The sequence below is a fragment of the Candidatus Bipolaricaulota bacterium genome, assembly GCA_021159055.1.
GTDB lineage: Bacteria > Bipolaricaulota > Bipolaricaulia > UBA7950 > UBA9294 > S016-54.
Genome location: JAGGSO010000008.1, coordinates 1 through 42547 on the forward strand (window position 1 = coordinate 1; position 42547 = coordinate 42547).

Sequence of the window (42547 nt, forward strand, 5' to 3'; positions counted from 1 at the left end):
GAAAGGGAACATACCGCTCAAAGAACTGGCGAGCTTGCCGAGTTTCTACTTTGTCAATCCGGCTTGGGATGAGAAACGATTCGCGTTCTACTGGGATAAGACCGGACGGATGGAGCTGTACACGGCCGAGTTGCCCAACGGCGCGCCCCGCCAGGTGAGCCACGGCGAGGTACCGCGGTCGCTGCGGGCCGGGTTCATCTGGAGCCGCGATGGCTCCACGATCGTGTTTGCCAAGGACCGGGACGGGAACGAGCAGCACGACCTGTATGCAATCGACACAAGTACAGGCGCCGTCGCCCAGCTCACCGACACTCCACAGGCGCAGGAGATCCCGGTCGAGTTCTCCCCGGACGATGCCTGGCTGACAATGCTGTCCAACCGCGACGGCCAGTTGAACCTGTACAAGCTCCGCCCGGACGGATCGGAGGTGACCCCGCTCACCCGGTTCGAGAACCCGGTCCTGGACGGCGGGATCTGGAGTCCGGACGGGACGAAAATCGCGTTTTCGTGCAACGAGACCCCGGAGCTGAAGAACCAGGACATCTACATCGTGAACGCGGACGGAGGCGGGATCAAACGCGTGCTGCAGGTGAGGGTCGGCTCTAAGGACCGTCCGGCGAGATGGCTCCCCGACAGCCGCCGCCTCGCGTTCACGACCGATGCCTTCGGAGTGAACCGGCCCGGGGTCCTCGACGTCGAGACGGGCGAGGTCAGCTTCTACGGGGAGGAGGGGGTGGACGAGACCGCGACATCCGTATCCCGCAACGGCCGCTATCTCCTCGCCCTGCGCAATAAGGACGCGACGATCCGGCCGGTCATATACGAGCTCGCGACCGGGAAGATCCGCGAGTTGAACCTCCCGCCCGGGGTGGCGTACGGGGCGGAGTTCGTCCTTGATGACACCGCACTCCTTGTCACTCACACATCAGCCACGCGCCGAAATGAGCTCCTTCTCTACGACCTCGGGTCCGATTCCTACTCCGTCCTCATCCCGGCCGAATACGGCTCGATCGATCCGTCTGTGTTCGTTCCCGAAAGATACGTCACCTACCGGTCGTTCGACGGGCTCGAGATCCCGGCGCTCCTGTATGTCCCGCGTGACATCCCCGCCGGCGAGCGGCTCCCGGCGATCGTGATCGTGCACGGCGGCCCGACCGGCCAGTTCTTTCGCTCATTCGATCCCTACGCCCAGTTCCTCGTCGACCGCGGGTTTGTGGTCCTCGAGCCGAACATCCGCGGGAGCACCGGCTACGGAGTGGAGTTCCGCGACATGAACCGCTACGACTGGGGCGGGGCCGATCTCGAGGACGTCGCCGCCGGGGCGGAGTACCTGAAGTCGCTCCCGTTCGTCGATCCAAACCGGTTGGGGGTGTTCGGCGGCTCCTACGGTGGCTACATGACGTTGATGCAGGTGGTGAAAAAGCCGGATCTATGGAAGGCGGGGGTTGCCTGGGTCGGGATAAGCGATCTTCTGCGGCTGTACGAGAAGAGCATGGAGCACTTCAAGTACTTCCTGCGCTGGCACCTGGGCGACCCGGAGGAGAACGCTGCGCTGTGGCGGGAGCGGAGCGCGATCAACTACGCCGAGAATCTGAAGGCGAAGCTCCTCCTCGTGCACGGGGTGAACGACCCCCGCTGCCCGGTCGAGCAGTCGCGCCTGTTCCGGGATCGGCTGGTAGAGCTCGGTTACAAGGAAGGAAGGGACTTCGAGTACGTCGAGCTCGGGGAGGAGGGACATGGCTCCTCAGACATCGCCCACAAGGTCCGCACCTACACCCTGCTCGCCGATTTCATGGACCGGAACCTATGACACCAACCGCAGAGGCGCTGAGGACGCAGAGAAGTAAAGAACCCTGCAGTAAGCTACGGGGATTAGAAGACAGCGTTGCACACAAGGTGCGAGGCTACGAAAGCCGCGATTCTTCGTGGAGTCGGGGCTTGTCCCCGACGTCATTCGTCACAGAGTTCATGTAATCCGGACAACCATGTAGAGCATCAGAGGTCCAAACAGTGGGGTGATCCGCATGTTGAAGTTTTATCCATTTCCTCGCTGTCACATGGGTAGCGGAAGACAACTATGAAACCAACCGCAGAGGCGCTGAGGACGCAGAGAAGATGAAAGGAAGGGATAAGTCCGAGAGGGTTGCCCGATAGCTGTTCACCCGTTCCCTAAATTCCCAAAACCCTCGGTGCACTCTGCGTCTCTGCGGTGTATACATCACTGCCGCGGAGCGATGATCCGGTCGATGATCCCGTATTCTTTGGCCTCCTCCGGGGACATGTAGAAGTCGCGGTCGGTGTCCTTGGCGATCTTCTTCACCGTCTGACCGGTGTGAGCGGCGAGGATGCGGTTGATCTGATCGCGCATCCGGAGGAGCTCGTCGGTCTGGATCTTGACGTCGATCGCCTGCCCCTGCGCTCCGCCGAAGATCTGGTGGATGAGGATGCGCGAGTTGGGGAGGGCCGAGCGCTTCCCCTTCGTCCCCGCGGCGAGGAGGACCGCGGCCATGCTCGCCGCCTGCCCGATGCAGATCGTCGACACATTGCAGCTCACGTACTGCATCGTGTCGTAGATCGCGAACCCGGCGGTGACCGACCCGCCGGGCGAGTTGATGTACAGCTTGATGTCCTTGTTCGGGTCCTTGGCAGCGAGGAACAGCATCTGGGCGATTACTACGTTCGCTACCTCATCGTCGATCGGCTGGCGGAGGAACACGATCCGATCCTCGAGCAGGCGGGAGTAGATGTCGTAGGTTCGCTCGACGTGGCCGGTGCGGTCGATGACGAACGGGATCTGGGCGGTCGGCTTCATTCCCCTTCCTCCTTGATCTTCGCTTCATCGTACAAAAGCTCGAGGACACGGGTGTTGATCTTGGCGCTCCGATAGTCGTCCCACCGCTCCTCGGCCTTGAGCCGAGCGATGAACCGGAGCGGGTTCTCCCCCTCGCGTTCGGCCTCTTCGGTCGCGATCTTCTCGAGTTCTTCATCGGAGATCTCGATCCCCTCCGCTTCCGCGATCCGCTGCAGCATCAGCTCGCGGCGGATGCGGCGGGAGACCCGGTCGCGGTAGTCGGCCCGCACCTCGTCCTCGGTCCGTTCTTTTTCCTTTAGGTACTCCTCGAATGAGAACGGGGAACGGGGACGGGCGAGGTTCTTCTTCAGCTCGTCCAGCTCTTCTTCAGCGATCTCCTCGACCAGGGCCTGGGGAAGCGGGATCTCCGTCTGCTCGATCAGCTTATCGAGGAGCTTGAGCTCGAGCTCTTGCTTGCGTTCCTGTTCCCGCGCCTGCTCCAGCCGCTCCCGGATGTAGGCCTTCAGGGCGTCGAGGCTGTCGTAGCCCGCGTCCTTGGCAAGCTCATCGTCGATCTCCGGAAGCTGAATCTCCTTCAGTCCGAGGATCTCAAGGGAGGTGTTCACGGTCTTCCCTTCCTCGACGGTGAGCGAGATCTCCACCGTCTCCCCCACCTTGTGCCCGATCAGCTGCTTCGTCACTGGGTTGTCCTCCTCGGCACGGGCGTCCCACTCCTCCTCGCCTTCCTTGAGGTGGACGATGTCCCCGGCGGAGACGGTATCCCCTTCCTTGGGGACAAGTGCCCCGAACTGGGAGCGGATCTCCTCCAGCGTCTTCTGGATGTCCTCCTCGGTCACCGGGGTCGCGGGCGGGGCAGTGATCTCAATCCCCTTGTACTCGGGGAGTTCGAACTCGGGGAGAACGGAGAATCGGGCGGTGAACACGAACGGCTTTCCCGCCTCGAGCTCGGCCTCCTCGGCCTGCGGTGGAGTGACCGGATGGAGCCCGAGCTCAGCGATCGCCCGGGGAAGGTGCCGCTCCGTCAGGTCCTTCCGCGCCTCCTCGGTGAACAGCTCCTTTCCGAGCCGCGCCTCAAGGAAGCTGCGCGGAACGCGCCCCTTGCGGAACCCGGGGATCTCCACCTCGCGGCTGTAGCGGCGGTATACATCATCTATCGCGTTGCGCACCTCCGTTGGATCGATGGTGATCTCCAGCGTCACCTCGGTCGGGGTGCGCTCCTTGATCTCATATTTCGTCCCTTGATTTGTCACGGAAATCCTCTCCCTATCGTTGGTTGCTTTGGGGATTATACGCACGGGGAAAGGATTGAACAAGGAGCAGTGCTAGAAGGTGAGGGAGGCAAGCCACCTGATTCCGAGGAGTCCCCGCCAGATCCCGCTTGTTGCATCGATCAACCGGCCGATCCCACCGAGGAGGATGATCGCAAGGAGGATCCACATCCCGTACCGCTCGAGCATCAACATCACCCGCTTCCCCTCCGGGGGGAGGAAGTAGGTGAGGACACGGGAGCCGTCGAGGGGCGGTATCGGGATCATGTTAAATACAGCAAGAATCACATTGATTATCACGAACACCCCAAGGAGATAGAAAACGGCTTGCACGAGATTGGCGGTGAATCCGGCTCCGAACAGGACGGAGTTCGGCACTCCGGTCAGGATTCCGCGTCCGATCCCGGCGGTCAAGAGAGCGAGGACGGTGTTCGTCGCCGGACCAGCGATCGCCACGTACAGCATCCCCTTGAACGGGTTGCGGAAATAGTTGGGGTTGATCGGAACCGGCTTTGCCCATCCAAACAAGAATGGGGAATGGAACGCGACCAACAGCAGCGGGACGAGGATTGTCCCGATCGGATCGATGTGAGCGAGCGGGTTCAGGGTCAGCCGGCCGTGCGCCTTGGCGGTCGGATCTCCGAGCCGGTAAGCGACATAGCCGTGCGACACCTCGTGCAGCACGATCGCGGTGAACACCGCGACAAGCGACAAGATGATATCGAGGATATATCCGAAGTCCATACCCGTAAGTTACCCATTCTTTCGCAACGGCGCAACAGTGATCGTCTCCTCGCGGTCGAGGATGACGAGCCCCGGGGGAGCCCCCTTCGGCTTGCGTACGTGCTTGACTGCAGTATAACTCACCTCGACCTTCGGCTCGTCCCGCGCCTTGGACGCCCCGGCGGCGAGGCGAGCCGCTTGTTCGATCACTTCGCGCGGGATCTCCTCCCGCCCCTGCCGGCGGACGACCACGTGCGCGCCCGGGACTCCTTTGGCGTGGAACCACAGGTCGTCCGGGCGTGCTCGTTTGAGCAGGGAATCGTTCTCCAGCGCGCTCCTCCCCACCTCCACGAGGTAGCCGTCGATCCGGTAGGTCCGGGGGGCGAGGGGAACGGCCCGGCTTGTACGCTGCTTGGACTCCGTCGGGAGGAGGGAGAGGGCCTCCGCGGACGGGATATCACCGGCGGCGAGCGCGGCGAGTCCGGTTTCCAGGATTGCGATCTCCTTTTCCAGACGACGCTTGCGTGCCTCAACACGCGGGCGGCCACGGCGCAGCCGCTTGGCCCGCTCGTACAGGGCCTGTGCGTTTTCCACCGGCCCAAGGCGCGGGTTCAGCGGGACCTCCACCGAAGCACCGCTCTCCAGATCGAGAAGCTGAGCACGGTCGATCCCGCGGGTCAGTTCGTTCAGATGGATCATGATGAGGTCGGCGTAACGGCGCAGGGTTCCCTCCTTCTCTGCATCTTCTAACCAGCGGGTGAGCTTCGCAAGGGTCCGTCTGCGCTTCGCCAGCGCCCGCTCGAGTCCGCGGCGGAGGCTTTCCTTCTCCTGATCGTAGTGTTCATCCGCGTGTTCCTCCTCGTACTCCCGGTCGAGCGCTGCGGAGAAGCTCGCAAGGACCACGCCGGATTCCACCGGAAAGAAGAACGCTGTTTCCCTGTTTGGATCGTAGCATCCGATCGGACGGGCAACGTGGGAAACGATCTCGGCGAGGCGGGACGCAACCCCCTCCGATCCGCCCGCCTGCGCGGCGATCACCTGCGCGGTCTCCTTTCCGATCCCGTCGATCCTTCTAACGAGCGCCCGCACCGGATCGTCCGCCGTCAGAAGTTCGGAAATGACCTGCGGATCAACCTTGCGCGGGTCGAGCTTCCCCTGCCGGGGGAGGGGACGGTACTCTTCCCCCGGTTGGGCGCGGGGATCGGCCCGCAGCGCCGCGACCACCCGCCCATCCCGCACCAGGATCAGATTCCCCCTCACTCCGATCAGCTCGGCTATGAGGGTGAGATCGGTCTTTTCTGCTTGACTGCGGCGGGTTATCTCGATGCGCACGACGCGCTCCCATCCTTCCTGCCTCACCGCGGTGATCCTCCCGCCGCGCAGGTGCTTGCGCAGGAGCATGGTGAACGGGGATGGGGTCTGGGGGTGGGGAAGGTCGAGCCCGGTCAGGTGGATCAGCGCCTTCCGGGGAGAGACGAGGAGGCGCAAGGCGCGCCCGGAGAAGATGTGGAGCACGAACGTCCCGGGATCGGGCGCGAATACAGTCCGAATCGAGCCGCCGATCGCGGAGCGCTCGATCTCGGTCACTGCTGCGGCGATCGCCAGGCCGTCCATGGTCCCTCCGGTTGATGCGGTAAAATGGGGTCGCTATAATCAGATTATATCGCCGGCGTAGCTCAGTGGTAGAGCAACGGTTTCGTAAACCGTCGGTCGGAGGTTCGACTCCTCTCGCCGGCTCAGCGGAGGTACACAATGGAAGTATCCAGTGTCGTTACGCATGGGTATGTAACACCGTGGTGGGTTTCGGCACTCTCCATTTTTCAGCTCCTCGTCGGTGTGGTCGTCCTTTTCCTCGTAGTTTACGCTTCGTGGAAGTTCTTCCGGTTTTTGCGCAAGTGGAATCCGTAGGGGATCGCGCCCGCCTCGTCAAATTCTAGGTAAGCTGCTCGTACATCCCGCTGTGTTTTGGTGATGAATGTCACATTCGCACGAGCCATCCGGTAGCGTTCTGGTTCTGCTTACGTGCGAGAATCTGTCCGGACGGCACGGCTGTCCGACAAAAGATGAGGGGTGAGAACTGATGAATGACACCACGACATTGATCGTGTTCGGAGTGGCGGTCGCGGTCCTGCTGATCGGCGGTCTGGCCCTGAACCAGCCTCCTCCTGCTCCGGAACCCGAACCTGCGCCCCAGGTGACGGTACCGCAGAAGACGCTCGAGATGCTCGGCCCGGTCTACTCGGAGAAGGGGGTATTCCAGGACGACGCGCTGTACATCTCGTTCAAGGCGGCGATCGACGGGGATAATAAGGTCGAGAGCAAGATCCCTGTCTGGATCCACAATGTCTCCTCCGACGCGATCGTGATCCTGTGGGACCGCTGCTCGATCACTATGCAGGATGGGAACACCGTCCCGCTCGTCCCTGAGTCGCACCTGACGGCGACCGAGGCACTCCCCGATGTGATCACCATCGCTCCGGGTGGCGATCTGTTCGAAGCGCTGATCCCGGTGACCGAGATCACGCGCACCGACGGGGGCTACACCCTGTCCACCGAGGCGATCGATCAGGGACCGTTCCTCCTCACCCTGGCGGTCGAGGCAACTGGAGATGGCTGCGCCCGCACGATCCGATACTACCCGTTTAGGCTGATCATCCGGTAGTCATCATCACCGACCGAGAGAGGAGCGCCGCACGCGGTTGTGCGGCGCTGTCGGGTACGAGAGGAGGGGCCTATCCCTCCTTTTTTCGCATCGCCTTCAGGACGCGCTCGGGGGTGAACGGCGTGTTGCGGAGCCTGACCCCGACCGCGTCGTAGATCGCGTTGGCGATCGTCGGGATCGGGGCGTTGATCGCGATCTCCCCCACCGATTTCGCCCCCATCGGCCCGGTCGGCTCGTAGGAGTCGACGAGGATCACCTCGAGCTCCGGCATGTCGAGTGCACCGAGGATCTTGTAGTCGAACAGGTTCGGGTTGCGCACCCTCCCACGCGAGCTGAACAGCATCTCCTCGGTGAGAGCGTATCCGATCCCGTTGGCGATCGCCCCCTCGACCTGCCCCTGCGCCATCTTCGGGTTGATCGGGGTCCCGCAGTCGACCGCGGCGACGTACTTCAGGACCTTGACGAGCCCGGTCTCAGTGTCGACCGCCACCTCGGCGAAGCTCGCCATGAACGGGGGAGGGGACTCCTCCGGGACGAACGAGGCAGTGGCGCCGATCTGGAACTGATCGGATTGGTACATCGCGTAGTGGCAGACCTCGGACAGACTCGCGCTCCTCCCGTCCGGGGCGACGACCCGCTCAGCGGAGAGCTCGAGGGAGTCCGGAGCGGCATCGAGGATCCGGGAAGCGACCTCGAGGATCTGCCCCTTCACCGCGTCGGCCGCCCGCTTCACCGCCATCCCGGAGACGTAGGTCGTCGACGATGCGTACGCCCCGACGTCGAACGGGGTCATGTCGGTATCGGAGGAATAGACGATGATCTTCTCCAAGGGCACGCCGAGGACCTCGGCCGCGATCTGGCCGAGGATCGTGTCCGATCCAGTACCGAGGTCGGTCGCGCCGACGAGGAGGTTGAACGATCCGTCCTCGTTCATCTTGATCGTCGCCGCCCCCATGTCGATCTGGGCGATCCCCGAGCCCTGCATGTGAACGGACATCCCGAGCCCGTGCACCCATGAGCCCTCCCTGATCCGCTTTCCGCGCCGCTCCTCCCAGCCGATCCGGGCCATCCCGACCTCGATGCATTTCTCGAGCTCGCAGCTTCTGATGATCTGCTCGACCCCTTCCCGTCCCTCGCCGAGCTTGACGAATATCGGGGAGGTCTCACCGGCCCGGATGTGGTTGCGCCGCCGCAGCTCCACCGGGTCGAGCCCGAGCTTCTCCGCGAGCTCGTCCATCGCCGTCTCGAGCGGGAAGTACCCCTGCGTCGCCCCGTAGCCGCGGTAGGCCCCGGCGACCGGCATGTTGGTGTAGACCGCCTTCCCGAAGAAGTGGACGTTCTCCGCCTTGTTGTAAAGCGGAAGGGTCTTGCTCCCGGTGTTGGAGAGGACGGTCAGCCCGTGTGAGCCGTAGGCGCCGGTGTTGGAGATCGCCTCCATCTCCATCGCGTGGAGGGTCCCGTCCGATTTCGCCCCGAGCTTGACGCGGACGCGCATCGGATGGCGAGTGCGAGCGGAGATGAACTCCTCCGGCCGCGTAAGCTCGATCAGCGCCGGCCGTTTTGTCCGCAGCGTGACAAGGGCGGCGATATCCTCGAGGAGGATCTCCTGCTTCGTCCCGAACCCCCCGCCGATCCTGGGCTTGATCACCCGGATCCGATGGAGCGGATAGTCGAGGGCATAGGCGACGATCCGCCGGACGTGGAACGGGACCTGGGTCGAGGTGCGCAGGACCAACCTCCCGTCGGAATCGAGGTAGGAGAGGACGACGTGCGGCTCGATCGGGGTGTGCTGGGCGTACTGAAGCTCGCAGGTCGTCTCCACGATCACGTCCGATTCGGCGAATCCCCTCTCCACGTCCCCGACGTCGATATCGACATCGGCAACGATATTGCGCTTCGGATCGTATATCCCGGCGGAATCGTCCTCGTCGTGGATCACCGGTGCGCCCGGGGCGAGGGCGTCGTCGATCGAGAGGACGGCGGGGAGCTCCTCGTATTCGACCTCGATCGCCTTTATCGCTTCCTCTGCGATCTCCCTCGTCTCCGCCGCCACGGCAGCGACCCGGTCCCCGACGAACCTCACCTTGGTGTCGAACATCCGCGTGTCGTACGGGGACGGCTCGGGATACCCCTGGCCAGCGGTGGTGAACCGCCGCGCCGGGGTGTTCGCGTGGGTGAGAACGAGCGCCACGCCCGGGATCGCCTCCGCCTTGGAGGTGTCGATTCGCTTTATCCGCGCGTGGGCGTACGGACTCCTCAGGATCTTGACGTACAGGGTGTCGGGAAGGTCGATGTCAGCGACGAACTTCGGCCGGCCGGTGACAAGCGGGATCCCGTCCACCTTCCGCTCGTCGTGACGGACCACACTGAACGCGCGTCTCTTCTCCACTGCTTTCACCGGGCTAGACATCTTTCCCCTCCATCCTGCGTACGGCGAGCTCTATCGCCTCGACCTGTTTGACGTAGCCGGTGCACCGGCACAGGTTCCCGGAGATCGCCTCCCTTATCTCCTCCTCGCTCGGGTGCGGGTTCCGATTGAGCAGGTCGGTCGCCGCAATCAGCATCCCGGGGGTGCAGTAGCCGCACTGGACCGCGCCCGCATCGAGGAACGCCTCCTGCAGGACGGAGAGCCTCCCGTCCGCCTCCAGCCCCTCAACCGTGGTCACCGTGCGGCCGTCGGCCTTAGCGGCGAGGACGAGGCAGGAGTTGACCGCGCGGCCGTCGAGCAGGACGGCGCACGCCCCGCAATCACCGGTCTCGCATCCCTTCTTCACCCCCTTGTACCCCTCCCGCCGGAGGAGCTCGAGCAGGGTATCGCCCGGTTCGATCTCAAACCCACGCCGGACTCCGTTCAAGATCATCTCAACCCTCATCCTGATCCCTCCAATCTCTCCTTTACCTGGGAGAGGAGCCGCCGTATCCCGGTTGCGACCAGCTCACGGCGGTAGTCGGCGCTCGCCCGCATGTCATCGCGCACGTCGACCTCCCCTTGCGCCGCGGCCACCGCGGCATCGATCGTGGCAGGGGAAAGGGGGTTACCCACCAGGGCCTCCCCGGCCGCAGTGGCGATGGCCGCCCGCGCCGGGGTCCCCCCGACCGCGATCCGCGCCTCTGCACACACGCCCTCCTCGATCCTGACGAATGCAGCGCAGTTCAGAATGGCGATATCGAACGCAGTCCGGCTGAACTTCCAGAACGCCGCCGCGCTCTCTCCTGGGAATGCGGGAAGCTCGACCTGGGTGAGGATCATCTTCTGGCGGTGCACGTTTCTCGCGTAGAAGTCGGAAAGCGGTATCTCGTGCTCCTCTCCGTCGAAGTAACGGACCCGCGCCCCGAGGGCGAGGAACAGCGTGATGACATCCGACCACGGATGGGCGATCACCAGGCTTCCCCCTATTGTCCCCAGGTTGCGCTGGAGCGGAGAAGCGACGGTGTGCAGGGCATCCGCCACGACTCCCCCGAGGTAGTCTTTCACAATTGAAGATTCGAGGACCTCGGTCAAGGTGGTCGTCGCTCCGATTGTGATCCCATCGGATCCCTGCTCGATCCCGGACAAGGGAAGGGAGGTGATGTCGATCAGGGCTGTCGCTTCATTGGGAAACAGGATGACATCTATCCCCCCGGCGATGATACGGGCTTGGTTCTCTGTAAGGGCTGAAAACGCCTCGGCAAGAGTGCGAGGTCGAATAAACCGAGTTACCTTCGTCAGTGCCACGGTCCCTCCTTTGAGGAACAGTTTACCAAGGGAACAGGCGGCGGACAAGAAAAAACCGGCGCGGCCGGGCCGCGCCGGGTGTTCGGTTAATCCTTCTTCTCTTCGCGGTCCAGGTACTGGAGGATCGCATCGACGACAAGATAATTGATCGAGCGGTCGCGCTTCTCGCTCAGGCGGATCAGCCGCTCAACCGGCTTCTTTTCCATCTTGGACTGTGGAATGTAGATGGAAAGCTTGTCAAGAATTTGCTTCTTAGGCATTTGATTCACCTCCTCATTAACGGACTTATCATTCTCTCATTTGTTTCTCACTGAATTCATCCACGGTTATAGGATACACATCAAACGGGAAATTTCTATGCCGGAAGCAAGAAAATTATATGGATACAAAATGAAAAAAACAACCCCAATGCCCGTTTTGATGCGGCTCAGCTCGGCGGGTGAGATTACTGTATAATGTGATGGAAGGAGGTAGCTATGGCGAACATAGTGAGGCTGGTGCTGGCGGTGCTGTTGTTGCTCGGGATCGGGGGGGGCATCTTCGGATGCGCTCTGTTCTCGGGTGGGACGCAAGCGGTGATCGAGATCACTCCGGTATCCGGAGTGGTTCCGCTCACCATCCACTACTCCGGGAGCGGCTCGACCGGGCCGAGCGGCATCACGACCTATCACTGGACGTTTGGAACCGGGGACGAGTCGTACACCGAGTCCGGTTACTACACCTACGAGCACGCTGGTGTGTTCACCGTTACCCTCACCGTCCGCGCCGGAGACGGATCGACGGCGACGAAGAGCGTGACGGTGGAAGTGGCCCCGGCGGTCTGGATCACCGATACCAATCTCGACACCGTCTACCGGTTGAGCATGGATGGGGATGTCCTCGATTCGTTCCATCTTCCGGTCGGGCAGCCGCAGGGGGTGACGATCGCAGAGGCAGACGGGGCGACGTGGTTGTTCATCGCCTGCAAGAACAACGGGAACCAGCGGATCGTCCGGGTTGATCCCGTCACCGGGAACGTAACCGGAAACTACCCTGCTCCCGCCCAGTCACCCCGCAACCTGACGTACGCTGCGGACGAGCCGAAGCGGATCTGGCACGTGGACGGACTGAGCCGGAAGCTGTACGGGATGAACCGGACCAACCTTCAAGTCTTAGGCTCCTTCGGCCAGAACTATTTCAAGAGTACCTCCCCCCAGGTAGGGAACGTTCAGTTCCTGTGGACCCCTGCCGGACTCGACTGGACCCCAAAGAACAACGCCTCCGGCTACCTGTGGTATCTGGAGGGGGAGACGCGCCTTTTGTACAAGATCAGGATCATCCCGAGGTACGACATCATGTCCGGGACGCAGCTTGAGATAGTGGGGGATCCGGTCGCGCTCGACCCCTACTTGTTCCCAACGGCAGGGATCGACTTCTACGCCGGATACCTGTGGGTAGTGGACATCGCTCACCACGCGATCGTCCAGGTCGACGCGGATACCGGAGAACCGACCGGGACGAAGATCACCGGTTTCCCCGGCGCTTTACCCGGGGGAATCGAGATCCAGCAATAATCCTCATTGTGATCCCGGCTGGGATGTGCCCCGCAGCTTACTGCGGGGCGCGTCACTCTCTTTTCCCCGCTATCAACGCGCGCACGATCTCCCGCGCGCGTGCCACCGCATCCTCCGGGGACATCCGGCGGGAAAGGGCATTCTCCACCATCAGCTGGAACTGTTCCGAGACCCGGGCGTACTCGGGGATATCGAGCCGGGGCTGAGCGTGAGGGAGGAGCTCGGCCACCCGCCGGGAGAACCAGCCGACCGCAGGATCCAATTTCCGCACCACCGAGAGGAGGGTGGGGCTGCGGCCGGTCTTGGTGCAGAACTCGCGCATCAGAGGGGGGCTGACCACCTGTTTCAAAACCGCGAGCGCGGCGAGCGGGGCCCGCGACTGGCGGAAGATGACGTACACCATCCCTCCGGCGACGGTGGCGGTCCTCCCGCCCGGGCCGGCTGGGACCGGGATGCAGCCGACCCGGGTGCGGAACTCCTCCTCATCCCATCCCGATACCTCCTGGAGCAACGGCTTTTCGTAGCTTCCTCCCACCGCCAGCACCGCCTCTCCCGCGGCGAACATCCGCGCCGCTCGGTCCCACGGGTACTCGACCACATCCGGTGGGACGACGCGATAGCGATGGACCAGGTCGACGAGGAACGACACGGCCCGGACCGCTCCCTCCCCGAGCCCGACGCGCCCGTCCCGGACTAGCCATCCTCCGGCCGACCACAGGAACGGGAGGAGCTGATAGGTGGTGGTCTCCCCGGCTGCTCTTCCCCCAGCGAAGACGAGTGGAAACTTATAGTCGCGCTTGAACCGGGAGCATACCCTGACCAGCTCATCCCACGTCGTCGGCGGAGCGAGCTCAGCAGCGGCGAACAGGTCCTTCCGATACCAGATCACCGACACGTTCGCCTCGGGCTGGGCTCCGTACAGGTAACGGGAGCGTGGGTTGACCAGGGCCGGGAACAAGTCAGCCTTGAACCGCTGCGCCCACTCCGGATCGAGCCGGTCGAGCGGGGTGAGGAACTGCAGGTCGGCGAACTCCGGGACCCACGGCCAGTCGATCAAGGCGAGATCGGGAGCCCGTCCCCGTCCGACGGCGGAGAGGATGTTGGCGTGCAGGTGCGGCCGCCCGAGGACCTCTACGTCCAGCTTGATCCTCGTCCCGCCCGCGGCGGAGGCGAGGTTGGCCGCCCGACGGAGGGAGGGGACCCAGTGCACCTCAGGGAGCAGTACCCGCACCGTGACCGCTGCCTCCTCCTGACTGGAGACAAACGTCCCGCTCCCCTGCTGGCGGTACAGGTACCCCTCCTGGGTCAGTTCGGCGAGGGCCTGGCGTACCGAGGTGCGGGAGATGGAGAACCGCTCGCACAACTCGTACTCCGTCGGGATCCGCTCCCCGGGCTTGAACTCCCCCTGCTCGATCTTCTCTCGGATGATCTCCTTCAGCTGGCGGTAGATCGGGGTCGAGGACCCCTTGATGATCGTGTGCCGCTCGTCCGCACACATTCCGGACATCACTCCCTTCGCCGCATCACTTTACCGAACCTGTACCGAAATTTCATTGCTCACCCGATGCGTCGTGCGTTCAACAGCTTATGGCGGCGCTGGAGGGCGATCAGCCAGGAGATGGTCGACTCCGCCCCCTGGTTCATGTTCACCCCGGCGGAGTGGAGCCCGTCCCGGCACCCTCCGGTGTGGAGGTCGACCAGGGCCTGATGGACGTCGTTCTGCCCGAGGAACCAGTTGAAGCAGAGCTCGATGTCCCGCCGCCAATCGGTGTCCTGCGTGATCCGATAGGCGTCGTAACACGCATCGATCAGGGCCGCCGCCTCGATCGGCTGCTGGTCGAACCTCGCCCGCTCTCCTCCCTTGCGGAACCAGCCGTTGTTCCCGATCACTGACAGGTGCCCCTCCCGCTCGTTCGTCTGCACGCGCATCAGCCACCGCAGGGCACGCAGCCCCATTTCCTCCCACTCCTCTCGCTCCAGTGACCGGCCGGCGACAATGAGAGCATGGGGAAGGCGAGCGTTCCCGTAGGTGACAACCTCCTCGTTCCACGGCCAGTCGTCGGTCGCGTTTGCGACGAACGTCCGCCACAATCGATCCCCAAGCTCCTCCAGGATCCGCTGCGCTTCCCTGTCCCCTCCGAACCGTTTGAGGTACGAGACGAGGCCGAGGATCGAGTACGCCCACGCACGGGGGGAGGTGAATTCCGTGCATGCGGGGAGGGCGAGCTGGAACAGTTGGGTGGTGAACCCGAGGATCTCCTTGCTCGGGGCAACAGCGATCGCTTCTCCCAGCCCCCACAGGGTCCTCCCGTGTGAGTCCTCCGAGCCGACCGCATCGGTGAACCGGCGGTCGAACGACATGAAGTTCCGTACCCGCCCGGTTTTGCGGTCAAGCGCGTAGTGGACGAACGACAGGTAGCGAGCGATGAGGGGGAGCACCGTTTCGTCCTTGAACAGCTCCCAATTGCGGACCGTCACCACCACCGCGCGCGCGTTATCATCGGTAGTGTAGCCATAGACCCGGTTGGGGATGGTGAAGATCGAATGCTGATAGATCCCGGTGTCGTCGGTCAGGGAGCGGAGGTGATCGAGCCTGACCTCGGGGAGGGAATGCCATTCCTTGTGTTGCTTGCGCAGCCGCCACCCGACCGTCGACTTCCGTCGCTCCTGCAGCGCCTGGTCGAACAGAGTGACATAGGCGCTCGCCACCTGCGGCCAGATCATCCGTCGTCCGAACTCGTACGCCCGTTTCCGCATCGCGTCCCGCGCCGCCCGGTCGCGCAACAGCCGGCGCAGGGCATCGGCCATTGCGTTGGGATCCTGGAACGGAACGAGGATCCCGCGCCCGTCGGCCAGGAGCTCCTCCGCGTACCAGTACGGGGTCGAGACGATCGCCTTTCCGCACGCAAGAGCGTAGGTCAGGGTCCCAGAGGTGATCTGCTCTTTGGACTTGTACGGAGTGAGGTAGATATCAGCGGCGACGAGGAACTGAATCAGCTGGCGCAGGTTGACAAACCGATCGTGGAAGATGACATGCCCCCCCAACCCCTTTTGCTCCACCAGCCGCTCGAGTGACAGGCGGTACTCCTCCCCGAATCGCCGCTTCACCTCGGGGTGAGTCGCCCCAAGGACGATGTACAGGAGATTGGGAAACTCGTCCACCAGCTGTCCCACCGCCTCGATCGCCGTCTCGATCCCCTTGTTCGGGCTGAGGAGTCCGAACGTGAGGATCACCTCCCTCCCCGCCGCCTGGAACTGGTCCTTGGTGTAGGCCGGATCGAGGAACGGAACGTCCGGGGCCCCGTGGTGGATGAGGGTGATCTTCTTCCGCGGGACTCCGTAGATGTCGACAAGCATCTCGATCGCCCGCTTCGCCATGACGACGACGAACGTGGATAAGTCGCACACCGCGCTCAGGGTCTCCCGCTGCCCTGGGGTGGGGGACTGGAGGACGGTGTGCAGGGTGGTGACCACCGGCCGGGTCAGGTTGTCGAGGAGGTGAAGGACGTAGTCCCCGTCCTCACCCCCGAAGATCCCGTACTCGTGCTGAAGGCAGACGACCTCGGTGTCGGACAGGTTGATGAAATCGGCTGCCTTCTTGTAGTCATCCCGCCGCTGGGTCTGGATCTCAAACTGGACCTCAGGCCCGTAGTTGTACGCCCCGAGCCGGTGGCTCAACGCGACGATCCTCACCGCCTCGCTCTCCCCGAGCGGTTCCCCGATAAACTGAGAGATCGCCTCGGCAAGGGATTGGGTGAACGTTCCGATCCCGCACTTCCGCGGGGGATAGGTGCTGATAAACGAGGCCTGCACCGGCCGTATCGCGTGGTTTTTCTTGATCATTTTATTCCTCCCAGGATCTTTTCGTACACCTCGAGGTAGCGCTCCACCATCCGCGCTTGGGTGAAGCGAGCCTCCACCCATGCACGGCAGTCCCGCCGCGCGAGTTCTTCCACCTCCGCGACCCGCGCCGCCGCGGCCTCCCAATCGGGGACGAGGAACCCAGTCACCCCATCCGCGATCAACTCGGGCATCGATCCCCGCCGGATCGCGATCACCGGAGTGCCGCATGCCATCGCCTCCACCACCGACAGCCCGAACGGCTCATCAAAGTTGATCAGGTGGAGCAACGCGCGGGCTCGCATCAGGAGATCGTACTTCTCCGGCGGCCCGACCGGCCCGATGTATCGCACCTGCTTCCCGTCGACGTGCGGGGCCACCATTCTCCGGAAGTACTCCTCGTCCTGCACGATCCCGGCGATGATCAACGGAAGGCCGGTCCGGCGAGCGACCTGGATCGCTTCGTATGTCCCCTTGTCGGGGTGGATCCTCCCGAGGAAGAGGAGGTAGTCCCCGTGCGCGGCGGAGAACGGGTAGTCGGCGATCGGGATCCCGTGATAGACGGTGGCGATATAGTCGAGTTCGGGGGCACGATCGGCATTGCTGATCGAGACGTAGTATGTCCTCTGATTGTACTTGCGGTACACGGGCAGGATCCTCGGGGAGGAGAACCCGTGGATCGTGGTGAGGACCGGGGTGGAGACGAGCCCGGAGTAAGTGAGGGGGAGGAAGTCGAAGTGGTTGTGGATCAGGTCGAACTCGTCAGCGTGTTCGAACACCTCCGCGATGTGTAGGCACTCCCATACCTTGGGGTCGAGTGATCGATCCTCGGAGTAGGGGCGAGGGCAGACCCAGCGCAGCTTGGCTGCGGTCACGGAGTCACCGGTGGCAAACAGGGTCACGTCGACCCCGTGAGAAACGAGGCCCTCCGTGATCAGGCTTGTCACCCATTCCCACGGTCCATAGTGGCGGGGTGGGGTGCGCCAGGATATCGGCGCTAACATCGCGATCTTCATCCGTTCACCCCCTTTATACAGTATACCCCGAGCGGCAGTCCGATTAAACTGCGGTTGCGGACGGTCTCATCCCTCGTTACCATCGCTCGCGATGGAGGTGAATCGTGGATCGCTCGATATTCAAGGCGTACGACATCCGGGGGACGTACCCGGACCAATTGGACGAAGAGGCAGCGTATCGGATCGGTCTCGCGTTCGCGACAAGCGGATTGATCTCCGGAGATCCGGTTGTGGTGGGCCGCGATATGCGGAAAAGCTCCGATGCGCTCTTCTCCGCGCTCGCCCGCGGCCTGACCGATGGGGGGAAGAACGTGGTCGACATCGGCCGGGTCACCACTCCGATGCTCTATTTCGGGGTGAACGTGCTGAACGGGGCCGGCGGGGTGATGATCACCGCCTCGCACAACCCGGCCCGCTACAACGGGTTCAAGCTCGTGCGCGAGCAGGGGATCCCGATCAGTGCGACGACGGGCCTCGCCGAGATCGAAAACCGGGCGCTGGAAGGCGCGGCACCGACGGGGAAGAAGGGATCCGTCCGCCAGGAGAGCGTGGAAGATCGATACGTGGAGTTCTTCCGCCAGCGCTTCTCCATCTCCCGCGACCGCAAGACGATCATCGACACCGGGAACGGGATGGTGGGAGCGATCCTCCCCCGGGTGTTGGCGACACAGGACATCCCGTACAACGGCCTGTTCTTCACCCCGGACGGTGATTTTCCCAATCACGAGGCCAACCCGCTCAAGGAGGAGAACCTGGAAGACCTGCGTCGGGAGGTGCAGGCGAACCCGGGGTCGGTGGGGGCGGCGTTCGACGGGGATGGCGATCGGGTCGCGTTCATCGACGAAGACGGGAATCTGGTGCGCGGCGATCTTTTGACCGCGCTCATCGCCTCCCACCTCCTGGACGAGCGCGGACCGGGAACGATCATCTACGACCTGCGCTCCAGCCGGGTCGTCCCGGAGATAATCGAAGCGCACGGTGGACGACCGATAAAGACGCGCGTCGGGCACTCGTTCATCAAGGCGTTGATGCGCAAGGAGAAGGCGCTGTTCGCCGGCGAGCTCTCGTTCCACTTCTACTTCTCCGATTTCTTCTACTGCGAGAGCGGAATCCTCGCCATGTTGACGGTGCTGAAGCTCCTCGCCGACACCGGTAAAGAGCTCAAGGCGCTGGTCGCTCCCCTGCGCAAGTACGCGCACTCCGGCGAGATCAACTTCCGGGTGCGAGATCAGCAGGCGGCGATGGACGCCGTCGCCGCGCGGTTCTCCGACGGCGAGATCAGCCGCCTCGACGGACTGTCCGTCGATTATCCCGATTGGTGGTTCAACCTGCGGCCGTCGAACACCGAGCCGCTCCTGCGGCTGAACGCAGAGGCGAATTCACCGGAGCTACTCGCCGAGAAGCTGAACGAGATCGAAGCGGTGCTGGCCGAATTCACCGCTTAGGGAGGCAACGACATGGAATTCGCAGTGATCATGGCAGGTGGACGGGGTGAGCGGTTGTGGCCGTTGAGCACCCCGGAGCAGCCCAAGCAGTTCCTGCGGCTGTTCGGGGAGGAGACGATGCTGCAGGCAACGGTGAACCGCATCCTCCCCCTGATCCCGTGGGAGAACATCTATGTAGTCACGAGTGAGCGGCACGGTTCATTGGTCCACGAGCAGCTTCCCTCCCTACCACCGGAGAACATCATCACCGAGCCGATCGGACGGAGCACCGCCCCGTGCATCGGGCTCGCCGCGACGCTGATCTCCCACCGCGACCCGCACGGCACGATGGTCGTCCTGCCCGCCGATCACGTGATCCGCGCTGAGGACCGGTTCCGCAAGCTGATCAAGACCGGATTGGGCATCGCAAGCGACGGGGAGCATCTCATCACCCTGGGGATCACCCCGCGGCATCCGGCCACCGGCTACGGCTACATCCAGGGCGGGGAGGTGGTCATCGAAACCGAGGGGATAAGGGTGCTCCGGGTGGAGCGGTTCACGGAGAAGCCGGACTACGAGACCGCGGTCGAGTTCCTCAACCAGGGCGGCTACTTCTGGAACAGCGGCATGTTTATATGGCGCGTGGACACCATCCTGGAGGAGATCAGGGAGCACCTCCCGGACCTCCACGCCGGGCTGAGGAAGATAATGGACTACATCGGCCGTCCCGACCATCGCACCGTCCTGGCGGACGTCTACGCGGCGCAGGAGTCGATCTCCATCGACAACGGCGTGATGGAGAAGAGCACCCGCGCGCTCGTCATTCCCACGGGAGAGATCGGCTGGAGCGACGTCGGTGACTGGGCAGCGTGGGCGGAGCTATTCCCCCGCGATGAGGCGGGGAACGTAATTCAGGCGCAGCACGTCGGGATCGATACGCAGGACAGCGTGATCCTGTCCCGTAGCACCCGAACCGACGGGCGGGTGATCGCCACGCTCGGGGTGTCCGATCTCGTCATCATCGAGACTGACGATGCCGTTCTGGTGATGGATAAAAACCGCGCGCAAGAGGTGAAGCGGCTGCTGAAGCTCACTCGACCGTGACCGTCTTCGCCAGGTTGCGCGGTTGATCGACGTCGGTGCCGCGGCGGACGGCGATGTGGTAGGCGAGGAGCTGGAGCGGAACGGTATAGACCGCCGGGAGTTCCAACCTGCCGGATGCCGGGATCGGAAGGACATGATCGGCGATTCCGGTTAAAACTGGGTCATCGGGGCGGTCGGTCAGGGCGATCACGATCCCGTTACGCGCCTTAACCTCCTCGATGTTGGAGAGGACCTTTTCATAGGCGAAGCTCCCCGTCACCAAGACCACTACCGGCATCCGTTCGTCGATCAGCGCGATCGGTCCGTGCTTCATCTCCCCGGCCGGGTAGCCCTCGGCGTGGATGTAGGAGATCTCCTTGAGCTTGAGCGCTCCCTCAAGGGCGATCGGGTACAGCGGGCCGCGCCCGAGGAACAGGAAGTCGCGTGCGGTGTAAAACCGTTCCGCCAACTCGGCCACTGCCGGCTCGAGGGAGAGGGCAGCGGCAATCCGACTCGGGAGCGCGGTTAACGAGTCAATCAGGGGTTGTTCCTTCTCCGGGTCGAGGCGTCCGCGGGCCGCGGCGAGGCGGAGCCCGAGGAGGGAGAGGAGCGCGAGCTGGGCGGTGAACGTCTTGGTGGCAGCGACTCCGATCTCGATCCCGGCACGGGTGTAGGCAACTCCGTCGGCCTCCCGTTCAATCGCCGATCCAACGGTGTTCAACACCCCGATCACCCTCGCCCCGCCTTCCTTCGCCCTGCGTACCGCCATCAGGGTATCGACCGTCTCGCCGGACTGGGAGACGGCGACAACGAGGGTGCGGGGGCCGACCGGCACGGCACGGTAGCGGAACTCGGAGGCGATCAGGGAATGAACCGGCACCCCGAGCAACTCCTCCCACTGGTACTCGGCGACGAGCCCGGCGTGGTAGGCGGTCCCGCAGGCGACCAGGTAGACACGCTCGAAGTCGGTCGGAAGCGCGGGAAGCTCGGGGAACGCGATCCGTCCCGCGGCGAGCTTCTCCCGCACCGTCTCTCCCACCGCGCGCGGTTGCTCGTGGATCTCCTTCAGCATGAAGTGCTTGTATCCGCCCTTCTGAATCGAAAACGGATCGCTCGTCACCGCTCGCAGCCGCGGCGCGACCTCCGTCCCATCTGGAGAGAAGACGCGCAATCCGTCCCTCCGCACCTCAGCTATCTCCCCGTCCTCGAGGAAGGCCACCTCATTTGCCTCTCCCAGGATCGCCGGGATGTCGGAGGAGACGAAGTTTCCCTCATCGCCCTTCCCGATGATGAGCGGGCTTCCCATCCGGGCGACGATGATCCGGTCCGGGTCGTCCTCGGACAGGACGGCAAGCGCGAACGCCCCTTCGAGCTCGCGAACCGCGGCCTGCACCGCGGCGAGGATGTCGCCCTCATCGTGCTCCTCGATCAGGTGGGCGAGGACCTCGGTATCGGTCTGGGAGCGAAACGAATGACCGGCGGCGATCAGCCGGTCGCGCAACGGGCGGAAGTTCTCGATGATCCCGTTGTGCACGACCGCGATCTTCCCACGGCAATCGAGGTGCGGGTGCGCGTTCTCCTCAGTTGGAGGGCCGTGCGTCGCCCAACGGGTATGACCGATCCCAACCCGGGCGGATATCCCCTGCGGTAGAACCTCCCCGCTGAGTTCATCCACCTTTCCGGCACGCCGGAACACAGTCATCCGCCCCCCGACAATGAGGGCGACCCCGGCCGAGTCATAGCCGCGGTACTCCAGGCGCTTGAGCCCGGAAAACAGCAGCTCTACGGCGTTTTTCCTTCCTACATATCCGATTATTCCGCACATAGCCCTATTGTCTTACGCCGTCCGGGCTGCTATAATGAAGCGCCAACGGTCAGCTTAAGACCAAAGGAGAATAACGATGCGAGAGGCGGAAATCAAGGCGCTTTTAATCGATCCGTTTAACAACGCTCCGGTGGTCCTGCTCAAGGACCTCCATTCCAGCAAGGCGATGCCGATCTGGATCGGAGAGTCGGAGGCGATGTCGATCGCCCTCGGCCTGCAACAGGGGAGCTTCCCCCGTCCCCTTTCTCACGACCTGATGAAGGAGTTGGTTGAGGCCCTGCAGGGACGGGTGGAGAAGATAGTGATCAGCAACCTGGAGGAGGGGACGTACTACGCCACCATCTCGCTGCGCCGCGCCGACGGCGAACTGGTGGAAGTGGATGCCCGCCCATCCGATTCCCTTGCCCTCGCCTTGAGGGTGGGAAGCCCTATCTACATCGCCGATGATGTATTCGAGGCGTCCGCGATCGAATCTCCGTTCGCCGAGGAGGATGCATTTCAGGATTTCGTCGACTATCAGATGAACCTCTCGCAGTTCAAGAAGTTCATCGGTTAGCCGTGTATCACCTCGACTCCGCGCGGTAGGGCGAGGATCTCCTCCGGGGTGAGGCCCTGGTTCAGGTTGAGTCGCTCCACTTCGATGCTCGTCTTCCGTTGCCCGTCGGCGAACGTCACTACCTTGCGCACAAGGAAGGTCTCGGGATCGATCCATACCATTCGTACGAGTTCCCCTGTCCTTGCGTCGCTTGCCTCGAGGATAAATCCGCCTTGAATCGAGCTGAGCCCTCGTTCATCCACCAAGGCGAAACTCTTGTTGACGAGTCCAGCGGCGCCACCTCCAGTGAAAACGGAGTACGGGGCGCGCTCCACCCTACCCGAGATCGTCTCCGCCAGTTCGAGCGGGGAGCGGAACAGTCCGGCGTCGAAACCGACCCCGCCGCGCACCACCTTGAGTCGGATCTTCCCCGCCTTCCAATCGGAGTCGAGTCCCTGCAAGGTGAGGGTAGCGAGTCCGAGTGCGGAGAGGGGGAACCCAGCCCAGCGTTTCACCACGATCAGCTCCTCCCTCGGAATGTAGTGAGAGATAAGATCGCGGCTGACGGTGAATAACTCATCCCGTACTGTATCCGGACTGAGATAGCGAACGGAGAGGGCCTCTTCGGTTCCGGACACGAACCGAACGAGCATCCGGGTCGGAGTAGGCACTCCCTCCTCTGTCACCGAGACCACCGCTTCCAGATCCTTTACCCGGGTAAACGCTGTCTGCACCCGCCAGATCAGACCGTCCGGGTGCATTGGGTCATGCTCGTTCATCATGTACTGATCGATGGCAACGACCCCAACGATCAGGCTGACAAAGATACCGATTCCCAGAAGGATTAGGTTTTGACTGTTCATCGAGTATGATTATAATTGCATAAAGATGGGCATGCAATCGGGCGCAATCGGAACGAAAGAGAAGGAAGGAGGACAAAGATGGGTGGGCTGCTGAGCGGACTGCGGAAGGTGCAGGATGCGGACGTCGCGGGAAAGACGGTGCTCGTTCGAGTCGATTACAACGTGCCGTTGAGTGAGGGGAAGGTGGCAGACGACGCGCGGATTGCGGCGTCCCTCCCTACGCTCCGTTTCCTCCTCGAGAAGGGGACGAAGATTGTTTTGATGAGCCACCTCGGCCGGCCTGAGGGGAAGGTCGTCCCTGAGCTCCGGCTCGATCCAGTGGCGGACAGGCTCGCGGAGCTGATCGACCGGCCGGTACGGAAGCTCGATGATTGCATCGGGGAGGAGGTCGAAGCTGCGATTTCCGGGGGCGGCATCGGGGATATATTCCTCCTGGAGAACCTCCGTTTCCATCCGGAAGAGACGACGAACGAGCCGGGGTTCGCCCGGAGCCTCGCCGCGCTCGGCGAACTCTACGTGAACGACGCGTTTGCCACCCTGCACCGGGCACACGCCTCCACTGTCGGCGTCGCCGATCGGCTCCCGGCCTACGCTGGACTCCTCGTGCAGCGGGAGATCGAGGCGTTATCAAAATTGACGGATAACCCAGCGCGGCCGTATCTGGCGATCATCGGGGGGAAGAAGGCGCGCAGCAAGCTGGGTGCACTGCGCGATCTGCTGGACAAGGTCGATGAGATCCTGATCGGGGGAGGAGTGGCGTTCACCTTCCTCCGTGCTGCCGGAGCCGAGGTTGGGAATTCGATCGTGGATGACGATCTGCTCGATGACATCAAGGAGTTGATCCGTGCCGCGTATGACTCCGGAGTGAAGATCCTCCTCCCGCGTGACGTCGTGATCGGGCGAGAATTGAGCCCCACCGCTGAGACGGCGACGGCGCGAGCGGACAAGATTCCGGAGGGGTGGATGGGACTCGACATCGGTCCGGAGACGATCGAACTCTTCCGCACGGAAATCGGGAAGGCGAAAACGATCGTGTGGGCCGGTCCGATGGGGGCGTTCGAGTTTCCCCCGTTCGCCGCTGGGACGCGGGCGATCGGGGAGGCGCTCGCCGCGGCGGATGCGTTCACCGTAGTCGGAGGAGGAGAGACCGGAGAGGCGGTGAAGAAGCTCGGGGTGGCGGACGGGATCTCTTACATATCCACCGGTGGTGGAGCCTGCCTCGCCATCCTGCGGGGGAAGAGACTCCCCGCCCTGGAGGCACTGCGGGAGTGAGTTGCCGATCTCCGGGCTCACTGCTATAATGATGGATGTTGCGGGCATAGCTCAGGGGTAGAGCATCAGCTTCCCAAGCTGAGGGTCGCGGGTTCGAATCCCGTTGCCCGCTCAAGCAGGTCAGGACCCCCGGAAGAAGAGGAAGGAGGGGGATGGACCAACTTCTGAGGATCTCGCACGCAATCACCCTAAGCAGCCTTGAGGCCCGCGTCAAGGGGTGTACCAAATGCCCGTTGAGCGCGTCGCGGACCAACGTCGTGTTCGGAGAAGGGAACCCGCATGCGGCGGTGATGTTAGTCGGTGAGGGACCGGGAGAGGTCGAGGATCAAACCGGCCGTCCGTTCGTCGGGCCCGCCGGCCAGAAGCTGACGGAGGTGCTCGCCTCGGTTGGAATCAGTCGGGATGAGGTTTACATCACAAACGTGGTTAAATGTCGCCCGCCGGGGAACCGCGTCCCCACAAAGAAAGAGATGGAGGCATGCTGGCCGTACCTCGAGGCGCAGATCGCGCTGATCAAACCGGGGTTGATCGTAACGCTGGGGAATACTCCTACACAATGGTTTGTGCCAACCGCGGGCGGGATAACCAAGGTACGAGGGACGTTCCTCCCGTGGCGCGGTGGGATTCAGATCTTCCCCATGTTCCATCCGAGCTACCTGTTGCGCAATCCGTCGCGGGCAAAGGGGAGTCCCAAGTACCTGACGTGGCTCGATATAAAGCAGGTGAAGAACTGGATCGATGAACACGCAAGGACCGAAGACGCTTGAAGAGCAGAAGTCGTTTGTGGAGGATGCTCTAACCCGAGCGGAGGAGCACCGCAAGAGGAAGGAATTCAAGGAGGGGATCTCCCTCCTGGTGGAGGCGCTCCGCTACGGAATCCAGAAGGAGACGATCTACTTCCGCCTCGGGAACATCTACATCGACGCCGGTGATCTATCGCGGGCAGAGTATGCGTACAAGCGAGCCCTCGAGGTCGATCCTCATCATGTAAACGCGATGCACAACCTGGCAGTGGTGTACAAACGCCAGGGGAAGATCTCCCTGTTCGTGAAGACGTACAAGAAGGCGCAGCGCATGGAGCTTCGCCGTCCCCGGAACGTCCCCCTCACTCCGGAGGACAAAACGCGGTTGCGTCGCCTCGGGCTGCGCTGGATGGCCGCTATCTTCACCGGTTTCATCGTCCTCGGGGCGATCCTCTACCTCATCCTGCGCTGAACCCCTTCCGGTTTGATGTTGCTGTCTCAATCGAGTATAGTCTTACGTCGTTTACCACCTAAACTTGAAGGGATGCCTGTGACGAGAAAGAGGATTTACACTATAGCTCATGAACTCGGGATCACCAGCAAGGAGCTCATCCAGAAGCTGGAGGAGATGGGAATGCCCGGGCTCAAGGCGGCAAACACGGTCGACGAAGAAGAATACGCGTTGATCGTCAACCTGTACAAGGAAGAAACCGCTCCGCCCAAGAAGGAAGAAAAGCCGCAACAGGAAGCAAAGGCAAAGGAAGAAGAAGCGGCACCAACAGCAGAAAAACCACAGAAAAGAGGAGTTCCACGCCCTCCGATCGTTTCCGTCCTCGGGCACATCGACCACGGAAAGACGACCCTCCTCGACGCGATCCGGCACTCCCGCGTGGCGGCGAAGGAAGCCGGTGGAATCACGCAGAAGATTGGGGCGTATCAGGCGGAGATCAACGGGCAGAAGATCACGTTCATCGACACCCCGGGGCACAAGGCGTTCACCGGGATGCGGGCCCGGGGGGCGCAGGCGACCGATATCGCCGTCCTCGTCGTCGCCGCTGATGACGGGGTGATGGCCCAGACGGTAGAGGCAATCGACCACATCCGCGCCGCTGGGATCCCGATGATCGTGGCGATCAACAAGATCGACAAGCCGAACGCGGACGTGACCAAGGTGATGAACGACCTGGCCAAGCAGGGACTTACCCCGGAGGATTGGGGCGGAGACACGATCACTGTTCCCATCTCTGCCCTCAAGGGGGAGGGCATCGACGATCTGCTGGAGATGATCCTCCTCGTCGCTGAGATGGAGGACATCCGTGCCGAACCGAATGGTCCGCTCGAGGCGATCATCATCGAGAGCCACCTCTCCAAGGGGCGGGGACCGGTGGCAACGGCGGTGATCCGCAATGGAACGCTGCGCGAGCGAGACTGCATCGTCGCCGGGACCACCTACGGTCGGGTGAAGGCGTTGATCGACGAGACCGGAAAGCGCGTGCGGGAGGCGGGGCCGGGGAAAGCAGTGGAGATCCTCGGGCTAGAGGAGGTCCCTCCGGTTGGTACAAAGGTCGAGGTGGAGAAGAACCTGAACGCGGCGAAGCGGCTCGCCGCGGCCCGGCAGACGGCGGCGGCCCGGCCGCGCCGATCGCGGGCGACAATGTCGGTGGAAGACCTGTTCCGCGAGGCAGCGGAGGAGGATAAACTGCAGCTCATCGTCAAGGCCGCGTCCACCGGAGCGTTGGAAGCAGTCCGGCGTGAAATCGAGGGGATGTCCGGGGACGAGGTGAAGGTGGAGTTCATCCACACCGGGGTAGGGACGATCTCGGAGAGCGATGTCCTCCTTGCGGCGAGCGTGACCGGGAACTGTCTGATCATCGGGTTCGGGGTGAAGCCCGATCCGAAGGCCGTCCGGTTGGCGGAGCAGGAGGGGGTAAGCATCCTCACCTACGACATCATCTACGACCTGCTCGATGAGATTGAACGGGCGATCAAACGGATACTCGGTCCGGAATACAAGGAGGTTCGGCTCGGCGAGGCCGAGGTGCGCGATGTGTTCAAGGTTCCGGCCGGGATCGTCGCCGGTTGCTATGTAACCGACGGGAAGATCGTTCGCAACGGGAAGGTGCGGGTGATGCGAAACGGTGCTGAGGTCCATACCGGGGAGATCGCATCGTTGCGGCGGTTCAACGACGACGTACGCGAGGTGCAAGCGGGTCGCGAGTGCGGGATCCGGATCAAGGACTTCGAAGACGTGCGCATCGGCGACCGGCTCGTCGTCTTCACGGTGGAAGAGGTACAGTCCTGAACAACAATGAAGGTTGGGGTCCTTACCCTGGTCCTCCGGCTCCCGGATGCCGGATCGCTCAAGGAGAAGAGGTCGATTCTGCATGGGTTGATCGCCGCGGTATCTCGCCGGGGGCCGGCGTTCGCCGCGGCTGAGGTAGGAGACCTCGACGCCCACGACCGGGCGACGATCCGGATCGCCCATCTGTCGAACGATCCCCGCTACACCGACGCTGCCCTGCGCCGGCTGCAGGCGAAACTCGAGGACGGACGGGGATACCTAGTGGAAGAAGCGAGATTGGAGATCCTATGAACGACGGACGGGCACATGCGCGGTTGTGCGCTGAGATCAAGCGCGAGGTCTCCCAGATCGTCGAATTCGAAGCGCGCGATCCCATCCTTCGCGACGCCATTCCGACCGTGATGGCGGTAAAACTCTCGGTCGACGCCCGCTACGCCAAGGTGTACGTTGCCCTTGCTCAAGGGACGCGGGAGGAGAAGCTTGAGGTAATGGCTGCGTTCCGCCGCGATCGCGGTTTCTTCCGCACTGAGCTCGCCCGCCGCCTCTCCCTCCGTTACACCCCGCAGCTGGAGTTCATCCTCGATGAGACCGTCGAACGGGCGATTCGGTTCGAGCAGATCCTCTCCCGCGAAGACGATGAACTCGGCCTGGTTTAAGCGCATCATCCGCGCATCACTGCTCGATCCGTATCTGATCGGGACTTCATTCGCCTTCTCTGCAGTCTTGTTCTTCGTCAACCAGCAGGCCAACCTGTACGACATCCAAAACCCGAACTGGGTGATCACGATGGGAGTCCTTATCCTTGCCTCTCCGATCGCCCACTCTCTGTTCCTCGTCCGCGCCCGCGCCGTCCTTGGGCACGGGACCGGATCGCTTCGGGACGGGATCGAGGCGAGCGCGACGTTCTATCCCCGCCTCGTCCTGGGGGAGATCGGGGTGAGCCTCGCCGCCGCCGCCGGATTGTTCCTCCTCATCCTCCCCGGGGTGTACATCGGGATCCGATTGAGCCTGTACAAGCAGGCCGTCTTGTTCGATGGGAAGACCGTGCGGGAGGCACTGCAGGAGAGCATGGTCCGCACCGCGTCTTGGCCGGTGATCGGGTGGATCCTGCTCGTCTTATCCGTCATCTACGGGATGGAGATCCTGATCGGATATCTGGTGTACCTGGCCGGGGCGTCTTTCCCCACCGGCGTGGGAATCGCCATCGCGATCGTCATCTCCGCCGCCGGCTTTTCGCTGCTGAACGCGTTCCTCACCGCGGTCTACCTCGAGCGGGGGGAGGGATGAGGATCCACGTCGGCACGGAGAACCCACTCAAGACCGATGCAGTCGCCGCTGCGTTCCGTGCAGCATTTCCGGATTCCCGGATCGAAGTCTCCTCGATCCGGGTTCACTCCGGGGTGCCGCCGCAGCCGTTCGGAGAGGAGGTGACTGACGGAGCGATCGCCCGCGCGAAGGGCGCGCGCGGTGACGCGGACTTCGGGGTGGGGATCGAAGCAGGGCTCGTCAGGCTGCCGCGGCTGGATGATTACCTGAACCTGCAGGTGTGCGCGATCATCGATCGGGACGGAAGGATGACGGTGGGGACCGGACCCGGGTTCGTTCTCCCCCCTTCGCTCATCTCCGCCCTCCAGGCCGGTTCCACCCTGAATCGAGAGATGAGCCGCATCTCAGGGATCCCCGAGATCAAAGCGAAGAGCGGTGCCGTCGGCTACCTCTCCGCCGGGGTGATCGACCGGTTCGAGATCACCTACACAGCGGTACTGATGGCTCTGATTCCCCGGATCCGGCCCGAACTCTACCGGTAGGTGTTGTCAACCACGCGGGTGCGTGTTACTATAAAGGGCGTACGGGACGTGGCGCAGCCTGGTAGCGTGCTTGCATGGGGCGCAAGAGGTCCCCGGTTCAAATCCGGGCGTCCCGACCAGTGTAACTAGGCCGGTCGACACCGGCGGTTTATCTTTCTCCGAGTGTGAACGAGTCGATCGGGCGTCCCTCCGGGGAAAGATGGACCTTTCCGTCGTATACGCTTCCCACCGGGATGACCTCCACCCGCATGATCCCGCCGGCGGCCGTCACCCGAATGTAGTGCAGCATCCCGTAGCGGCGAAAGACCGTACCGCTTGCGGTCGTTTCCGGGACAGCATCCAGCGGTGCCCCTCCTCCCCCGGTTACGAGGTAGTGGATCCCATCCACGTAGAGGTGCTCATAGGCGTGCACCTGGCCGCTCATGACGAGCCGTACCCCATACTCGTGGAACAGCGGGACCCATGCGTCCCGCAATGCGGTATCCGCCCCTCCGGTCAGGCTCGAACTGTAGATCGGCCGATACGTGAAGACGACAATGAATTTGGCGTTCGAACCCGCAAGGTCGGCCCTGAGCCATTTCGTCTCCGCCTGCAGGGTGTCCCCGGTGGCGGTGGCGTCAAGTCCGATGAGGTGCACGTCTCCGTAGTCGAACGACCACCACTCCTCGTTCTTCTCCCCGCCTCCGGCCGGAAGGGGAAAAACGTCGTAATAAAGCGGATCTTCACCGACGCGGTCGTCCGGGACGACGAGGTAGGGATGATCACGTACGAGCCCGTCCGCGGCCCAGAACAGATTTTGGAACCGGACTGTACTCGGTTCTTCCACGATCTCCCCCACGTTCACCACGAACGCGGCGTCCGGTTCATTCCGATTCATCACCGATGCGACGAACTTGTGTCGATCGGGAAGGGTGGAGGTCCCGCCGTAGACCAGGAACGAGAAGTGGGAGAGGTCAGGCCCGGCGGTGGTGAACCTCCCGATCGGACTCTCGTATACCGCATCTCCCTCGTAGATCACGAGCTGGTAGCGGTAGGCGGTGGCGGGTGCGAGGTCGCCGAGGCGTATCTCGGCGATCCCGGAATGGGGCGCGAACGACAGGGTATCCTCCCAGCCGCCCGTCGCTTCGTAGTGAGCAGCGGTGGAGTAGCGCACGTCAGCCCCGACCGGGCGTGACGTATTCCACGACATCGCCACGAAGTCGTCTCCGATCGCCCCGAGGACAGGTCCCCACAGAAGCGGGCTTTCTTGCTGCCCGAGCGCACTCCATCCGCCAGTCAAAACGACCGCCACGAGAGCTACCGCGACCGCTGCGAATCTGTTCATCGTCCTTCCTCCCTGTGAAGCCACTCCATTCTCTCACAACGGTGGTTCGGCCGTCAACTTCCCACCGGAGCGGAAGCGGTCTGGGGCGCAGAGATGGTGATGGAGTCGAATGGCTCGGGCGGAAGCGGGGTAACGGCCTCATTCTCCACCTTTCCCACTGGGACCATCGCGATCTCCGCCTGATCCCCGGTGATCGTGACGCGAACGTAGTGAAGAAGCTCAGCGCGCTTCACTGAGCCTGAGATGGGGGTATCCACAAACCCGTTCAGCGGTGCCCCGCCGCCCCCGGTGACGATGTAGTTTACCCCGTCTTCAACCAATCGCTCGTAGTTATGACAGTGCCCGCAGAAGACCGCTGTCACCCCATATTCCTTGAATATCGGGTGCCAGAGCTGCCGCAGTCCGGTGTTCCCCGGCGAGTATTCCCGGTCAGATGTGAAGAGAGGATGGTGGAAGAAGACGAAAATGAACCGCTCCCCCCGTTTCCGAGCCGCGCTGAGGTCCGCCTTCAGCCAAGCGATCTGATCGCGGTTTAGCTTAAACCCATGAGGAAGAGTAAGCACGTTCGTATCGAGTCCGACGAGATGCACAGTCCCATAGTCGATGCTCCACCATTCCTTATTCCCTCTTCCTCCCCCGGGCGGAAGGGAGAAACCCTCGTAATACTGCGGCGAATTTTGCTCGTGATTGCCGAGGACGGTAAGGAAGGGGGCGTCATCGGCCAACGAGGATATCGCACGGAAGAACCGATCATCCCATAGCGCCTCTACGCCACCTGATTCCACCAGATCGCCGGTATGCACCACGAAGCGGGGATGGTCGTGTGCCATCGCTTGGATCACCATCCTGTGTCGATCGGAATAGGTGCGGGTGTCTCCATAGACGTCGAAAACGAACCGATCCAGATCTGAAGAGGCCGTCCAAAATTCCCCCACCTCGCTCTTCCTCGAACTGAGCCCGGCCTTTATCTCCACCTGGTAGGCATACTCTGTGTCCGGTGCAAGCCCGGTTAACGGGACATGATAGACATAGTTGTCCGTGGCGGAATCAGCGGTGACGGAGACTGTTGCAGTGAACTTTCCTGTTTTCTCGTACTCCTTTTGCGGGCCGAAGCGGACAACCGCCGGAAACGGACGATCCAGTTTCCAGCTCACCATCATCGTAGTCGTTGGGTCAGCCCCGAACCCTAGATACGGACTGCGTACGAACGCAGGAGGCGCAGGCTGATGCAATCCGATCCCAATGAGAAGCAGGATAATAATCGCACTCAGGGCTATCCAATCCTTCCAGGTATGCACCCTGCGTCCCTCCTTATTGGTAGAACACCCAGCGCTTGCTCAGCCGCATTTGGATTAAAGTGATGATGAAGATGATGACGAACAGGATGTTGGCCACCGCCGCCCCTCTTCCGAGGTGCCACTGTCCCCATGCCGTGTTGTAGAAGTAGATCATCACCGTCATCGCGGAGTGCAGCGGTCCTCCTCCCGGGCCGGACCACAGGATGTATATTTCTTGGAATACCTTAAACGCCCCAATGATTGAGATGATGAACACGAAGAACGTGGTCGGGGAGAGGAGCGGGAGCGTGATATAACGGAACTTTTTCCATCCCGTTGCTCCATCGACCTCTGCCGCCTCGTAATACATTTTATCGATATTTTGCAGCCCGGCGAGGAATATCACAACATCAAACCCAAGGAAACGCCATATTCCCATGAGGATCACCGCCGGCATGGCGAACTGGGGTGTATTGAGCCAATCGATCAGCTGGATGTGAAATAAGGTGTGGAGAAAATAGTTGAGGAGTCCGTAATCGCGGTCGTATATCCACAAAAACACCATCGACGCTGCCACCGTATTCGTCACGTACGGGAGGAAGAACGCGGTGCGGAAGAAAGAGCGCCCCTTGATCTTGGAGTTGAGGAGCACAGCGATGAACATCGCCAGCGTCATCGTGGGGATGACGTTTCCAAGTGCATAATAGACCGTGTGCCACAACGAAAGCCAAAAGAGATCATCATGGAATATTTTTATGTAATTCTCCCAGCCAACGAAGACCGAGTTGCGGAATTTCCAATGGTAGAAGCTGATCCAGAAGGCTTTAATAAAAGGATAGAAAGTAAAAGTTCCCAATATAACCAATGCGGGCAACAAATAAAGGTATGCCTGCGCTGTATCGCGCCAGAACTTAGGACTGCGATACCGTTCCAGATTCCTTACGGATAAAGGTCTTTTCTTCATGTGATATAAGCGTGCGGGGGAGGGGGATATCCCTCCCCCGCGTGTTACGCCTATTCTCCTAAGTACTCGGTATCGATTTCCTGCGCCGCAGCGTCCAGGGCTTCCTTGGGGGTCGCCTTGCCGAGCATTACCTGCTCGAAGGCGGTCGCGATCGATTGCCGGATGTTGTACATGTTCGGATGATGCGGGTAGACGAACCCGGCGAGGGCCATCTGACCGCTTGCCTCCGCCTCCGGATGCTGAGTGATGAACTCCTTCCACTCATCGGAAGCGACCACGGACTTGCGAATCGGCAGGTAGCCGGTCTCCTCAGCCCACTGAAGCGTCGCCTCCTTGGAGATCAGGAATTTCGCGAACTCAATGGCGGCATCCCGCTGTGCTTGAGTTGTGCCCAGCTGGAACACGCCGATGTTCGTCCCCTGAATTATGCCGTCCCCGTTCTTCGGGCCAGCCGGAAGGGCCGCGGTCATCCAACCGTGTTTCCCTTCACTTGCCTTGGCCACGTACGGAGTCCCAGCAGATGAACCGATGTACATCGCCACCTTACCATTCCCGAACGGACCGGAGAGGTAACTCGTCTGATACAGGCTATACTGTTTCAGGTTGAGGAGGTACTCCATCGCCTGAATCCCCTCCGGGGAGTTGATCAGGCACTTGGTCATGTCGTCGTTCAGGATCTTCCCACCGGCCTGGTGGAAGAAGTTGATGAAGAACTCGGTGTACGGTCGGATCCCAAACCCGTACTGATCGGGAGTGCCATCGCCGTCACTGTCCACGGTGAGATCCTTCGCCGTCTGCAGGAGCTCATCCCAGGTCTTGGGCGGGTTCTTGACAAGGTCGGTGTTGTAGAACAGGACCATCGCCGACTTGTTGAACGGGAGGGTCATTAGGACTTTCTCTCCGTTCACTACATAGGTATTCGAATCAATAAACGATTGTGGAATATCGTCGATTACGTCCTGTGAAATCGATGGTCCAAGCGGGACGAGAGCGTCCGCCTCGATGAACTTCATCGTCCAATCCTCGTACATCTGCGCCATCACCGGCGGGGTGCCAGCAGCCACCGCGGACAACAGCTTCTGGCTTAGATCTCCATAGTGTCCCTGATAGACTAGCGTAACTTTGATATCAGGATGTGCCTGCATGAACTCATCGGCAAGCGCCTGCAGGGTCGGCTGATGCCCGCTCGACATCGCATGCCAGAACGTTATTTCAACTTGATCCGCTGCTCCGGTCACCACCGCTCCGAACACCAGCAGTGAGAGGATCGCTACGAACATTAGACTCTTCCTAAGCATGAAAATCACCTCCGTAAGATCTTTGCCTCACTTCTTGGTCGCCTTTTGCATTCTGTATTTTTTTAGTATCACCTCCCTGTTTATCGAATTATTTCAAGCCGCTCCTGGCTATCCCCTGGATGAACTGCTTCTGGGCTACGAAGAACAGGATCAGTATCGGAAGCATCGCCATGAACGAGGCGCTCATCAGAAGTTCGTAATCTGTGCCCACGTCCGAGCGGAAGAAGGACAATCCCACTGGGACAGTGCGCATGTTCGGATTGTTCGTCATGATCAACACCCACAGGAATGCATTCCAACTTCCGATGAACTTGAACAGGGCTACACTGGTAATCCCAGGACGGGAAAGAGGGACCATAATCCTCCACAGAAACCGCAGTCTCCCGCACCCGTCGATCCGTGCCGCGTCCCACAAGTCATCCGGAATGGTCATAAAGAACTGGCGCAGGAGGAATATCCCAAACACCGAGGTGATCCACGGGATGATGAGCGCGTAGTAGGTATCGATCCAATGCAGGCGCGTCATCAGGATGAAGTTGGGGACGAGGAGCATCTCCCCTGGGATCATCATTGTCCCTAAAAATGCGAGGAATAACGGTTTTTTGCCGAAGAAATCCATCTTGGCGAACGCGTAGGCAGCGAAGATCGTGGTGACCACCTCGCTCACGGTGGTTGCGATCGCGATGAAAAAGCTGTTGAGGAAGTAACGACCGAACGGTGCCGCGTTCCACGCCTTGACGAAGTTGCTCCATTCAAAGTGAGAGGGGATCCATTTGGGAGGCATTATCAAAACTTCGTTCGCCGGCTTAACCGCGGTGGAGATCATCCACAGGAAGGGGAGGATCATCACCGTTGCCCCGAGCAGCAACAGGAAATACGTCGTAAATAGATAGACGCGCCGTTGGATCACGTAAGAGTATCCCTGCATCATCCCACGTGCCTTCAATCTCCCCTCCTTGACCTAGTATACTCCGCTTACCCCTGAGGGGGCAAATATCACGTAGGGAGGGACAATGGTAGGACGGTTGGAAGTGATCACCGGGTGCATGTTCTCCGGGAAGACGGAGGAGCTGATCCGCCGCCTTGAGCGGGTGCGGATCGCCCGCGGGAAGATCTTGTTGTTCAAGCCAACGATCGACAATCGCTACAGCGATACGGCGGTGGTGACCCACTACGGCCGTGAGTTTCCCGCCCACCTTCTCCCCCCGGGCGAGGAGACGCTGGAAACGCTGCTCGAAATAGCGGGCGAGGAAGCGCTTGCGGAAAGCACGGTGATCGCGTTCGACGAGGGGAACTTCTTCTCGGACCGGTTTCCGGGGCTGTGCGAGGAACTGGTCGAGATGGGGAAGCGGGTGATCGTCGCCGGACTCGATCTCACGTTTGCCGGGGAGCCGTTCGGCCCGATGCCGACATTGATGGCCCTCGCTGATCAGGTGGACAAGCTGCACGCGGTGTGCGTTAAGTGCGGGGCGCCGGCGACCCGTTCCCAGCGCTTGATCGATGGAAGGCCCGCCCCTCCGGACGATGCGGTGATCAAGATCGGTGGGCAGGAGGTGTATGAAGCAAGATGCCGGAACTGCTACGAAAAAGGCGATTTCAGTAAGACAACTTGACAGGATTGGAAGATGTTGATAGGATTGAGATATGACCTCCGGTAGCTCTGGCCACGGAACGAACTCGAACAGGGGTGCCACGCCTACCGCTGAATACGCGATCGAGCTGCGCGGAATCGTAAAGCGGTTTCCCGGGGTGGTGGCAAACGATGGGGTCGATCTCAAGGTCCGCCGTGGGGAGATCCACTGCCTGCTCGGGGAGAACGGGGCGGGGAAGACGACCCTGATGCGCATCTTGTACGGTCTTTACCGCCCGGACGCCGGAGAGATTCTGCTGAACGGAACCCCGATCATGTTCCACTCCCCGCGGGATGCCCTTGCCCATCGGATCGGGATGGTGCACCAGCACTTCCGGTTGGTTCCCACCCTCACGGTGGAGGAGAACGTCCTCCTTGGCCTCAACGAGGGGACCGGACCGTTCCTCAACCTGCGCAAGGTCCGGGCGAAGATCAAGAAGATCTCGGAGGACTACGGCCTCCCGGTCGACACCCGCGCCCGCGTCTGGCAGCTTTCAGTCGGGCAACAGCAGCGGGTGGAGATCATCAAGGCACTGTATCGCGACGCTGACGTCCTGATCATGGACGAGCCGACGAGCGTCCTTACCCCACAGGAGGTCGACCAGCTCTTCTCCACCCTGCGCCACCTCGTCGACGCCGGGCTGACCGTCATCTTCATCACCCACAAGCTCGACGAGGTGATGGAGATCAGCGACCGCGTCACCGTGCTCCGCAAAGGAAAAGCGGTGGCCGCAGTGGATACAGCGGATACGAACAAAGCTGAGCTCGCGCGGTTGATGGTCGGACGCGAGGTTGTCTTCCGGTTGGAGAAGAAACCCCTCCACCGCGGGGAGCTGCTCCTCGAGGTGAGGGATATACACGCCCTCAATGATCGGGGATTACCCGCCCTGCGTGGTGTCTCGTTCGAACTGTACGCTGGTGAGATCCTCGGGGTCGCCGGGGTATCGGGAAACGGGCAGCGGGAGCTGGCCGAGGTGCTGACCGGGTTACGCCGGGTGACCCGCGGGCGGATCGTTCTGAACGGAAAGCCGATGACCAATCGCTCGGCGCGCGAGATCGCCGACATGCAGGTCGCCCATATCCCCACCGAGCGAAAGCGGATGGGAACGGTGCCCAACATGAGCATCAAGGAGAATTTGATCCTGAAGTCGTACCGTCATCCGCCGTTTGCCCGCGGGCTGTTCGTCGATTACCAGAAGGCGAAGGAGAACGCGCGGCGCCTGATGCAGGAGTACAAGATCATCGCTCCGAATGAGGAGACGGCGGTAAAGCTCCTCTCCGGGGGGAACATCCAGCGGGTGGTGTTGGCGCGCGAGCTCTCGGGCAAACCACGCCTGATCATCGCTGCCCACCCGACCTACGGCCTCGACGTCGGAGCCACGGAGCAGGTGCGCGAGATCCTCCTCGAGCAGCGGGATACCGGTGCCGGAGTACTCCTCATCTCGGAGGACCTAGAGGAAGTGATGACCCTGTCCGACCGGATCATGGTGATGTTCTCCGGAGAGGTGATGGGGATCATCGATGCCGCGGAGGCGAAGATCGAGGAGATCGGGCTGATGATGGCCGGGGAAAAGAGAGAAGGGGTACAGAGTGGTACAAGCGCCAAAGTGGCTTAGCATCGAGCGAAGGCCGATTCCGTCCGGCAGGACGATCTTCACGGTCTCGATCCTGGCGATCGTCGCCGCGTTGATCGTGATGGCGATCTTCTTCGCCGCCTACGGCGTCTCCCCGATCCGGGCGTACGGCGCGATCCTGCGGGGGGCACTTGGAAACTGGAGTGGATTCTCCGAGACGTTGCGAAGGATGATCCCGCTCCTCCTCTGTGGGGTGGGGTTGACCGTCACCCTCCGCGCCCTGTTCTGGAACATCGGAGCGGACGGGCAACTCCTGTTCGGGGCGATCGCCGCCACCTGGGTCGCCCTGTTCTCCGGGTTGCACGGTCCGCTCGTCATCCCGGTGATGTTCGCTGCTGGATTCCTCGCCGGCGCCCTCTGGGGATTGATCCCCGCCGTGCTCAAAGTAAAGCTGGGGATCAACGACGTCATCACGACACTGATGATGAACTACATCGCAATCTACATCGTCCTCTACCTGATCCACGGCCCGTGGAAGGGACCGAGCGTGCGCGGGTATCCGCTGACCGACATCTTCCCCCCGGCGGCACAGCTTCCCACGATCGGGAACACCCATGTCCATTGGCCCACCCTCCTCATCGGGCTCGTCGCGGCCGTGGTGGCGTACATCATGCTCAATCGGATGAAGAGTGGGTTTGAGATTCGAGTAGTCGGAGAGAATCCGCACGCGGCTCGCTACGCCGGGATGAGCGAGCTGAAGACGGTGGTCATCGCGATGCTCATCTCCGGGGGGTTGGCCGGGATCGCCGGGGTGGGGGAGGTCGCGGGCGTCCAGCTCCGCCTGCTCAATCCGGCGCAAGTTTCCATGGGATACGGTTACACCGCGATCATCGTCGCCTGGCTCGCCCGCAAGAATCCACTCGCGGTGATCGTCACCTCGTTCTTCTTCGGAGTGTTGATGGCCGGTGGGGATGTGATTAAGGTGAACTTAGGGCTTCCGTTCCAGTTGATCAACGTGTTCAACGGGGTGATCATGTTCTTCCTGATCGGAAGCGAGATATTCATGCACTACAAGATTTCACTGCGGAGGCGGTAATGGGCTGGGAGAGCTGGCTTATCTCGACGTTGGCACGGGCGCTGGCGTATGGGACCCCGCTCCTTCTGGGAACATTGGGGGAGATCTACGCCGAACGAGCGGGGGTGCTCAATCTGGGGATCGAAGGAATGATGATCATGGGCGCGTATTCCGCGTTCGTGGTCGCGTACAAGACCGGGCATCCGTGGCTTGGGGTCCTGGTCGGCGCCGTGGTCGGGGGGGCATTCTCCCTGATCCATGCGTTCGCCAGCATCACGTTGAAGGCGAATCAAGTCGTATCCGGGCTCGCCCTCACCATGCTCGGGCTCGGGCTATCCGGGGTGCTCGGACGGAGCTGGGTCGGTCACCCGTTGTTCACGCCTCTTCGCCGGATCACCGTTCCCGGTCTGTCCGCGATCCCGATCATCGGGCCCGGACTGTTCACCCGCCAGAACCTGCTCGTCTACATCACCATGCTGCTGGTTCCGATCCTATGGTACATCTTGTTTCACACCCGGATCGGAGTGACGATCAGGGCGGTGGGGGAGGATCCGGCTACCGCCGACTCGCTCGGGGTGAACGTCGCCCGGGTGCGGTATCTATGCGTGATATTCGGTGGGATCTTCGCCGGGCTCGCTGGTGCCTACCTGTCGGTGGGATACCGCCCGTCCTGGACCGAGGGGATGACCGGTGGGATGGGGTGGATCGTGATCGCTCTCACCATCTTCGCGTTCTGGAACCCGATCTACGGGCTCCTCGGCTCCTACTTCTTCGCTGCTCTATATCACCTCTCCTACCGAATGCAGGCCTGGGTGTCGCCCGAGCTGCTGAAGGCGATGCCGTACGCGTTCGCCATCATCATCCTCATCTTCGTGTCACGGGGGACATTGCAGAAGCGGATGGGAGCACCCGCTGCCCTCGCGATCCCGTACACACGTGGTGAGGAGTAGCGAAGGGAGGTGAGAGGAAGACGGAAACACAAGCTGAGGAGGAGAGCGAATCAAAAAGAGAAAAAAGGAGGGATATAATGCACAGAAAGATCGTTCTTGCAGCAGTGATGGCGATGGTGCTCATCGGAGGGCTCGTCGCAATCGCGGCAGCTGACCCGTATGTACCCGGAACCCCGATCAAGGCGGGTTTCATCTACATCGGACCAGTCGGCGACTACGGATGGAGCCATGCCCACGACGTGGCACGGCAGATCTTGGTTAAGGAATTCCCGTGGCTGAGCACGGTCTACGTGGAGAGCGTCGGCACGGGAGATGTCGTCTCCACGATCGACAAGCTGGTGAACGACGAGCACTGCAACGTCATCTTCACCACCAGCTTCGACTTCATGGACCCGACGCTCGCCGCGGCGAAGAAGTACCCCGACGTGATCTTTGCCCACTGCTCCGGGTTCAAGCGCGCCCCCAACATGGCGACCTACATGGCGGATTTCTACCAGGTCTACTACCTGAACGGGCTTGCCGCCGGAGCTCTCACCAAGACGGGGAAGGTCGGATATGTAGGCGCCGTTCCTATTCCGGAGGTCAAGCGACACATCAACGCATTCACCATCGGAGTGCGCGAGGTCAACCCCGAGGCGAAGGTGGACGTGCGCTGGATCAACGAATGGCTGAACCCAGCGGCAGCAGCGGAGGCGACTGAGGCCCTGATCGCCGATGGGTGCGACGTGTTCGCGTTCACCGAGGACACTCCGACAGTGGTCCAGAAGGCAGCGGAGAGCGGATTTACGAGCTTCGCCCACTACTCCCCGATGTACAAGTTCGCCCCCGATTACGTGGTCTCGGGTGAGCTCGTCCATTGGGAGAAGATCTATGCCGATTTCCTGCAGAAGATCTACGATGGGGTGTACACTGCCAAGAACCTCCAGAACGTCGACTACTGGTGGCTCCTCGGGCAGGGTGCGGTCGAGATGGGGGCCAAACCCGGAATGGCGATCAACCCCGCCTACGTCGACAAGCTGAAGGCGGTCGTGATCGATCATCCGACGTTCGGCAAGATCAGCGTCTACGACCTGATCCAAACCCGGCTGAACCAGATGGGTGATCCGGGAGTCACCTTCGACCCGTTCCAGGGCCCGATCAAGGATCGAAAGGGCAACCTCGAAGTGCCGAAGGGGATGTGGATGTCGGTCGACTCCCTGATCTCCCTCGAATGGGCAGTCGACGGCGTCATCGGCCCGTGGCCGGGTGAGCCGTAGACCGCGTATCACGGAACAAAAAATATCGGGCGGCCGCACGGCCGCCCGTTTTTTTCGTTATTGCCGCAGTTGGTCGTTACCAGCTAGCAGTCAACAAAGTAGCGGAAGTTCACCAGCGATGAGATCGAGCATCGTAATCAGGAGCGTTAAGATCAAGAGCTGTTATTCCGTACAACGGGACAAACTGCACGCTTATGCCTTTGACGGTCATTTCTTGGGGTAGGCCTGCATGAAGAACGTATCCTTTTAGGGGGTGGTACTTCTCGATGAAGCTTATAAATGACTTTCCAACGGCCTTTGCCACTCCTGACTTCACCTCAAGCGGGATCACGTGATCGCGAGTTGGGACGATGAAGTCCACCTCCCCCTTGGATTTGGTGCGCCAGAAGTTCAGGGGAATCTCCTTTTTCATCAGTTCTGTAGCTATGACGTTCTCAATGAGATGCCCGATGTCGGTTCTACGGCTCCATCCTCTAAAGTCCTGACTGAGATAGTTTCGCAATCCTGTATCAACGAAGTATACCTTTGGATTTTTCGTGATCTCCAACCGTTTGTTAGTGAAGAAGGGGCGTGCGAGTTTAAGTATGTACGTCTCCTCTAGTATTGACAGATATTCTTTTAAAGTAGCATACCTAAGGCCGGACACCTGGGAGAGTTCGGAGTACCGAATCAAACCACCAATCTGAAGTGCTAACGCTTTAACCAACTTCTGAAGGCCGGACTCCGATGCCAGCCGAAAGAAACCGCGGACGTCCTTGAGGAGATATGTGACAAAAATGTTCTTCAGAACCTCCGCTTTCTCCTCTGCATCCCGCGCGACTACTACTCTGGGGTATCCGCCCCAGATAGAAAACTCTTCAAAGTAAGAAAGCACTTGCCGGTGGAGTGAGGCGGAGATTGGGATGCCGCGCGGGATTCGCTCGTTCAGGATGGAGAGTAGCCCTGGTGATTTATACGCCAAAAACTCCGCAAACGAGAGAGGAAAGAGCTCGAAAACAAAGATCCTTCCCACCAGATACGCGGCGCTCACGGTTAAATCCAAACTGGATGAACCCGAGATGATGAACTTCGTATCGGAATGGTCATGAAGGTATTTCAAGAGCTTGCCACCGTGCTCGGCGTGCTGGAATTCATCGATGAACAGGTACCGTTTCCCCTTCACGTAGAGTTGCGCAAACGCCTTGATGTCCTCCTCGAACAAGGCAACCAGTTCCGGGTCCTCAAAATCCAAAAAGGCTTTGGGTCCTGGAAGACCTTCGTACAGGCGGTTCATCAAGGTTGTTTTACCAACCTGACGGGCACCGACAATCACTATCACCTCGGGAGCAGAAAGGAACTTTCTAAGTTTGCCTTCTAAAATTCTTGGTATGTAAATTTTATCCCTGCTATTTTTCTCCATGGCGCAATTTTAGCAGGGATAATATGAGGATGCAAGTTCGCTCCGGGAGCCTCGTCCATACGGGGAGGAAAGCGGGAATTTGGGGAAGGCGATCGGATCAGGGTTTGTTCGGGTGGGGTGGAATCTGTGGCAGCCGGCAATCGAGGAACGCCCAGATAATGTGGCGGCGCAGCTTGTCTGCGACGAAAAAACGGCGGGTACCGGGGACGTAGGGGCGGGTTTGAAACCCGCTCCCTACAAAAGGTCGGATTATTCCGTAACGTCGCAGCTTGTCTGCGACGTTCCAATAGCGGTTCCGATAATGGCGGGGACAAGCCCCGCCACTACGAAAAATGGCGTCCCTTTCAGGGTTTGGT

39 protein-coding genes and 3 tRNA genes are annotated in these 42547 nt (G+C 61.4%); 23 read left to right on the forward strand and 19 right to left on the reverse strand.

Translation table 11 applies throughout. From position 1 onward, the window contains the following. The first annotated feature begins 109 nt into the window (after positions 1–109). On the forward strand, positions 110–1810 hold the full coding sequence (locus J7J55_00360) for a S9 family peptidase (GenBank protein MCD6141170.1): 1701 nt from the start codon (positions 110–112) through the stop codon (positions 1808–1810). Positions 1811–2218: 408 nt separating this feature from the next. Here the strand turns inward: J7J55_00360 and J7J55_00365 are convergent, their stop codons facing one another. The 4 genes from J7J55_00365 to J7J55_00380 all read right to left on the reverse strand — a co-directional run bounded on the left by J7J55_00365 (position 2219) and on the right by J7J55_00380 (position 6417). Then, complete coding sequence (locus J7J55_00365) at positions 2219–2812, reverse strand: ATP-dependent Clp protease proteolytic subunit (protein MCD6141171.1); 594 nt, start codon at positions 2810–2812, stop codon at positions 2219–2221. Next, a complete protein-coding gene (gene tig, locus J7J55_00370; protein ID MCD6141172.1) occupies positions 2809–4062 on the reverse strand; it encodes a trigger factor in 1254 nt (417 codons plus the stop codon). The genes J7J55_00365 and tig overlap by 4 nt, the downstream gene beginning before the upstream one ends. A gap of 72 nt (positions 4063–4134) precedes the next feature. Continuing rightward, the gene (locus tag J7J55_00375) at positions 4135–4824 is read right to left on the reverse strand and encodes a site-2 protease family protein (GenBank protein MCD6141173.1); all 690 of its coding nucleotides are present in this window, start codon (positions 4822–4824) and stop codon (positions 4135–4137) included. Positions 4825–4833: 9 nt separating this feature from the next. Next, on the reverse strand, positions 4834–6417 hold the full coding sequence (locus J7J55_00380; GenBank protein MCD6141174.1) for an NFACT family protein: 1584 nt from the start codon (positions 6415–6417) through the stop codon (positions 4834–4836). Positions 6418–6468: 51 nt separating this feature from the next. Here J7J55_00380 and J7J55_00385 point away from each other — a divergent pair. Together J7J55_00385 and J7J55_00390 are read left to right on the forward strand one after the other, a co-directional pair. Continuing rightward, positions 6469–6540: transfer RNA gene (locus J7J55_00385), tRNA-Thr, on the forward strand. A gap of 343 nt (positions 6541–6883) precedes the next feature. After that, a complete protein-coding gene (locus J7J55_00390; GenBank protein MCD6141175.1) occupies positions 6884–7465 on the forward strand; it encodes a hypothetical protein in 582 nt (193 codons plus the stop codon). A 70-nt stretch (positions 7466–7535) separates the two neighbouring features. Here J7J55_00390 and J7J55_00395 read toward each other — a convergent pair whose 3' ends face one another. From J7J55_00395 to J7J55_00410, 4 genes are all read right to left on the reverse strand, one after another. Continuing rightward, positions 7536–9875: a molybdopterin-dependent oxidoreductase gene (locus tag J7J55_00395; GenBank protein MCD6141176.1), complete on the reverse strand. Its 2340-nt coding sequence runs from the start codon at positions 9873–9875 to the stop codon at positions 7536–7538. Beyond that, on the reverse strand, positions 9868–10338 hold the full coding sequence (locus J7J55_00400; protein MCD6141177.1) for a (2Fe-2S)-binding protein: 471 nt from the start codon (positions 10336–10338) through the stop codon (positions 9868–9870). The genes J7J55_00395 and J7J55_00400 overlap by 8 nt, the downstream gene beginning before the upstream one ends. Continuing rightward, complete coding sequence (locus J7J55_00405) at positions 10335–11180, reverse strand: FAD binding domain-containing protein (protein ID MCD6141178.1); 846 nt, start codon at positions 11178–11180, stop codon at positions 10335–10337. Before J7J55_00405 ends, J7J55_00400 begins: the two co-directional genes overlap by 4 nt. Positions 11181–11266: 86 nt before the next feature. Further along, positions 11267–11440: a hypothetical protein gene (locus tag J7J55_00410; GenBank protein MCD6141179.1), complete on the reverse strand. Its 174-nt coding sequence runs from the start codon at positions 11438–11440 to the stop codon at positions 11267–11269. Positions 11441–11656: 216 nt separating this feature from the next. Between J7J55_00410 and J7J55_00415 the strand changes: the two genes are divergently transcribed. Next, positions 11657–12733, forward strand: a complete 1077-nt coding sequence (locus tag J7J55_00415; GenBank protein ID MCD6141180.1) for a hypothetical protein — start codon at positions 11657–11659, stop codon at positions 12731–12733. 52 nt (positions 12734–12785) lie between these two features. Here J7J55_00415 and J7J55_00420 read toward each other — a convergent pair whose 3' ends face one another. From J7J55_00420 to J7J55_00430, 3 genes are read right to left on the reverse strand one after another with little or no spacing between them, the layout of a single operon-like run. Continuing rightward, on the reverse strand, positions 12786–14240 hold the full coding sequence (locus tag J7J55_00420; GenBank protein ID MCD6141181.1) for an extracellular solute-binding protein: 1455 nt from the start codon (positions 14238–14240) through the stop codon (positions 12786–12788). A 50-nt stretch (positions 14241–14290) separates the two neighbouring features. Further along, positions 14291–16576 (reverse strand): glycosyltransferase family 4 protein, encoded by a 2286-nt coding sequence (locus J7J55_00425; protein MCD6141182.1) that lies wholly within the window; start codon positions 16574–16576, stop codon positions 14291–14293. After that, a complete protein-coding gene (locus J7J55_00430; GenBank protein MCD6141183.1) occupies positions 16573–17589 on the reverse strand; it encodes a glycosyltransferase family 4 protein in 1017 nt (338 codons plus the stop codon). The genes J7J55_00425 and J7J55_00430 overlap by 4 nt, the downstream gene beginning before the upstream one ends. A gap of 101 nt (positions 17590–17690) precedes the next feature. On the opposite strand from J7J55_00430, the gene J7J55_00435 reads away from it, so the two are divergent. Next, on the forward strand, positions 17691–19034 hold the full coding sequence (locus J7J55_00435) for a phosphomannomutase/phosphoglucomutase (protein ID MCD6141184.1): 1344 nt from the start codon (positions 17691–17693) through the stop codon (positions 19032–19034). Between the two features lie 12 nt (positions 19035–19046). Continuing rightward, positions 19047–20117, forward strand: a complete 1071-nt coding sequence (locus tag J7J55_00440) for a mannose-1-phosphate guanylyltransferase (GenBank protein MCD6141185.1) — start codon at positions 19047–19049, stop codon at positions 20115–20117. Here J7J55_00440 and glmS read toward each other — a convergent pair. Continuing rightward, a complete protein-coding gene (gene glmS / locus J7J55_00445) occupies positions 20104–21921 on the reverse strand; it encodes a glutamine--fructose-6-phosphate transaminase (isomerizing) (protein MCD6141186.1) in 1818 nt (605 codons plus the stop codon). The two genes, J7J55_00440 and glmS, sit on opposite strands and share 14 nt — an antisense overlap. 76 nt (positions 21922–21997) lie before the next feature. Between glmS and J7J55_00450 the strand changes: the two genes are divergently transcribed. Continuing rightward, a complete protein-coding gene (locus J7J55_00450; protein MCD6141187.1) occupies positions 21998–22477 on the forward strand; it encodes a bifunctional nuclease family protein in 480 nt (159 codons plus the stop codon). Here J7J55_00450 and J7J55_00455 read toward each other — a convergent pair. Next, positions 22474–23319, reverse strand: a complete 846-nt coding sequence (locus J7J55_00455; GenBank protein ID MCD6141188.1) for a hypothetical protein — start codon at positions 23317–23319, stop codon at positions 22474–22476. The genes J7J55_00450 and J7J55_00455 overlap by 4 nt on opposite strands. A 78-nt stretch (positions 23320–23397) precedes the next feature. On the opposite strand from J7J55_00455, the gene J7J55_00460 reads away from it, so the two are divergent. The 10 genes from J7J55_00460 to J7J55_00505 all read left to right on the forward strand — a co-directional run bounded on the left by J7J55_00460 (position 23398) and on the right by J7J55_00505 (position 29563). Next, entirely contained in the window at positions 23398–24591 is a 1194-nt protein-coding gene (locus J7J55_00460; GenBank protein MCD6141189.1) for a phosphoglycerate kinase, read from the forward strand. Between the two features lie 40 nt (positions 24592–24631). Further along, positions 24632–24703, forward strand: a tRNA-Gly gene (locus J7J55_00465). Positions 24704–24743: 40 nt separating this feature from the next. Next, on the forward strand, positions 24744–25358 hold the full coding sequence (locus J7J55_00470) for a uracil-DNA glycosylase (protein MCD6141190.1): 615 nt from the start codon (positions 24744–24746) through the stop codon (positions 25356–25358). Continuing rightward, positions 25330–25806 carry a tetratricopeptide repeat protein gene (locus J7J55_00475; GenBank protein MCD6141191.1) on the forward strand — a complete coding sequence of 159 codons (477 nt, stop codon included), beginning with the start codon at positions 25330–25332 and terminating at the stop codon, positions 25804–25806. Before J7J55_00470 ends, J7J55_00475 begins: the two co-directional genes overlap by 29 nt. A 72-nt stretch (positions 25807–25878) precedes the next feature. Beyond that, positions 25879–27636, forward strand: a complete 1758-nt coding sequence (locus J7J55_00480; protein ID MCD6141192.1) for a translation initiation factor IF-2 — start codon at positions 25879–25881, stop codon at positions 27634–27636. A gap of 6 nt (positions 27637–27642) precedes the next feature. Continuing rightward, complete coding sequence (locus J7J55_00485) at positions 27643–27927, forward strand: DUF503 domain-containing protein (protein ID MCD6141193.1); 285 nt, start codon at positions 27643–27645, stop codon at positions 27925–27927. Then, positions 27924–28292, forward strand: coding sequence for a 30S ribosome-binding factor RbfA (gene rbfA, locus J7J55_00490; protein ID MCD6141194.1), 369 nt, complete (start codon positions 27924–27926; stop codon positions 28290–28292). The genes J7J55_00485 and rbfA overlap by 4 nt, the downstream gene beginning before the upstream one ends. Next, a complete protein-coding gene (locus J7J55_00495) occupies positions 28273–28923 on the forward strand; it encodes a hypothetical protein (GenBank protein MCD6141195.1) in 651 nt (216 codons plus the stop codon). Before rbfA ends, J7J55_00495 begins: the two co-directional genes overlap by 20 nt. Beyond that, complete coding sequence (yjjX, locus tag J7J55_00500) at positions 28920–29444, forward strand: inosine/xanthosine triphosphatase (protein ID MCD6141196.1); 525 nt, start codon at positions 28920–28922, stop codon at positions 29442–29444. Before J7J55_00495 ends, yjjX begins: the two co-directional genes overlap by 4 nt. Before the next feature lie 42 nt (positions 29445–29486). After that, positions 29487–29563: transfer RNA gene (locus tag J7J55_00505), tRNA-Pro, on the forward strand. Positions 29564–29592: 29 nt separating this feature from the next. On the opposite strand, the gene J7J55_00510 is transcribed toward J7J55_00505, so the two are convergent. The 5 genes from J7J55_00510 to J7J55_00530 form a co-directional block, all read right to left on the reverse strand. Beyond that, positions 29593–30768, reverse strand: coding sequence for a hypothetical protein (locus tag J7J55_00510; protein MCD6141197.1), 1176 nt, complete (start codon positions 30766–30768; stop codon positions 29593–29595). A 53-nt stretch (positions 30769–30821) separates the two neighbouring features. After that, a complete protein-coding gene (locus J7J55_00515; protein ID MCD6141198.1) occupies positions 30822–32066 on the reverse strand; it encodes a metallophosphoesterase family protein in 1245 nt (414 codons plus the stop codon). Positions 32067–32079: 13 nt separating this feature from the next. After that, complete coding sequence (locus J7J55_00520) at positions 32080–33009, reverse strand: sugar ABC transporter permease (protein MCD6141199.1); 930 nt, start codon at positions 33007–33009, stop codon at positions 32080–32082. A gap of 50 nt (positions 33010–33059) precedes the next feature. Next, positions 33060–34289 carry an ABC transporter substrate-binding protein gene (locus J7J55_00525; protein MCD6141200.1) on the reverse strand — a complete coding sequence of 410 codons (1230 nt, stop codon included), beginning with the start codon at positions 34287–34289 and terminating at the stop codon, positions 33060–33062. Positions 34290–34395: 106 nt separating this feature from the next. Further along, the gene (locus J7J55_00530) at positions 34396–35235 is read right to left on the reverse strand and encodes a carbohydrate ABC transporter permease (GenBank protein ID MCD6141201.1); all 840 of its coding nucleotides are present in this window, start codon (positions 35233–35235) and stop codon (positions 34396–34398) included. Positions 35236–35320: 85 nt separating this feature from the next. Between J7J55_00530 and J7J55_00535 the strand changes: the two genes are divergently transcribed. The 5 genes from J7J55_00535 (at position 35321) to J7J55_00555 (ending at position 40792) form a co-directional block, all read left to right on the forward strand. Next, positions 35321–35920: a thymidine kinase gene (locus tag J7J55_00535; protein ID MCD6141202.1), complete on the forward strand. Its 600-nt coding sequence runs from the start codon at positions 35321–35323 to the stop codon at positions 35918–35920. 31 nt (positions 35921–35951) lie between these two features. Then, positions 35952–37553, forward strand: a complete 1602-nt coding sequence (locus J7J55_00540) for an ABC transporter ATP-binding protein (GenBank protein MCD6141203.1) — start codon at positions 35952–35954, stop codon at positions 37551–37553. A gap of 79 nt (positions 37554–37632) precedes the next feature. Next, the gene (locus tag J7J55_00545) at positions 37633–38607 is read left to right on the forward strand and encodes an ABC transporter permease (GenBank protein MCD6141204.1); all 975 of its coding nucleotides are present in this window, start codon (positions 37633–37635) and stop codon (positions 38605–38607) included. After that, positions 38607–39536 carry an ABC transporter permease gene (locus J7J55_00550; GenBank protein ID MCD6141205.1) on the forward strand — a complete coding sequence of 310 codons (930 nt, stop codon included), beginning with the start codon at positions 38607–38609 and terminating at the stop codon, positions 39534–39536. The genes J7J55_00545 and J7J55_00550 overlap by 1 nt, the downstream gene beginning before the upstream one ends. 107 nt (positions 39537–39643) lie before the next feature. Next, entirely contained in the window at positions 39644–40792 is a 1149-nt protein-coding gene (locus J7J55_00555; protein ID MCD6141206.1) for a BMP family ABC transporter substrate-binding protein, read from the forward strand. A 109-nt stretch (positions 40793–40901) separates the two neighbouring features. Here the strand turns inward: J7J55_00555 and J7J55_00560 are convergent, their stop codons facing one another. Then, positions 40902–42191, reverse strand: a complete 1290-nt coding sequence (locus J7J55_00560; GenBank protein MCD6141207.1) for an ATP-binding protein — start codon at positions 42189–42191, stop codon at positions 40902–40904. Positions 42192–42270: 79 nt separating this feature from the next. On the opposite strand from J7J55_00560, the gene J7J55_00565 reads away from it, so the two are divergent. Beyond that, a partial coding sequence (locus J7J55_00565; protein MCD6141208.1) for a hypothetical protein occupies positions 42271–42547 on the forward strand: 277 nt, incomplete at its 3' end.

Bases quoted from the DNA above. Each gene is read 5' to 3' on its own strand.
- J7J55_00360 (MCD6141170.1), top strand. From the start codon at position 110: ATGGAGCTGTACACGGCCGAGTTGCCCAACGGCGCGCCCCGCCAGGTG.
- J7J55_00365 (MCD6141171.1), bottom strand. From the start codon at position 2,812: ATGAAGCCGACCGCCCAGATCCCGTTCGTCATCGACCGCACCGGCCAC.
- J7J55_00375 (MCD6141173.1), bottom strand. From the start codon at position 4,824: ATGGACTTCGGATATATCCTCGATATCATCTTGTCGCTTGTCGCGGTG.
- J7J55_00380 (MCD6141174.1), bottom strand. From the start codon at position 6,417: ATGGACGGCCTGGCGATCGCCGCAGCAGTGACCGAGATCGAGCGCTCC.
- J7J55_00390 (MCD6141175.1), top strand. From the start codon at position 6,884: ATGAATGACACCACGACATTGATCGTGTTCGGAGTGGCGGTCGCGGTC.
- J7J55_00395 (MCD6141176.1), bottom strand. From the start codon at position 9,875: ATGTCTAGCCCGGTGAAAGCAGTGGAGAAGAGACGCGCGTTCAGTGTG.
- J7J55_00400 (MCD6141177.1), bottom strand. From the start codon at position 10,338: ATGAGGGTTGAGATGATCTTGAACGGAGTCCGGCGTGGGTTTGAGATC.
- J7J55_00410 (MCD6141179.1), bottom strand. From the start codon at position 11,440: ATGCCTAAGAAGCAAATTCTTGACAAGCTTTCCATCTACATTCCACAG.
- J7J55_00415 (MCD6141180.1), top strand. From the start codon at position 11,657: ATGGCGAACATAGTGAGGCTGGTGCTGGCGGTGCTGTTGTTGCTCGGG.
- J7J55_00420 (MCD6141181.1), bottom strand. From the start codon at position 14,240: ATGTCCGGAATGTGTGCGGACGAGCGGCACACGATCATCAAGGGGTCC.
- J7J55_00425 (MCD6141182.1), bottom strand. From the start codon at position 16,576: ATGATCAAGAAAAACCACGCGATACGGCCGGTGCAGGCCTCGTTTATC.
- J7J55_00430 (MCD6141183.1), bottom strand. From the start codon at position 17,589: ATGAAGATCGCGATGTTAGCGCCGATATCCTGGCGCACCCCACCCCGC.
- J7J55_00440 (MCD6141185.1), top strand. From the start codon at position 19,047: ATGGAATTCGCAGTGATCATGGCAGGTGGACGGGGTGAGCGGTTGTGG.
- glmS (MCD6141186.1), bottom strand. From the start codon at position 21,921: ATGTGCGGAATAATCGGATATGTAGGAAGGAAAAACGCCGTAGAGCTG.
- J7J55_00450 (MCD6141187.1), top strand. From the start codon at position 21,998: ATGCGAGAGGCGGAAATCAAGGCGCTTTTAATCGATCCGTTTAACAAC.
- J7J55_00455 (MCD6141188.1), bottom strand. From the start codon at position 23,319: ATGAACAGTCAAAACCTAATCCTTCTGGGAATCGGTATCTTTGTCAGC.
- J7J55_00460 (MCD6141189.1), top strand. From the start codon at position 23,398: ATGGGTGGGCTGCTGAGCGGACTGCGGAAGGTGCAGGATGCGGACGTC.
- J7J55_00470 (MCD6141190.1), top strand. From the start codon at position 24,744: ATGGACCAACTTCTGAGGATCTCGCACGCAATCACCCTAAGCAGCCTT.
- J7J55_00475 (MCD6141191.1), top strand. From the start codon at position 25,330: ATGAACACGCAAGGACCGAAGACGCTTGAAGAGCAGAAGTCGTTTGTG.
- J7J55_00480 (MCD6141192.1), top strand. From the start codon at position 25,879: ATGCCTGTGACGAGAAAGAGGATTTACACTATAGCTCATGAACTCGGG.
- J7J55_00485 (MCD6141193.1), top strand. From the start codon at position 27,643: ATGAAGGTTGGGGTCCTTACCCTGGTCCTCCGGCTCCCGGATGCCGGA.
- rbfA (MCD6141194.1), top strand. From the start codon at position 27,924: ATGAACGACGGACGGGCACATGCGCGGTTGTGCGCTGAGATCAAGCGC.
- J7J55_00495 (MCD6141195.1), top strand. From the start codon at position 28,273: ATGAACTCGGCCTGGTTTAAGCGCATCATCCGCGCATCACTGCTCGAT.
- yjjX (MCD6141196.1), top strand. From the start codon at position 28,920: ATGAGGATCCACGTCGGCACGGAGAACCCACTCAAGACCGATGCAGTC.
- J7J55_00510 (MCD6141197.1), bottom strand. From the start codon at position 30,768: ATGAACAGATTCGCAGCGGTCGCGGTAGCTCTCGTGGCGGTCGTTTTG.
- J7J55_00520 (MCD6141199.1), bottom strand. From the start codon at position 33,009: ATGAAGAAAAGACCTTTATCCGTAAGGAATCTGGAACGGTATCGCAGT.
- J7J55_00525 (MCD6141200.1), bottom strand. From the start codon at position 34,289: ATGTTCGTAGCGATCCTCTCACTGCTGGTGTTCGGAGCGGTGGTGACC.
- J7J55_00530 (MCD6141201.1), bottom strand. From the start codon at position 35,235: ATGCAGGGATACTCTTACGTGATCCAACGGCGCGTCTATCTATTTACG.
- J7J55_00535 (MCD6141202.1), top strand. From the start codon at position 35,321: ATGGTAGGACGGTTGGAAGTGATCACCGGGTGCATGTTCTCCGGGAAG.
- J7J55_00540 (MCD6141203.1), top strand. From the start codon at position 35,952: ATGACCTCCGGTAGCTCTGGCCACGGAACGAACTCGAACAGGGGTGCC.
- J7J55_00545 (MCD6141204.1), top strand. From the start codon at position 37,633: ATGGCGATCTTCTTCGCCGCCTACGGCGTCTCCCCGATCCGGGCGTAC.
- J7J55_00550 (MCD6141205.1), top strand. From the start codon at position 38,607: ATGGGCTGGGAGAGCTGGCTTATCTCGACGTTGGCACGGGCGCTGGCG.
- J7J55_00555 (MCD6141206.1), top strand. From the start codon at position 39,644: ATGGCGATGGTGCTCATCGGAGGGCTCGTCGCAATCGCGGCAGCTGAC.
- J7J55_00560 (MCD6141207.1), bottom strand. From the start codon at position 42,191: ATGGAGAAAAATAGCAGGGATAAAATTTACATACCAAGAATTTTAGAA.